52 protein-coding genes, 1 pseudogene and 1 riboswitch (2 of these 54 cut by a window edge) are annotated in these 57,671 nt (G+C 55.0%); of the genes and pseudogenes, 21 read left to right on the top strand and 32 right to left on the bottom strand.

All coding sequences use genetic code 11. From position 1 onward, the window contains the following. From AB4K05_RS09030 to AB4K05_RS09020, 3 genes are all read right to left on the bottom strand, one after another. Positions 1-347 carry the 5' portion of an amino acid-binding protein gene (locus tag AB4K05_RS09030; protein WP_368479639.1) on the bottom strand. 43 nt of this gene lie to the left of the window's left edge, so only the first 347 of its 390 coding nucleotides appear in the window; the start codon lies at positions 345-347; its stop codon lies beyond the left edge, outside the window. Continuing rightward, positions 340-666 carry an antibiotic biosynthesis monooxygenase gene (locus AB4K05_RS09025; RefSeq protein ID WP_368479638.1) on the bottom strand — a complete coding sequence of 109 codons (327 nt, stop codon included), beginning with the start codon at positions 664-666 and terminating at the stop codon, positions 340-342. The genes AB4K05_RS09030 and AB4K05_RS09025 overlap by 8 nt, the downstream gene beginning before the upstream one ends. A 77-nt stretch (positions 667-743) precedes the next feature. Then, complete coding sequence (locus tag AB4K05_RS09020; protein ID WP_368479734.1) at positions 744-1,634, bottom strand: LysR family transcriptional regulator; 891 nt, start codon at positions 1,632-1,634, stop codon at positions 744-746. A gap of 149 nt (positions 1,635-1,783) precedes the next feature. Here AB4K05_RS09020 and AB4K05_RS09015 point away from each other — a divergent pair, with 149 nt between their 5' ends. Beyond that, the gene (locus tag AB4K05_RS09015; protein WP_368479637.1) at positions 1,784-2,761 is read left to right on the top strand and encodes an NAD(P)H-dependent flavin oxidoreductase; all 978 of its coding nucleotides are present in this window, start codon (positions 1,784-1,786) and stop codon (positions 2,759-2,761) included. A 74-nt stretch (positions 2,762-2,835) separates the two neighbouring features. On the opposite strand, the gene AB4K05_RS09010 is transcribed toward AB4K05_RS09015, so the two are convergent. Beyond that, positions 2,836-3,630 (bottom strand): helix-turn-helix transcriptional regulator, encoded by a 795-nt coding sequence (locus AB4K05_RS09010; protein WP_368479636.1) that lies wholly within the window; start codon positions 3,628-3,630, stop codon positions 2,836-2,838. 102 nt (positions 3,631-3,732) lie between these two features. On the opposite strand from AB4K05_RS09010, the gene AB4K05_RS09005 reads away from it, so the two are divergent. From AB4K05_RS09005 to adhP, 4 genes are all read left to right on the top strand, one after another. Next, the gene (locus AB4K05_RS09005) at positions 3,733-4,491 is read left to right on the top strand and encodes a class I SAM-dependent methyltransferase (RefSeq protein WP_368479635.1); all 759 of its coding nucleotides are present in this window, start codon (positions 3,733-3,735) and stop codon (positions 4,489-4,491) included. A gap of 222 nt (positions 4,492-4,713) precedes the next feature. Beyond that, positions 4,714-6,408, top strand: coding sequence for an NAD-dependent malic enzyme (locus tag AB4K05_RS09000; RefSeq protein ID WP_368479634.1), 1,695 nt, complete (start codon positions 4,714-4,716; stop codon positions 6,406-6,408). A 385-nt stretch (positions 6,409-6,793) separates the two neighbouring features. Beyond that, a complete protein-coding gene (locus AB4K05_RS08995) occupies positions 6,794-8,506 on the top strand; it encodes an ATP-binding cassette domain-containing protein (protein ID WP_368479633.1) in 1,713 nt (570 codons plus the stop codon). Between the two features lie 250 nt (positions 8,507-8,756). Next, a complete protein-coding gene (gene adhP, locus AB4K05_RS08990; protein WP_368479632.1) occupies positions 8,757-9,767 on the top strand; it encodes an alcohol dehydrogenase AdhP in 1,011 nt (336 codons plus the stop codon). Positions 9,768-9,804: 37 nt separating this feature from the next. Here adhP and AB4K05_RS08985 read toward each other — a convergent pair whose 3' ends face one another. The 5 genes from AB4K05_RS08985 to fdnG all read right to left on the bottom strand — a co-directional run bounded on the left by AB4K05_RS08985 (position 9,805) and on the right by fdnG (position 16,456). Continuing rightward, a complete protein-coding gene (locus tag AB4K05_RS08985; protein WP_368479631.1) occupies positions 9,805-10,365 on the bottom strand; it encodes a hypothetical protein in 561 nt (186 codons plus the stop codon). A 110-nt stretch (positions 10,366-10,475) separates the two neighbouring features. After that, positions 10,476-11,633 carry an MFS transporter AraJ gene (gene araJ / locus AB4K05_RS08980; RefSeq protein ID WP_368479630.1) on the bottom strand — a complete coding sequence of 386 codons (1,158 nt, stop codon included), beginning with the start codon at positions 11,631-11,633 and terminating at the stop codon, positions 10,476-10,478. Positions 11,634-11,860: 227 nt separating this feature from the next. Then, complete coding sequence (gene fdnI, locus AB4K05_RS08975) at positions 11,861-12,517, bottom strand: formate dehydrogenase-N subunit gamma (protein ID WP_368479629.1); 657 nt, start codon at positions 12,515-12,517, stop codon at positions 11,861-11,863. Continuing rightward, the gene (gene fdxH / locus AB4K05_RS08970) at positions 12,510-13,397 is read right to left on the bottom strand and encodes a formate dehydrogenase subunit beta (protein ID WP_368479628.1); all 888 of its coding nucleotides are present in this window, start codon (positions 13,395-13,397) and stop codon (positions 12,510-12,512) included. Before fdxH ends, fdnI begins: the two co-directional genes overlap by 8 nt. An 11-nt stretch (positions 13,398-13,408) precedes the next feature. Further along, a complete protein-coding gene (gene fdnG, locus AB4K05_RS08965) occupies positions 13,409-16,456 on the bottom strand; it encodes a formate dehydrogenase-N subunit alpha (protein ID WP_368479627.1) in 3,048 nt (1,015 codons plus the stop codon). 220 nt (positions 16,457-16,676) lie between these two features. Here fdnG and yddG point away from each other — a divergent pair, with 220 nt between their 5' ends. Then, complete coding sequence (yddG, locus tag AB4K05_RS08960; RefSeq protein ID WP_368479626.1) at positions 16,677-17,555, top strand: aromatic amino acid DMT transporter YddG; 879 nt, start codon at positions 16,677-16,679, stop codon at positions 17,553-17,555. On the opposite strand, the gene AB4K05_RS08955 is transcribed toward yddG, so the two are convergent. The 3 genes from AB4K05_RS08955 to AB4K05_RS08945 all read right to left on the bottom strand — a co-directional run bounded on the left by AB4K05_RS08955 (position 17,552) and on the right by AB4K05_RS08945 (position 20,358). Beyond that, positions 17,552-18,247 carry an RES family NAD+ phosphorylase gene (locus tag AB4K05_RS08955; RefSeq protein WP_368479625.1) on the bottom strand — a complete coding sequence of 232 codons (696 nt, stop codon included), beginning with the start codon at positions 18,245-18,247 and terminating at the stop codon, positions 17,552-17,554. The genes yddG and AB4K05_RS08955 overlap by 4 nt on opposite strands. Then, positions 18,244-18,645 (bottom strand): antitoxin Xre-like helix-turn-helix domain-containing protein, encoded by a 402-nt coding sequence (locus tag AB4K05_RS08950; RefSeq protein ID WP_368479624.1) that lies wholly within the window; start codon positions 18,643-18,645, stop codon positions 18,244-18,246. The genes AB4K05_RS08955 and AB4K05_RS08950 overlap by 4 nt, the downstream gene beginning before the upstream one ends. 222 nt (positions 18,646-18,867) lie before the next feature. Then, complete coding sequence (locus tag AB4K05_RS08945; RefSeq protein ID WP_368479623.1) at positions 18,868-20,358, bottom strand: MFS transporter; 1,491 nt, start codon at positions 20,356-20,358, stop codon at positions 18,868-18,870. Between the two features lie 120 nt (positions 20,359-20,478). On the opposite strand from AB4K05_RS08945, the gene AB4K05_RS08940 reads away from it, so the two are divergent. The 7 genes from AB4K05_RS08940 to AB4K05_RS08910 all read left to right on the top strand — a co-directional run bounded on the left by AB4K05_RS08940 (position 20,479) and on the right by AB4K05_RS08910 (position 30,869). Next, complete coding sequence (locus tag AB4K05_RS08940; RefSeq protein ID WP_368479622.1) at positions 20,479-21,060, top strand: TetR family transcriptional regulator; 582 nt, start codon at positions 20,479-20,481, stop codon at positions 21,058-21,060. Between the two features lie 174 nt (positions 21,061-21,234). Further along, on the top strand, positions 21,235-22,623 hold the full coding sequence (locus AB4K05_RS08935) for a NarK family nitrate/nitrite MFS transporter (protein ID WP_368479733.1): 1,389 nt from the start codon (positions 21,235-21,237) through the stop codon (positions 22,621-22,623). 137 nt (positions 22,624-22,760) lie between these two features. Next, the gene (locus tag AB4K05_RS08930; protein ID WP_368479621.1) at positions 22,761-26,501 is read left to right on the top strand and encodes a nitrate reductase subunit alpha; all 3,741 of its coding nucleotides are present in this window, start codon (positions 22,761-22,763) and stop codon (positions 26,499-26,501) included. Then, a complete protein-coding gene (gene narH, locus AB4K05_RS08925) occupies positions 26,498-28,024 on the top strand; it encodes a nitrate reductase subunit beta (RefSeq protein WP_368479620.1) in 1,527 nt (508 codons plus the stop codon). The genes AB4K05_RS08930 and narH overlap by 4 nt, the downstream gene beginning before the upstream one ends. Next, a complete protein-coding gene (gene narW, locus AB4K05_RS08920) occupies positions 28,024-28,719 on the top strand; it encodes a nitrate reductase molybdenum cofactor assembly chaperone (protein WP_368479619.1) in 696 nt (231 codons plus the stop codon). Before narH ends, narW begins: the two co-directional genes overlap by 1 nt. Continuing rightward, positions 28,716-29,396, top strand: a complete 681-nt coding sequence (gene narI / locus AB4K05_RS08915) for a respiratory nitrate reductase subunit gamma (protein ID WP_368479618.1) — start codon at positions 28,716-28,718, stop codon at positions 29,394-29,396. Before narW ends, narI begins: the two co-directional genes overlap by 4 nt. A 227-nt stretch (positions 29,397-29,623) precedes the next feature. After that, a riboswitch (M-box (ykoK) riboswitch) is annotated at positions 29,624-29,806 on the top strand. 55 nt (positions 29,807-29,861) lie between these two features. Continuing rightward, the gene (locus AB4K05_RS08910; protein WP_368479617.1) at positions 29,862-30,869 is read left to right on the top strand and encodes a magnesium transporter; all 1,008 of its coding nucleotides are present in this window, start codon (positions 29,862-29,864) and stop codon (positions 30,867-30,869) included. Positions 30,870-30,960: 91 nt separating this feature from the next. Here AB4K05_RS08910 and AB4K05_RS08905 read toward each other — a convergent pair whose 3' ends face one another. The 5 genes from AB4K05_RS08905 to AB4K05_RS08885 all read right to left on the bottom strand — a co-directional run bounded on the left by AB4K05_RS08905 (position 30,961) and on the right by AB4K05_RS08885 (position 36,172). Further along, positions 30,961-31,761 carry an MBL fold metallo-hydrolase gene (locus AB4K05_RS08905; RefSeq protein WP_368479616.1) on the bottom strand — a complete coding sequence of 267 codons (801 nt, stop codon included), beginning with the start codon at positions 31,759-31,761 and terminating at the stop codon, positions 30,961-30,963. Positions 31,762-31,869: 108 nt separating this feature from the next. Beyond that, entirely contained in the window at positions 31,870-32,715 is an 846-nt protein-coding gene (nhoA, locus tag AB4K05_RS08900; protein ID WP_368479615.1) for an N-hydroxyarylamine O-acetyltransferase, read from the bottom strand. A gap of 79 nt (positions 32,716-32,794) precedes the next feature. Next, the gene (locus tag AB4K05_RS08895; RefSeq protein WP_368479614.1) at positions 32,795-34,447 is read right to left on the bottom strand and encodes an ABC transporter permease; all 1,653 of its coding nucleotides are present in this window, start codon (positions 34,445-34,447) and stop codon (positions 32,795-32,797) included. 64 nt (positions 34,448-34,511) lie between these two features. Then, a complete protein-coding gene (locus tag AB4K05_RS08890) occupies positions 34,512-35,471 on the bottom strand; it encodes an ABC transporter substrate-binding protein (protein WP_368479613.1) in 960 nt (319 codons plus the stop codon). Then, on the bottom strand, positions 35,468-36,172 hold the full coding sequence (locus AB4K05_RS08885) for an ABC transporter ATP-binding protein (RefSeq protein WP_368479612.1): 705 nt from the start codon (positions 36,170-36,172) through the stop codon (positions 35,468-35,470). Before AB4K05_RS08885 ends, AB4K05_RS08890 begins: the two co-directional genes overlap by 4 nt. 212 nt (positions 36,173-36,384) lie before the next feature. Between AB4K05_RS08885 and AB4K05_RS08880 the strand changes: the two genes are divergently transcribed. Beyond that, complete coding sequence (locus AB4K05_RS08880) at positions 36,385-36,969, top strand: flavin reductase family protein (RefSeq protein WP_368479611.1); 585 nt, start codon at positions 36,385-36,387, stop codon at positions 36,967-36,969. 52 nt (positions 36,970-37,021) lie between these two features. On the opposite strand, the gene pptA is transcribed toward AB4K05_RS08880, so the two are convergent. Together pptA and AB4K05_RS08870 are read right to left on the bottom strand one after the other, a co-directional pair. Then, positions 37,022-37,249, bottom strand: a complete 228-nt coding sequence (gene pptA / locus AB4K05_RS08875) for a tautomerase PptA (protein WP_368479610.1) — start codon at positions 37,247-37,249, stop codon at positions 37,022-37,024. 89 nt (positions 37,250-37,338) lie between these two features. Further along, on the bottom strand, positions 37,339-37,875 hold the full coding sequence (locus AB4K05_RS08870) for an adenylate kinase (protein WP_368479732.1): 537 nt from the start codon (positions 37,873-37,875) through the stop codon (positions 37,339-37,341). Between the two features lie 103 nt (positions 37,876-37,978). Here AB4K05_RS08870 and AB4K05_RS08865 point away from each other — a divergent pair, with 103 nt between their 5' ends. Next, positions 37,979-38,869 carry a LysR family transcriptional regulator gene (locus AB4K05_RS08865; RefSeq protein ID WP_368479609.1) on the top strand — a complete coding sequence of 297 codons (891 nt, stop codon included), beginning with the start codon at positions 37,979-37,981 and terminating at the stop codon, positions 38,867-38,869. A gap of 82 nt (positions 38,870-38,951) precedes the next feature. On the opposite strand, the gene paaY is transcribed toward AB4K05_RS08865, so the two are convergent. The 13 genes from paaY to paaA all read right to left on the bottom strand — a co-directional run bounded on the left by paaY (position 38,952) and on the right by paaA (position 50,330). Beyond that, complete coding sequence (paaY, locus tag AB4K05_RS08860) at positions 38,952-39,548, bottom strand: phenylacetic acid degradation protein PaaY (RefSeq protein WP_368479608.1); 597 nt, start codon at positions 39,546-39,548, stop codon at positions 38,952-38,954. Between the two features lie 11 nt (positions 39,549-39,559). Next, the gene (gene paaX, locus AB4K05_RS08855) at positions 39,560-40,486 is read right to left on the bottom strand and encodes a phenylacetic acid degradation operon negative regulatory protein PaaX (RefSeq protein WP_368479607.1); all 927 of its coding nucleotides are present in this window, start codon (positions 40,484-40,486) and stop codon (positions 39,560-39,562) included. Between the two features lie 323 nt (positions 40,487-40,809). Next, complete coding sequence (paaK, locus tag AB4K05_RS08850) at positions 40,810-42,126, bottom strand: phenylacetate--CoA ligase PaaK (RefSeq protein ID WP_368479606.1); 1,317 nt, start codon at positions 42,124-42,126, stop codon at positions 40,810-40,812. 28 nt (positions 42,127-42,154) lie between these two features. Then, the gene (gene pcaF, locus AB4K05_RS08845; protein WP_368479605.1) at positions 42,155-43,360 is read right to left on the bottom strand and encodes a 3-oxoadipyl-CoA thiolase; all 1,206 of its coding nucleotides are present in this window, start codon (positions 43,358-43,360) and stop codon (positions 42,155-42,157) included. Then, positions 43,360-43,782: a hydroxyphenylacetyl-CoA thioesterase PaaI gene (gene paaI, locus AB4K05_RS08840; protein ID WP_368479604.1), complete on the bottom strand. Its 423-nt coding sequence runs from the start codon at positions 43,780-43,782 to the stop codon at positions 43,360-43,362. The genes pcaF and paaI overlap by 1 nt, the downstream gene beginning before the upstream one ends. Continuing rightward, entirely contained in the window at positions 43,775-45,193 is a 1,419-nt protein-coding gene (locus AB4K05_RS08835; RefSeq protein ID WP_368479603.1) for a 3-hydroxyacyl-CoA dehydrogenase, read from the bottom strand. The genes paaI and AB4K05_RS08835 overlap by 8 nt, the downstream gene beginning before the upstream one ends. A gap of 3 nt (positions 45,194-45,196) precedes the next feature. Continuing rightward, positions 45,197-45,985 carry a 2-(1,2-epoxy-1,2-dihydrophenyl)acetyl-CoA isomerase PaaG gene (gene paaG / locus AB4K05_RS08830; RefSeq protein WP_368479602.1) on the bottom strand — a complete coding sequence of 263 codons (789 nt, stop codon included), beginning with the start codon at positions 45,983-45,985 and terminating at the stop codon, positions 45,197-45,199. Positions 45,986-45,987: 2 nt separating this feature from the next. Further along, entirely contained in the window at positions 45,988-46,755 is a 768-nt protein-coding gene (gene paaF, locus AB4K05_RS08825; RefSeq protein ID WP_368479601.1) for a 2,3-dehydroadipyl-CoA hydratase PaaF, read from the bottom strand. Further along, positions 46,752-47,822 (bottom strand): 1,2-phenylacetyl-CoA epoxidase subunit PaaE, encoded by a 1,071-nt coding sequence (paaE, locus tag AB4K05_RS08820; RefSeq protein WP_368479600.1) that lies wholly within the window; start codon positions 47,820-47,822, stop codon positions 46,752-46,754. The genes paaF and paaE overlap by 4 nt, the downstream gene beginning before the upstream one ends. A 7-nt stretch (positions 47,823-47,829) precedes the next feature. Then, positions 47,830-48,327, bottom strand: a complete 498-nt coding sequence (gene paaD / locus AB4K05_RS08815; protein ID WP_368479599.1) for a 1,2-phenylacetyl-CoA epoxidase subunit PaaD — start codon at positions 48,325-48,327, stop codon at positions 47,830-47,832. 11 nt (positions 48,328-48,338) lie between these two features. Then, positions 48,339-49,094, bottom strand: coding sequence for a 1,2-phenylacetyl-CoA epoxidase subunit PaaC (paaC, locus tag AB4K05_RS08810; protein WP_368479598.1), 756 nt, complete (start codon positions 49,092-49,094; stop codon positions 48,339-48,341). Between the two features lie 7 nt (positions 49,095-49,101). Further along, on the bottom strand, positions 49,102-49,389 hold the full coding sequence (gene paaB / locus AB4K05_RS08805) for a 1,2-phenylacetyl-CoA epoxidase subunit PaaB (protein WP_368479731.1): 288 nt from the start codon (positions 49,387-49,389) through the stop codon (positions 49,102-49,104). Positions 49,390-49,400: 11 nt separating this feature from the next. Next, positions 49,401-50,330 carry a 1,2-phenylacetyl-CoA epoxidase subunit PaaA gene (gene paaA, locus AB4K05_RS08800; protein ID WP_368479597.1) on the bottom strand — a complete coding sequence of 310 codons (930 nt, stop codon included), beginning with the start codon at positions 50,328-50,330 and terminating at the stop codon, positions 49,401-49,403. A 285-nt stretch (positions 50,331-50,615) separates the two neighbouring features. Here paaA and paaZ point away from each other — a divergent pair, with 285 nt between their 5' ends. From paaZ to AB4K05_RS08770, 6 genes and pseudogenes are all read left to right on the top strand, one after another. Then, positions 50,616-52,661, top strand: coding sequence for a phenylacetic acid degradation bifunctional protein PaaZ (gene paaZ / locus AB4K05_RS08795; protein ID WP_368479596.1), 2,046 nt, complete (start codon positions 50,616-50,618; stop codon positions 52,659-52,661). Positions 52,662-52,912: 251 nt separating this feature from the next. After that, positions 52,913-55,180, top strand: a complete 2,268-nt coding sequence (gene tynA / locus AB4K05_RS08790) for a primary-amine oxidase (RefSeq protein WP_368479595.1) — start codon at positions 52,913-52,915, stop codon at positions 55,178-55,180. A 339-nt stretch (positions 55,181-55,519) separates the two neighbouring features. Then, entirely contained in the window at positions 55,520-55,999 is a 480-nt protein-coding gene (locus AB4K05_RS08785; RefSeq protein ID WP_368479594.1) for a hypothetical protein, read from the top strand. A 190-nt stretch (positions 56,000-56,189) separates the two neighbouring features. Next, complete coding sequence (locus AB4K05_RS08780) at positions 56,190-56,666, top strand: GNAT family N-acetyltransferase (RefSeq protein ID WP_368479593.1); 477 nt, start codon at positions 56,190-56,192, stop codon at positions 56,664-56,666. Between the two features lie 444 nt (positions 56,667-57,110). Then, positions 57,111-57,425 (top strand): ash family protein, encoded by a 315-nt coding sequence (locus AB4K05_RS08775; RefSeq protein ID WP_368479592.1) that lies wholly within the window; start codon positions 57,111-57,113, stop codon positions 57,423-57,425. After that, positions 57,407-57,671: pseudogene (locus AB4K05_RS08770) on the top strand (SymE family type I addiction module toxin); its annotated part runs 5 nt beyond the window's last position; the annotation flags it as partial. The gene AB4K05_RS08775 and the pseudogene AB4K05_RS08770, both read left to right, overlap by 19 nt.

The raw sequence follows: 57,671 nt of genomic DNA, 5'->3' as shown, positions 1-57,671 counted from the left end.
CTATCATTATCCGTTAATAAAATCAGACGGTTGCTGTGATCGCTATACTGCACGTGGATTGTTATTTGCTGTAGCGCCAGCACTCGGGCTATCTCTCCGAGTTCCCCCGGGCGCTCTTGTTTCAACTGGCGAATAAGCGGTTTTTTTACCGCTACTACCTGCATTCCTGCCGCGCTGAGAACCTCTCGCGCCCGCTCACCGTCCTCAACCAGAAAGTGGGCGTGGCTGGCGCCGTCCATGCTAAAGAGTCCGCCCCCTTCCAGCCCCACGCCGTTTTGCCCCAGCGTGATGCCCAGTTGTGCTAGCGCGCCTGGCGTATGATCAAGAATAACGTGAATATCATACATGTGGGCATACTCGCGCCGAGGAAGACGAATAATCACGGAGAACGTTGACGACCCTGATGCGATAGTGCGCGAAAATGGTCTCTTTCCCCTCCTGCTGCGCAGCCTGATGGTGCATGTTGCGCTTCCACTCGATAACTGACGCTTCATCCTCCCACCAGGATAGCGATAATACTTTGCCTTCTTGGCTCAGGCTCTGAAAACGTTCAATGGCGATAAATCCTGCAACATGGCTCAGTTCCGGCTTAAGTTCAGCAGCAAGTTCGAGGTACCGGCTTTGCTGTTCTGGCTGAGTGATAGCTTCGAAAATAACGGCAATCATAGCGACCTCCTTTGTGTGGATGACCACACTATAGAGACGGCCAGAAAGTTATACTTCGGCAGCCAGCGAAATGTTTTTTAGCGCAGCCCTTCTACCAGCCCTTCCAGCCACTGGGCAAACACCCGAACCTTGTGTGATAAGTGTCGATGTGGGTAAAGCAGCGACAGCCTACGGTGCGGACACGGGAAATTCGGCAAAACTTCAACCAGTTGCCCATTATCAATATAGGGCTGTAAGAAGAAATTCATTCCCTGTAATAGCCCCAGCCCGGCGATACCGGCAGAAATATACACTTCCGAGTTATCCAGAATCAGTTTACCCGGCAGCGATATCTCCTCACTCCCCGTCGCGGTCTGGAAGACCCACGGCATAACCTGGCGGCTCGAGCTGTTAATCCAATTCACGCCCTGATGGTGCCGAAGATCGTCAAGCGTGCGAGGTACACCATATTTGGCAAGATACCCCGGGCTGGCGCAGGTCGACATTTTGATGTCACCCAGCGACTTTGCGACGTAGTCACCATCGTCCAGCGTCCCCATTCTTAACACGCAATCGAGGCCGTCGCGCAGCATGTCCCGCCGAAGATCGGAACTGCTTAAAATGATCTCCAAATCAGGGTGAGCTTGGTAAAACTCCGGCAATCTGGGCACCACGATGAGCCGGGCGAAAGCAATCGGCATATCGACCCGCAGCTGGCCATGAAGTGGACGATGGGGTGCGAAAGATTCCAGCAAATCATCAGCCTGCGCCAACAGCGGCTTACTGCGACGATAGAATTCTTCCCCTTCCGATGTCAGGTTGATACGCCGCGTCGTGCGCTGTAGCAAACGCACGCCGCTCTCTTGCTCCAACTGCTGCAGCGCTTTTGTTACCGCCGGGCGATGGATCTGCAGATTCTCCGCCGCTTGGGTAAAGCTGCCCGAATCAACGATTTCGATAAAGATTTTAATGTTTTCAAATAGATTCATTTGCATAAGGCAGATGCGCCACTCTAGCCATCACGATTGTTATCTATTTAATAATAGTGAAGAACGATTTTCACTATTTTTCAAAACAATTAAGCGGCCTACACTGCCTGCATTCGAAGCCATTCCGGCTTGTAACAAGGAATTATCTTATGAAAAACAATCGTATTAGTCAGATTCTGGGCATCGAAAGACCGGTTATTCAAGGGCCACTCTCATGGCTAACCGATGCGCGTTTGGTCGCCGCCGTGAGTAATGCCGGTGGATTAGGCGTTTTGGGGCCAAACGCCGGGTTGACGGCCGAGACTGCCGTCTCCACGCCGGAAGCCACTGCTGAAAAGATGCGCGAAGAGATCCGCAAAACCCAAAAACTGACCGAGAAACCGTTTGGCGTGAATTTGATCCCGACCGCGGATAACGATATTTGGACGCCCGCCATCCTGAAAGTCATCAAAGAAGAAGGCGTGCACGCGGTGGTGTATACCGGTTACGGTGAAGGATCGATTATTCCCGCGCTGTTTGATGAACTGAAAGCCGCGGGGATCGCCATCATTTACCGCGATATCAATCCAACGCCAGAAAACACCCGTGAGGCGGAACGCGCCGGTGCCGATATGATTGTCGCTACTGGGTTTGATGAAGGCGGCACGCTGCCCGGCAACGTGCTGGGGACATTCTCTATCGTACCTATGATCGTCGATGCGGCGGTGAATGTTCCGGTGCTGGCCGCTGGCGGTATTGTCGATAAACGGACGGCGAGAGCCGCCGAAGCGTTGGGTGCCGAAGGCGTATTTGCTGGTTCTGTGTTTATCAGTACGCTGGAAAGCCGCGTACCGCAGTCAATCAAAGAGAAAATCGTTGCCGCCAACGGGCTGGATCTCAGCCTCTTCCGCACGCTGCCCGATTTTTACCGATCTCTGCCGGGCAAACTGACTCACAAACTGGTGGCGATGGATAACGCAGGCGCGAGTAAAGAAGAGATTGCCGATGTGATGGGCGGCCTGCGAGGACTGCGGCTTGGCATGCTGGAGGGCAACACCGACGAAGGATATATTTCGTTGGGCACGGGGATTGGTGGTATCAAGGCCATTACGCCGGTCGCCGATGTGGTTGAACAACTGACTGCATAAATGCTGCATCTGCGTCCGCCATGCTGATGGCGGGCGCTTTTACAATGGTATCTTGCGTAAAGTAAGTGACAGTGTCACTCATGGCTGTTTTCTTCAGGGATCAGCATAATCATCTTTAATGCCCGATTACTGGTGAGCTGCCAGCTTAGTTGGCGATAAACGATGCTACCTTTTTCGGCATGGTGAAACAAACGCTCTCCACCTTCGCGGACAATAACCTGCTGCTGAGACCAGAACTCGCGAAAATCAGCGCTGCAGTCGCTCATCTGCTGCACGAAAGCATTTAGAACAGCGTCATTGGCATAGTGCACCGCATCGGCGCGTAGCTCAGCAACAATTCGCCGCGCGCGTATTTCCCAGTTATCGACAAGCTGGCGGGCCAATGGATGCTGGAACATAAAGTTCATCATATTCGGCGCCTTTTCTGCATCTAGCCAACCGGTAAACAGCGCTGCCGCGCCTGGATTCCAAGCTAACATCTGCCAGGTCAAATCCAGCAAATAACAGGGTTGAGAAACGCTGTTGACGGTTGCCAGAATGGTCGGTTCTATCGCCGGCACCTGCTCATTCAACGGGTCGCTTTTGTGCGCCAGCAAAAACAGATATTCACGCTCGGCTGAAGTCAGCTGTAAGGCACAAGCAATACCTGAAAGTGTCTGTGCCGACACGGTGATATCGCGTCCCTGTTCAAGCCACGTGTACCAAGTCGTACTGATCGCACTCATCTGCGCCACTTCCTCACGGCGCAGCCCTTTGGTTCTACGGCGCGAAATAACCGGGATCCCCACTCTTTCCGGGGAGGTGTTTTCTCGCTTCACACGCAAAAAAGCGCCTAACGCTTGTGGCCCTGTCAGCCCTGATTTTTCCATGGTAGTAACTCGATATACCAGTATAAATGAGCATATTGTACCCGTATTAATGCCATCGTATAGTCTGCTTTAACAACAAAATAACAACAGAGGAAGACAGGTATGAGCAACCATCATGAAGCGTTAGTAAAGTCGCAGTTTAGCGGTCAGGCAGCTGCCTATTTGCACAGCAGCGTTCACGCCGAGGGCGCTGATTTGCGTCGTTTGGGCGAATGGCTGGCCGATGACCAATCAGCCAATCTGCTGGACGTGGGCTGCGGCGCCGGTCACGCCAGTTTCACCGCCGCACAAAAGGTTTCAACGGTGACGGCATACGACTTATCGGAAGGCATGTTGGCGGTGGTCGCGCAGGAAGCGCAAAAGCGCGGTTTGAGCAACATCACCTGCGCACAAGGCCCTGCCGAAGCGCTGCCGTTTGCTGATAACAGTTTTGATATTGTCATCAGCCGCTACTCTGCCCACCATTGGCATGATATGCAGTCGGCGCTGATCGAAATTCGCCGCGTACTGAAACCCGGTGGCCGTTTTATCATGATGGACATCGCATCGCCGGGAAAACCGATTCTCGACGTTTGGCTGCAAACTATTGAAATGCTGCGCGACCCTTCGCATATCCATAACTACTCACAGGGACAGTGGCTGGCGATGGTTAACCAGCGCGGCATGGTGGTCGATAAACTGGTTGGCGATAAGCTGCACTTGGAGTTCTCCTCTTGGGTTGCGCGGATGAAAACGCCGGACAACATTATTGAGGCGATCCGCTACCTGCAGAGTAAAGTGTCGGATGAGGTAAAATCGCATTTTGCCATTGCCGAGGATGGAAGCTTCGTGAGCGATACCATTATGTTCCAGGCAAGATAGCGCTGTTGAACGTAATCGCGTCGGGATAACTCGGCGCCATTACGTGACACCGTCACTAAATTAACACCTTAAAATGGCGAAATAGTCATCGGTCGTGTGCTTTTTTGTGCCCTTACCCCCAATTTGTCAACATCATGTTAATCGTTGCTCTATAATCTTGCGCGCTGCAGTTTCTGCCGGCCCGTCACCGGGTCTGGAATGAAGACAACGGAGTTACGTAAGATGTTATCAGGTAATAAAAATCGTTCCCTTTATATCCCCTATGCGGGGCCGGTTCTGTTGGAATTTCCTCTGCTTAATAAAGGCAGCGCGTTCAGCATGGAAGAACGCAGCAATTTCAACCTCCTCGGGTTACTGCCTGAAGTTGTTGAAACCATTGAAGAGCAGGCCGAACGTGCCTGGATCCAGTATCAGGGATTTAAAACTGAGATCGATAAACATATCTACCTGCGCAATATCCAGGATACCAACGAAACGCTGTTCTACCGGCTGGTAGAAAACCATCTCGATGAGATGATGCCGGTCATCTATACCCCGACCGTTGGCGCAGCCTGCGAGCGTTTCTCTGAAATTTACCGTCGTGCGCGCGGCGTGTTCATCTCATATCAGAACCGCCATAACATGGACGATATTCTGCAAAACGTTCCTAACCACAACATCAAAGTCATTGTGGTCACCGACGGTGAACGTATTCTGGGTCTCGGCGACCAAGGTATCGGCGGCATGGGCATCCCAATCGGTAAACTGTCTCTGTACACCGCCTGCGGTGGCATCAGCCCGGCTTATACCCTGCCAGTGGTGCTCGACGTTGGTACCAACAACCAACAGCTCCTCAACGATCCGCTGTATATGGGCTGCCGTAACCCACGTATCAGCGACGATGAGTACTATCAGTTTGTCGATGACTTTATTCAGGCGGTGAAACATCGCTGGCCGAATGTGCTGCTGCAATTTGAAGACTTCGCACAGAAAAACGCGATGCCGCTGCTGAACCGCTATCGCGATGAGATTTGCTGCTTCAACGACGATATTCAGGGTACTGCGGCGGTCACCGTCGGGACACTGATTGCCGCCAGTCGTGCTGCCGGTAGTCAACTGAGCGAACAAAAAATCGTCTTCCTCGGTGCGGGCTCCGCTGGCTGCGGTATTGCTGAACAGATTGTTTCACAGCTGCAGCGTGAAGGACTGAGCGAAGAGCAAGCTCGCGGTCGTGTCTTTATGGTTGACCGTTTCGGTCTGCTGACCGATCAGATGCCTAATCTTCTCGCCTTCCAGAGCAAACTGGCGCAAAAACAGGATAAAATTCAAGGCTGGACGCATGAGAATGACGAGATTTCGCTGCTCGATGTTATCCGTAATGCACAGCCGGATATTTTGATCGGCGTGTCTGGGCAAACCGGGCTATTCACCGAAGAAATTATTCGTGAGATGCACGCACATTGCCCACGTCCTATTGTGATGCCGTTGTCTAATCCAACGTCACGCGTTGAGGCTACACCGCAGGATATTATTAGCTGGACCGACGGCCAGGCGCTGGTTGCCACAGGTAGTCCGTTTGCCCCAGTGGTGTGGAAAGATACGGTATATCCAATTGCGCAGTGCAATAACTCATACATCTTCCCAGGTATTGGTTTGGGCGTAATTGCTTCCGGTGCGTCGCGAATCACCGACGAAATGCTGATGTCCGCCAGCGAAACCTTGGCCAAGCACTCCCCGCTCGCTACCCACGGTGAAGGTCTGGTTCTGCCTGAGCTGAAGGACATTCACAAGGTTTCGCGTGCCATTGCCTTTGCAGTCGGTAAAATGGCGCAGCAGCAAGGTGTCGCCACCAATACTTCTGCCGATGCGTTGCAAGAAGCCATTGATGACAACTTCTGGCAGCCGGAATACCGCAACTATCGCCGCACGTCTATTTAATGTCTCGCCCTAGCCCGGTTTTCTCCTTAACCGGGCTATTTAACCTCAATATGCACGATGTTTCAGACCTGCGTTATTGATAGACATAAAACGTATGTTGTAACTAATGTTTTATTCGCTGGCAGAATATTATTCACCACGCTACACTGATTTCACTCATCAACCTAATGACTTAATAAGGAGGCTAATTATGCTGTATCGTGAAAATGTCAATATTTCACATACACTTGGTGATCGCACCAGCTCAAGCGTTATCGATATCGTGCTGCGATAACTTCGGCTTGAGCGAAGACACCTACTCTTAATCCCTTCCCTCGGGCTTACTTAGTTATCGTCAGCGATGTTTGACGAGGCATTTCTATGCCTGTAACTCTTGAGTAAGCAAATGAGCACATTACTAACGGCACAATCTCTTCACGTTGAGACGGCGTTCGGCCCTCTTTTCACCCAACTGACTTTTACCCTGAAAAAAGGCGACCGTATTGGCCTAATAGGTTATAACGGCTGCGGAAAAAGTACCCTTTTACAGGTCCTCGACGGCACCATTGCACCATCAACAGGTCTGGTATCACTCGCCAACCATTGTCTCCTCGCTCGCGTGGAGCAGCATTTACCAACCACTCTCTTAACGCAGTCGCTTATCGACGCGGTTCTCGCACAGCTTCCCGCGGCGGCGCATGAGAGCCAGCGCTGGCAAGCGGAACGGTTGCTGCTGGAAATGGGATTTAATCGCGCTGAGACCTCTCAAATCGCATCAACATTGAGCGGTGGACAACACACGCGCCTATTACTGGCGCGCGCGTTGATTCTCCAACCGGATCTGTTGCTATTGGATGAACCCGGCAACCACCTCGACCTGCCAACGCTGTTATGGCTGGAGAGTTTCCTCAACGGTTGGAACGGCAGCTTCGTGTTGGTTTCGCATGATAATTCGCTATTGGATGCGGTCACCAATACGAGTTGGATATTACGCGATAACAACCTGTACACATTCGCACTGCCCTGCACCGCTGCCCGTCAGGCGTTAGAGGCGCAGGACGAAAGCGATGCCTTACGTCATAAAGCGGAGCAAAAGGAAATCGACCGCGTCACCGCCAGCGCCAAACGTCTGGCCACCTGGGGACGGGTGTATGACAACGAAGATCTGGCGCGTAAAGCTAAGCAAATGGAAAAACAGGTCACACGCCTAAAAGAGAGCCAAACCGAACTGACCTACGGCACGCCGTGGACCCTTACGCTGCAGGGCGACGAGGTTCGCGCCGACAGGCTGCTGGAGATGGAACAACTGCCGGTCCCACCGGCGCTAGGCTTACCTGCACTCTTCACAACCGGAATAGCTCGGCTAAAAAGCGGCGATCGGGTGGCCATAATGGGCCGTAACGGCGGCGGTAAATCATCACTATTACGCTTAATATGGCGACAACTGCAGCAGGAAGCGCCGGATGTCGGATTGCGCCTTCATCCTCGCCTTCATGCTGGCTACTACGATCAAACGCTGCATCAGTTAGCCGATGACGCTTCGCTCCTTGATGCGTTGGAGACGTTTTCACCGTCATCAGAAACGCGCAAACGTGCGCTGATCTCTGCCGGCTTTGGCTGGTCGCGACATGGACAAAAAGTAAGTTCACTCAGCGGCGGCGAGCGTTCGCGGCTGCTGTTTGTCGGACTATCGCTTGCCCGCTACAGCCTGTTATTGCTTGATGAACCGACTAACCACTTGGACATGGACGGCAAAGAAGCGCTGGCGCAAACGCTGAGTCATTATCCTGGCGGCCTGCTTCTGGTAAGCCATGATCGAAAGCTTATTAGCCAAAGCTGCAACCGCTTCTGGCTGATTGACGACAGCGGGCTCAGTGAATGGCCGGATGTCGATGCCGTCTATCAGCAGCTCAGAAACAATGAGCGCCTAGGGCAAATTCATCATTCGGTTGCTGAAAGCGCGCCGGTAGCGCTCGACGCTGACGAAATGCTTGAGCGATTGATTGCCCTAGAACAGCAGCTGGCCGAAGACTTGGCGCGCAAACCTAAGCACCAGAAACCTCTGTTGCAACAGCGCTGGCGCAAGGAGATCGCGCAAATAAATCAATTATTAGTCTAACGTCCCCACCGTATCGACGTTCATTAACCCAGCGTCATCCACAAAAATACCGGATGGCGCTTTTTTTCGTCCGTCACTGAAAACCTGCATTGAACAGTAAATGAACTAGGGCTGATAGTTTTATGTGCATTTGGAGCTATCGAACTGAAAAACCACCAGATTATCCCTACCTCCAACCTTGCTTTTTTAGCATTAATAACTAATCATTAATGAGTATTATTATCAAATACATAAAACTAGGAGTATGGCTATGAAGGCTGCTGTTGTCACTCACGATCATCAGGTTAACGTTACCGAGAAAAAGCTGCGTCCTCTCCAGCACGGTGAAGCCCTGTTAAAAATGGAGTGTTGTGGCGTCTGCCACACCGATCTGCACGTTAAAAACGGTGATTTTGGTGATAAGACCGGGGTTATTCTCGGCCACGAAGGCGTGGGCGTGGTCACTGAAGTTGGCCCGGGCGTCACTTCGTTGAAAATCGGCGATCGTGCTAGCGTGGCGTGGTTCTTCCAAGGCTGTGGCCACTGTGAATACTGTAACAGCGGCAACGAGACCCTGTGCCGCTCGGTGGTAAACGCCGGTTACACCGCCGATGGCGGGATGGCTGAAGAGTGCATCGTTACCGCCGACTATTCGGTTAAAGTGCCGGATGGCCTCGACTCTGCCGCCGCCAGCAGCATCACCTGCGCCGGCGTCACCACCTACAAAGCGGTGAAAATTTCCGGTATCAAACCTGGGCAGTGGATTGCCATCTACGGCCTTGGCGGTCTGGGCAACCTGGCGCTGCAATATGCGAAGAACGTCTTTAACGCCAAAGTTATCGCGCTGGACGTCAACGATGCCCAGCTGCAGCTTGCAAAAGAGATGGGCGCTGATTTGGTTATCAACTCACGCAGCGAAGATGCGGCCAAAATTGTGCAGGAGAAAACCGGAGGCGCACACGCCGCGGTCGTGACTGCCGTTGCCAAAGCCGCGTTTAACTCCGCTGTTGACGCCGTACGCGCCGGTGGCCGCGTGGTCGCCGTTGGCCTGCCGCCGGAATCGATGAGCTTAGATATCCCGCGTCTGGTGCTGGACGGTATTCAGGTAGTGGGTTCTTTAGTTGGCACGCGTCAGGATCTGATGGAAGCCTTCCAGTTCGCTGCCGAAGGCAAAGTGGTGCCGAAAGTGACCATGCGTCCGTTAAACGACATCAACGCCATTTTTAAAGAGATGGAGCAAGGCCAGATCCGTGGCCGCATGGTGATTGATTTACGCCATTAATACTCAGCGCCTCTCTTGCGAGAGAGGCGCAACTGCCTTAAATACAGCGCCCAGTCGCACAGCCGTACATCATCACCAGCGGATAAATCGGCACTAACAGAACCCCCGCATAGGGCGACATTACCTTGGTTTTATCATTAATCGTCACGACAATTGGCGTCTTCAGCGTTGTACTGTCATCGAGTTCATCTTTAATCACCGACGTCCAGAACCCATCGGTCTGAAACTTCACGCCGTAATACCCCTGCTCCATTGCCGTGGCACGATATTCCGTCGTCAGCCGTTGACGCTGCGCCTCATCAAGCCGACTACCATCGACAATCGCCGTATACTCGGCCACCACTTCATTACTGTTGACGTTAAAGTTCACCCGCACGCCCAGAATCTGCTTCTGGTAACGTTCATAGAAGGTTTTGTAGCGCAAAAATTCTCCGCGCAGGCCGCTGCGGAAGAAACGATAACTATGCTGCGCCGAGTTAGCGACGATGCTGTCGTCAGTGGTTTTGATCTTGACGATCGTTTCGTTAGCCGGCAGCGACGGCTGGCTGACGCAGCCGCTCAGGAATACCGCCAGTGCAACCATCACTGACTTTAGCATGCCCATTCTTTTTTCACTCCAACGCCATTTTTATCTGCACTCACCGTACCCGTCAGTACAAGGATTGTTAAATCCAAATCTGGTAGGTTTTCAGCCACCAGCCCGCAGGCTTAAGCGACAGCCAGCCGGCGCTGATAACGGGCATACAGTAAAAGTGAAGTCATCGCCAGGAATGACAGCGCCGCCGCAGGCAGCGCCACCGAATTCCAGCCAAAGTTTAGCGTTATCATCAAGCCACCGAAAAATGCGCCAATCGCGCTACCGAGGTTAAAGGCAATCTGTCCACCAGCCGCGCCCAGCATTTCTCCACCCTTCGCATTTTGCAGCAGCATAATTTGTAGCGGCGCGGAGAGCGCAAACAGCCCGGCGCAGCAGATAAACGCCAGCGTCAGCGATGCTACCTTCATGCCTCCCAGCAGGAAAATCAGCAGCAGTGCTACCACAATAACGCCATCGGTAGTGGTGGCTATCCGTAGCGGGCTATAGCGCCCTGAAAGTTTGCCGCTCAGAATATTGCCCAGCACCATGCCAAGGCCCGCCAGCATCATAATGAACATTATCGCGCCTTCGGAGAAGCCGGAAACGTTCATCATAAATGGCTTGATATAGCTAAACCACGCGAACACACCTGCGTTACCAAACATGGTGGCCGCGAAAATCAGCCACGGCGCGGGGCTTTTCAAAAAATGAAACTGCTCGCGCAACCGAGCGTCGGATTTATCAAATAGCGTCGGCACCCAGGCGAGGATCGCCACCAGCACCGCCACGTCAAACAGCGCAATGGCGACAAAGGTATAGCGCCAGCTAAACTGATGCCCCAACCACGTTCCGGCGGGCACCCCCACCAAATTCGCCACCGTCATCCCGGCAATCATGCCAGCCACCGCAGCTGTCACCCTCCCGCGAGGCGCAATTTTTGACAGGATAATCGCCCCTACGCCGAAAAACGCCCCATGCGGAAATCCCGACACCAGCCTTCCTAGCGCCAGCATGGTATAGCTGGAGGAGAGCATGAAAATGGTATTTCCAATAACGCACAGCGCCGCCAGCAGCAGCATGATAGATTTCAGCGAGAAGCGCGTCGAAAACAGCGCAATGATCGGCGCACCAATTACCACGCCAAAGGCATACCAAGAGATCATATTCCCAGCCGCCGGGATCGAAATACCCACGTCGTGCGCCAGTTCCGGCAGGACGCCCATAATGCCAAACTCAGCCATTCCCAGGCCAAACGTACCCAGTGCCAGCGCAAAAATCGTTTTTTTCATCCGTCTAATCACTTGTTTATATTGGCTTTGCGGGACGGCATTATTGACCATTCGCCTGTGACAGGCCAGACAAAAACGCGTGACGGCGGGTTTATCCATAAAGACAGCAGAAATGCAGGCAGTTGAAGGTTTACCCACATCCGAGATCCACTCAGGTAAAAAAAAGCGGCTTAACGATCCCCAAAAATAGGAATCCTTAAACCGCTTTCAGGCAACCGGAAAGAAAATTACTTCATGCCTTCCGAATTCTCTTTCTGCGCCTCGACGCGCTCAACATCACGATACCAACGCGGGTGATGTTTCTGCGCCCAGCGACGACTGACTTTGCCTTCAATCATGCCTTTAATTGACCCTTTAACCCAAAACGCCATATACATATGGATAAGGATCGCATGAATCAGAATGATTGCCGTGGTCGCATGAATCAGTAACGCGTAACGAATCACCGGAATCGGGAAGTACTGCGCAAAGTAAGGTCGCCAGATAATCACCCCGGTTACCAGCAGCACGAAAATCATGCTCATAATGGTCCAGAACATCATCTTCTGCCCGGCATTATATTTGCCGACCTTCGCCACTTTATGCTCGTTGCCTTTCAGCACTTCGACAATCCCCAGCACCCACGGAATATCTTGCTTATCCGGAATGTTGTGATGAACAAAGCGCACAAACATAAACATCAGCACCACGAAAATCAGTACGCCAAAAAACGGGTGCAGAATACGCCCCATCTGCGGTGTCCCGAAAGTTTCGGTCAGCCACTGTAGCGTTGGGAAGAAGAACGATATCCCCGAAACCGCCACCAAGAAGAAGCAGATAACCACCGTCCAGTGACAAGCGCGATCGATAAACTTGGTGCGCACAATCATTTTCGACTTACTCATGGCCATCCTCCTCTTCGTCATCATCCACCTCTTTGTTCGGGCCAATCCCAATATAGTGATAGATAAGCCCGGCAAAGGTAGCGATAAAGCCGGCGGCAGACAGCGGTTTCAGCGCCCCTTTCCACAGATTAATGCTGGTATCAATCGCCGGATCCTTCGGCAGCTTGTGATACAACTCTGGCTGGTCCGCATGATGCAACACGTACATCACGTGCGTGCCGCCGACGCCCTGAGGATTGTAGATACCGGCCTGTGGATAGCCACGTTTCTTGAGCTTATCCACCCGCTCCTGCGCTACATCCAGCATCTCTTTCTTGGTGCCGAAATGGATAGCGCCGGTCGGACAGGTTTTCACACAGGCCGGTTCCTGGCCCACGCTCACACGGTCAACGCACAGGGTGCATTTATATACCCGATTATCCTCTTTATTGAGGCGCGGAATATTAAACGGACACCCGGCGATGCAGTAACCACAGCCGATACAGTTATCCTGCTGGAAATCGACGATCCCGTTGGCGTACTGAATAATCGCACCCGCAGATGGGCAAGCCTTCAGACAGCCCGGATCCTCACAATGCATACAGCCGTCTTTACGAATCAGCCACTCCAGCTTGCCGTTCTGTTCGGTTTCGCTAAAACGCATCACCGTCCAGGATTTGGCGCTCAAATCGGCGGGGTTATCGTAAACCCCCACGCAATGCCCAACCTCGTCGCGGATATCATTCCACTCGGAGCAGGCCACCTGGCAGGCTTTACAGCCCACGCAGGAAGAGACATCAATCAGCTTGGCAACTTCTTCTTTATAATCCCGCGCACGTGGCGCGGGGGTTATGGAATTAGTTGCAGAGCGTTTAATAATGTCTTGTGTTTCCATCGCCATTAAAACGCTCCTTACGCTTTCTCGATGTTAACCAGAAACGCTTTATATTCCGGCGTTTGCGAGTTGGAATCGCCGACGTTCGGCGTCAGGGTATTGGCAATATAGCCCTTGCGCGCCACGCCCTCGTAGCCCCAGTGCAGCGGGATACCGACGGTTTCCACCTGCTGACCGTTAACCTGCAGAGTTTGCAAACGACGAGTCACCACCGCCACCGCACGAATAAAGCCGCGCTGACTGCTCACCGTGACACGATCGCCATTGGCAATCCCTTTGGCCTTCGCCAGCCCTTCGCTGATTTCCACAAACTGCTCTGGCTGCGCAATCGCATTAAGACGTGCGTGCTTGGTCCACGTATGGAAATGCTCGGTCAGACGATAGGTGGTGCCCACGTACGGGAACTTATCTTTCTTGCCAAGGCGTACCGCATCTTGTTCATACAGACGGACAACCGGGCTTGAGATGACGTTCGGGTGCAGCGGGTTGGTGCCCAGCGGCGTTTCCATCGGCTCGTAGTGTTCTGGGAACGGCCCTTCTGCCAGCTTATCGAGGGCAAACAGACGCCCTAAGCCTTCCGGCTGCATGATAAACGGATTGGTGTTGCTGCCCGGTGGCGCGGTATTAAAGTCCGGAATATCGTTACCGTCCCATTTTGTCCCGTTCCACTTGATCAGCATCCGTTTCGCATCCCACGGCTTACCGTTCACATCCGCCGATGCGCGGTTGTACAGTACGCGGCGGTTCAGCGGCCATGCCCATGCCCAACCCAGCGTATTGCCCAGACCCGATGGGTCAGCATTATCGCGGTTGGCCATCTGGTTACCCTGTTCGGTCCAGCTCCCGGCGTAAATCCAGCAGGATGACGCCGTGGTCCCGTCGTCACGCAGCAGCGCAAAGCTGTTGAGCAACTGACCTTTTTTCGCGACCAGCATGCCGTTGGCATCATAGAGATCTGCCAACGCAACGCCGTTGTTCTCTTTGGCAACCTCTTCCGATTCCGGATGATCAGGCTGCTTATAGTGCCAGCCCATTTTCAGCAGCGGCTCAGTGCCTTTACCGCCTTCATTGCGATACATCTCGCGTAGACGGTGATAAATACCGGCTAAGATCTCGCCGTCATTCCGTGCTTCGCCCGGTGCGTCCTGACCTTTCCAGTGCCACTGCAACCAGCGACCGGAGTTAGCAATCGAACCGTCCTCTTCGGCAAAACAGGTTGATGGCAAGCGGAACACTTCGGTCTGAATGGTTGACGGGTCAACATCGTTAGACTCACCGTGGTTCTGCCAGAAGGTGGATGTTTCAGTCACCAGCGGATCGATAACCACCATGTACTTCAGCTTGCTCAGGCTACGAACCACTTTGTTCTTATCTGGGAACGACGCCACCGGGTTAAAGCCCTGGCAGATGTAACCGGTGACCTTACCGTTATCCATCATGTTGAAGTATTTGATAACGTCGTAAGCTTGGTCCCATTTTGGCAACCAGTTAAAGCCCCATTCGTTATCTTTCGTCGCAGCGTCACCATAGAAAGACTTCATCAGGCTGACGTAGAACTTCGGATAGTTGCCCCAGTAGTTCACCTGATCCGGCAGCGTCGCCTTCGGCGTATTAGCAGCCAGATAGCTTTGCAGGTCGGCCTGCTTATCCGATGGCAGCGTCAGGTAACCCGGCAGACTGGTCGACAGCAGGCCAAGGTCGGTTAACCCCTGAATGTTCGAGTGACCGCGCAAGGCGTTCACGCCGCCGCCCGCCATGCCCATATTGCCCAGCAGCAGCTGGATCATCGCCATGGTACGGATGTTCTGCGCGCCGACGGTGTGCTGAGTCCAACCCAGCGCATACAGGAAGGTGGTGGTACGGTCAGCCGCGCTGGTTGAGGCCAGCACTTCGCAAACTTTCAGGAAATCAGCCTTCGGCGTACCGCAGATGTTTTCCACGACATCCGGCGTATAGCGAGAGACATGCTCTTTGAGCAAGTTCCACACGCAGCGCGGGTCAGTCAGCGTTTCATCACGTTTGGCATAGCCGTTTTCATCGAACTGATAGTTCCAGGACGACTTGTCGTACTGCCGTTTTTCGGCATCATAACCGCTAAATAAGCCATCATCGAAAGCGAAATCATCACGCACCAGCAGGTTGGCGTTGGTGTAATGCTTCACGTACTCGGCGTTGATTTTATTGTTTTCGATGAGATACAGCAGCACGCCCGACAGGAAGGTAATGTCGGTACCGGAACGAATTGGCGCATAGATATCCGCCACCGACGCCGTACGCGTAAAGCGCGGGTCGACGACAATCAGCGTCGCATCGTTATTGTTTTTCGCTTCCATCGCCCAGCGGAATCCGACCGGGTGGGCTTCAGCGGCGTTGCCGCCCATCACCATCACGACGTTAGCGTTTTTGATATCAACCCAGTGGTTGGTCATCGCACCGCGACCAAATGTTGGAGCAAGACTTGCTACCGTTGGTCCGTGTCAGACGCGCGCTTGGTTGTCTACCGCCAGCATGCCGAGCGAGCGCACAAACTTCTGCGTCAGCATGCCGGTCTCATTACTTGCCGCAGATGCGCACAGCATCCCGGTGGAGAGCCAGCGGTTAACCGTCACGCCCTGCTCATTTTTCTCCACAAAGTTGGCGTCGCGGTCGGCCTTCATCAATTTTGCGATGCGATCGAAGGCTTCATTCCACGAGATACGCTGCCATTTATCGGAGCCAGGCGCGCGATATTCAGGGTAACGCAGGCGACTTTCACTGTTGACATAGTCAAGCAGACCGGCACCTTTAGGGCACAGTGCACCGCGACTGACAGGATGATCCGGATCGCCTTCAATATGATAGATGGCTTCACGGGTATTTTTCGCCCCATCGCCCAGGCTATACATTAATAGCCCACAACCTACGGAGCAGTATGTGCAGGAATTACGAACTTCTTTGGCACGCAGTAATTTAAAATTGCGCGCCTGAGCCAGCGCTAATTTTGGGGCAAACCCCAACGCTGCAGCCGTTGTCCCAGCCATACCGCCCGCGCAGATTTTAAAAAACTTTCTGCGGCTGACGTCCATTGTTTTCCTCATTGTATGGATGTGCTTCGCGGCCAAAACTAACAGCAATGCCCCTGATTTTTTTGCGTCAAATCAATGTCGAAAACTGAGGCCCCCTTAATAGTCATCGTTGGCGATTTTAATTAATCCTTTAGGGTTAACCGACGAGGAAAAATATCACCGATGCTGGCGAAAAAATGCTATAACCGCAGACTTCGTTGGTTAATGCATCAGGTCAGGCATGGATAAGAAAAGAGCAACGCTCATTGGGTTTAGCGCCATTATTTTGTGGAGTACGATGGTCGGACTTATTCGCGGCGTTAGCGAGGGACTGGGGCCAGTTGGCGGCGCAGCGATGATCTACAGTCTCAGCGGTATCTTGCTGATTTTTACCGTTGGTTTTCCGCAATTGCGCCAAATACCGCCACGCTATCTGCTGGTCGGCAGTGTGTTCTTTGTCAGCTATGAGATGTGCCTTGCACTCTCTCTAGGCTACGCGGGGACGCGTCAGCAGGCGATTGAAGTGGGCATGGTTAATTACCTGTGGCCCAGTCTGACCATTTTGTTTGCTATTGTCTTCAACGGCCAAAAAACCACTTGGCTGGTTATTCCTGGATTATTACTGTCGCTGGTTGGCGTCACCTGGGTATTAGGCGGCGAACACGGACTGGATATTGCAGAAATAAGCAGCAACGTTATCTCCAGCCCACTGAGCTATATTCTGGCATTCGTTGGCGCGTTTATCTGGGCAGCATACTGTACGGTCACCACCAAGTTCGCCAAAGGCAAAAACGGCATCACCCTTTTTGTTTTATTAACGGCGCTGAGTCTGTGGGTGAAATTTTTGATAAGCGATCAGCCGCCAATGGTCTTCAGTTGGCCGGTGGTGATTAAACTGCTGACCTGCGCCATGTCATTAGGATTAGCCTATGCGGCTTGGAATGTGGGAATTTTACACGGTAACGTCAGCCTGTTGGCGGCGGCGTCCTATTTTACGCCGGTGCTTTCATCAGCGCTGGCGGCATTTTTGTTAAGCGCCGCCCTTTCGTGGTCATTCTGGCAAGGTGCCGCCATGGTCTGCATTGGCTCTCTGCTGTGCTGGCAGGCGACGCGGCGCTAATCACCGTACAGCTTGATGCTTAGAATGTTGGTAATGGCGCGACCATTCCAATGATATTCCAGATGCTCGGCCTGTAAAATCTGGGTGACCAGACAAGGCCGATACAGCACAAAGCAGGTGTGCCCTATATGACGAACCGAACGGTAATGAATGCCGTCGCGGTTATGCATTTTTTGCGTCTGGGCGAAAGCTTTTGACTGGCTGTAATCGGTGGCGTGATAGAGCGGTGAAGAGATAAAGGGTTCATCGGTAATATCGACTAAGGTGGCATCAAACTTGGTGCATAACACCCGCATCTGGATCTTTTGCGCCGGTTCATCCGTATAGCCAAGCATGCGCTCTTGATGGTACACCGTCTCCTTGATAGCGGTATCCATCTGAGGCGCGCAATAATAGCCACCAAAATCGCCGGTGGTAAATCGCGCCCCTTCCGGATTAATGTGCGTAAAGGCCGCCATCACGTAGCTGCTACCATGCAATCCTACCAGCCAATCGTCTTTCGGCACCCGCATCAGTTCGCCTGCCGATTCCAGCAACCGCTCATTGGTTAGCGCTTCAACGGCCCATACGGCTTCAAGTTCATCGCTATTGGCGACATCTTCAAATAAATCGATAGTCGGATAACGGCTGGGAATGATGCGGTAAGCCGTCACGTTGTTAAATTCGACCAAGGGTGCGGTTTCGGTACTCAAGCCATCCCCCCGCGCCAAGATTGAAGACGCGTAGCAACCTCGTACAGATCGGCAACCCGTCCGCCATTCATCACTTCCATCGCTGAACGACCGGCGAAGAACGGATGGGTATTCGGTTTACGCACCCAGCCATAGATGCTGTCATCCGCAGAAAACAGCAGCCGCAGGCACTTATGAATATTCAGGATGTAGCTCATTCGCTCCTGAATATCGATGCTCAGGCGGATGCCGCCGTTCGACTCTTTGTACTTGTTCAATGTTGAACGTGAACTGATACCCAGCAATCGCAGTTGTTCATCTGTGCTGCAGTGCCACTTTTCCAAAATCCGGAAGACTACCGGCAACGCTTTGCTGGTATCAATATTGCCGTTTACGTGGCTTTCTTGTGCTGTGGCCATATTGCCTCCTGTTTATTGATGCGGGACATTGCGTCATGTAGCGCAATGTCCACTTATCAACAATACTAGCGCAAGCGTTCAATAATGTACATAAGCAGTGTAAGACGCCGCTTGATTGTGCACACTGAGCAGCAGATGTTGCCTTATCGGGCCAACGAAGGAAATGTAGGCCCGATAAGCGAAGCGCCATCGGGCATTAATGTACGATGTAACTGATTAAGTTCACGCCACCTCAGGCACTTTCGCCAGCCCGCGCCAGATCCCTAGTGCCAGCACCAACAACAACACACCAGCCGTACCCAGCGCCACGCTGTGCGCACTGATAAACGCCGTCTGCGCCGCTTCGACAAGCGCCTGCGCTGGGATCACAGGCAGCGACTGCGCCAGCTGCATGGCTTCACCAATAGACGACGCAGCACGCGCGGCGGATGCGCTATCTAACGTTTGCGGTACCACAATCGCTGCGCCGTAGCTGCGCGTCAGGATCAGACCAAACAAGGCAATCCCTAACCCGGCACCCAGCTCATAGGCCATAGTCTCAATGGCTCCGGCTGCCGCCGCCTTCTCTTTCGGCGCTGCTGCCATAATCGCCGAGGTTGACGCCAGTAGCGCACTGGCGGCACTAAAGCCCAGCAGTGCCATCAGGCCCCACGCCTGCCACTGTTGAGTGCTAAAATCCGTCACCGACAGGCCCAGGAAGCTAAACGCACTCAGCAGCATGCCGCCGGTTGCCACCTGACGCAGCCCCAGCTTTGACACCAGTACGCCGGCAATCGGCCCGCTAAAACCACTGGCAACCATCACCGGCAGCATAAACATTCCGGCTTCAAACGGCGTTTTCTGATGCACAAACTGCAGCTCTTGCGCCATCAACAGTTCGAAGCCCACCAGCGTGACCAGCGCAGTCATCGCCATCACCACACCGCTTAGAATAATGCGATGAGTAAACAGGCGCATATCGATCATAGGCTTGGCCGCCGCCAGCTGTTGGCGGACAAAAGTCACCAGCAGCAACATGCCGCCCAACGCCACGAGGCCGACAATCCATAACGCCATCTGCCCTTTAAGCGCCGATTTCGCGCTGTAGACCAGCATCAGAATCGCCGCAATTAGCATCAGCGCTTGAGTCAGGTTCAGCGGTTGCTCGCGGCGCGTCGGTTGACGTGGAACCAGCCGCGCGCTGCAAAGCATCACTACCAGCACAATCGGCACGTTAATTAAAAATACCGAACCCCAGTAGAAGTGCTCCAGCAGCAGCCCCCCCACCAGCGGACCAAACGCCGCCCCACCGGAACCCACCGCCGCCCACAGCCCGAGCGCCATGTTGCGCTGTTTCGCCTGCGCAAAGGTGCTACGGATCCCCGCCAGCGTTGCCGGGACAATCATTGCGGCCCCTACCGCTAGCAGCGAACGGGAAGCGATAAGCGCCATCGCGGTTGGTGAAAAAGCCGCCGCCAGTGAGGCAATACCAAATATCCCGCTGCCGAGCAGCAGCAAACGTTTAAAACCAATTTTATCGCCGAGTGCACCCATCGGCAGGACCATCCCGGCCATCACTAATGAATAAATATCAATGATCCACAGCAGCTCATTGCCGCTGGTTCCCAGCGCAACGCTTAACGTCGGTGCCGCAACGTGCAGCACGGTGGCATCAATCGCCACCGGAATATAGACCATTAAAATTGCCATAAGCGTTAACCATTGGCGTGACATAACGTAAATCCTCTGTTCATTTATCTTGGACATTTGTCCAGGAAAAGGATCCTGCCGGAATGTTGAACGCATGTCCAATTCTTTGTTATTCTCAGGTAAACCTCAGCTAAACGAAGAAATATGAACTATTTATCCCGGGATGAACGGCGTGAAGTGATCCTCAAAGCGGCCATGCAGGTGGCGCTAAGCGGCGGCTTTACAACGATGACCGTACGTCATATCGCCACGGTCGCTGGCGTCGCAAGCGGCCAGGTGCACCACCACTTCACTTCCATTGGCGAACTCAAAGCGCTGGCTTTCGTGCGGCTAATCCGCGAAATGCTCGACATGCCGCTGGTGGCCGATGATGCCAACTGGCACGAGCGGCTATTCGCCATGGTCGGCAGTGACGATGGTCGCCTGGAACCCTATATCCGCCTATGGCGTGAAGCGCAGCTGTTGGCCGACAGCGATAACGATATTAAGGGCGCTTATCTGCTGACGATGGACATGTGGCATAAAGAGACCGTCGCGCTCATTTTACAAGGCACAGAGGCCAATGAATTTCGTCCTATCGATAGCGCAGAAAATATTGCTTGGCGATTAATTGCGTTGGTATGTGGATTAGACGGAATTTACGCGTTGGGCATGAATGAAATTAATGACGAAACCTTTACTCGCTATATACAACATTATATTACGATAGAGCTTAACCCCGCTTAATTTACACTTAGTAACAATTAACAACGTTTTATTCACAGCGCGTTTTCTTACAACGCGCTTTTTTTATCTATTCTTCAACGATAAAGAGATAAAACGGCCTGGCGATAATAATCCCCCCTTCCATACTTCGCTGTTTTTCCTTTGTTTCTTTTTTATGGTGCTGCTCTCGAGGGTATTATGGCAAATAATGAGAAAGAGAATCATTATCTTTTAAAAGACTGGAAACCTGAAAACTCGGCCTTTTGGGAAAACAAAGGAAAATCAATTGCAAGGAGAAACCTGTGGATTTCCGTTGCCTGCTTATTACTTGCCTTCTGCGTATGGATGTTATTTAGCGCAGTTGCGGTCAATCTCAATAAAGTTGGTTTTAATTTCACTACCGATCAGCTTTTTTTATTAACCGCACTCCCTTCGCTTTCCGGTGCGATATTACGCGTACCCTACTCCTTTATGGTGCCTATCTTAGGCGGACGCCGCTGGACGGTTCTCAGCACGATAATCCTGATTGTTCCCTGCATCTGGTTGGCGATCGCCATTCAAAACACCGCTACTCCATATTGGGTATTTATCACCATCGCGCTGCTGTGTGGTTTTGCCGGCGCCAACTTTGCCTCAAGCATGGGTAATATCAGTTTCTTCTTCCCGAAAGCCAAGCAAGGCAGCGCGCTGGGCGTTAATGGCGGTTTGGGCAACCTCGGCGTCAGCGTGATGCAGATGGTAGCCCCGGCGGTGATTTTCCTGCCAATGTTCGCCTTTATCGGCTTCCACGGCGTGACGCAGGAAGACGGTTCAACCCTTGCACTCAGCAACGCTGCCATCATCTGGGTGCCGCTGCTGGTTATCGCCACGATTGCCGCCTGGTTTGGCATGAACGATATCGCCAGCTCAAAAGCCTCTGTGCGCGATCAACTTCCGGTACTTAAGCGCCCGCACATGTGGCTGTTAAGCCTGCTCTATCTCGCCACTTTCGGTTCGTTTATCGGCTTCTCCGCAGGCTTTGCCATGCTGGCAAAAACCCAGTTCCCGGACGTTAACATCCTCAAGCTGGCCTTCTTCGGGCCGTTTATTGGCGCGCTGGCGCGTTCCTTTGGCGGAGTGATTTCCGACCGTCTGGGTGGCGTGAAAGTCACGCTGGTTAACTTTATTCTGATGGCGCTATTCAGCGGTCTGCTGTTCCTGACCTTGCCAGGCACTGGTTCCGGCAGCTTTGTCGCCTTCTACGTGGTGTTTATGGGGCTCTTCCTGACTGCCGGTCTGGGAAGCGGCTCGACCTTCCAGATGATTGCGGTGATCTTCCGTCAAATCACCATCGATAGCGTCAAAAAACGCGGCGGCAGCGATGAAGAGGCCCAGCATGAAGCAGTAACCGATACGGCCGCGGCACTGGGCTTCATCTCCGCTATTGGCGCTGTCGGCGGGTTCTTCATTCCAAAAGCATTTGGTACCTCTTTGGCTATGACCGGCTCGCCGGTCGGTGCCATGAAAGTTTTCTTTGTCTTTTACATTGTCTGCGTACTGGTGACGTGGCTGGTCTATGGCCGTCGTAAACCAGCAAAACAATAACGAGAAATTTGCCGGATGGCGGCTAACGCCTTATCCGGCCTACAGGATCGTGCGGTGTTGTAGGCCGGATAAGACGCCGTTGCGTCACCATCCGGCGACGGCACGATGCCGGACATTATCGGAGCAGGAGGAATGTCATGAGTAAACTATTGGATCGCTTTCGCTACTTTAAGCAGAAAGGCGAGACCTTTGCCAACGGTCACGGACAGGTCTATGACAACAACCGTGATTGGGAAGATAGCTACCGCCAGCGCTGGCAGTTCGACAAAATCGTCCGCTCAACGCACGGCGTAAACTGTACGGGCTCATGCAGTTGGAAGATTTACGTCAAAAATGGGCTTGTCACCTGGGAAACCCAACAGACTGACTACCCCCGCACCCGCCCCGACCTGCCAAACCATGAGCCACGTGGCTGCCCGCGCGGCGCGAGTTACTCTTGGTATCTCTACAGCGCTAACCGTTTGAAGTATCCGCTGGCACGCAGAAAACTGATTGAACTGTGGCGTGAAGCGCTGGCGCAACATCCCGATCCGGTTCTGGCCTGGGATAGCATCATGCAAAGCCCGGAAAAAACGCTGAGCTACAAACAAGCTCGCGGCAAAGGCGGCTTTGTCCGTTCGTCGTGGAAAGAGCTAAACCAGCTGATTGCCGCCGCCAACGTCTGGACGATTAAAAACTATGGCCCGGACCGCGTGGCCGGCTTTTCGCCTATTCCAGCGATGTCGATGGTTTCTTATGCCGCCGGCACCCGCTATCTCTCGCTAATTGGTGGCACTTGCCTGAGCTTCTATGACTGGTACTGCGACCTGCCGCCGGCTTCACCGATGACCTGGGGCGAGCAGACCGACGTGCCAGAATCCGCGGATTGGTACAACTCCAGCTATATTATCGCTTGGGGCTCTAACGTACCGCAGACCCGTACCCCAGATGCCCACTTCTTTACCGAAGTGCGTTACAAAGGCACCAAGACGGTCGCCATCACCCCTGACTTCTCTGAAGTTGCCAAACTCAGTGACCAATGGCTGGCCCCCAAACAGGGCACCGACAGCGCGCTGGCAATGGCCATGGGCCATGTGATTTTAAAAGCCTTCCACCTCGATAATCCGAGCGACTACTTTATCAACTACTGCCGTCGCTACACCGACATGCCAATGCTGGTGATGCTAGACGATCGCGGGGACGGTTCCTACAGCGCAGGCCGCATGCTACGCGCATCCGACCTAGTTGACGGTTTGGGTGAAAGCAACAATCCGGAGTGGAAAACGGTCGCCTATGACCGCGACGGCGAACTGGTCGTGCCGAACGGCTCTATCGGCTTCCGCTGGGGTGAAAAAGGCAAATGGAATCTGCAAACGCTGGCCGGCAGCAAAGAGACGGAGCTGACGTTATCCCTGCTGGATAACCGTGATATCGTCGCGGGCGTGGCGTTCCCCTACTTTGGCGGCAACGAAAACCCGCACTTCCGCAGCGTCAAACAGGACCCGATTCTGGTACGCAAACTCCCGGCCAAAACCCTGACTCTCGCTGATGGCAGCCAGCGTCTGGTGGTCAGCATTTACGATCTGACGCTGGCAAACTACGGACTCGATCGCGGTTTGGACGACGAACTGGCGGCAAAAGACTTCAACGAGGTGAAAGCCTATACCCCCGCCTGGGCCGAGCAAATCACCGGCGTATCACGCCACAACATCGAAAAAATTGCCTTTGAATTCGCTGATACCGCACACAAAACGCACGGCCGTTCGATGATCATCCTCGGTGCCGGGGTCAACCACTGGTACCACATGGACATGAACTACCGTGGCATGATCAACATGCTGGTATTCTGCGGCTGCGTCGGTCAAAGCGGCGGTGGTTGGGCGCACTATGTCGGTCAAGAAAAGCTGCGTCCACAAACCGGCTGGCTGCCACTGGCGTTCGCGCTGGACTGGAATCGCCCACCGCGCCAGATGAATAGCACTTCCTACTTCTACAACCACGCCAGCCAATGGCGCTATGAAAAACTGACCGCCAAAGAGCTGCTCTCTCCTTTGGCAAACCCGGAAAAATACACCGGCCATCTGATCGACTTTAACGTCCGTGCCGAACGCATGGGCTGGCTGCCGTCCGCGCCACAGCTCAACGTTAACCCGCTGACCGTGAAGGCCAAAGCCGCAGAGCTTGGCATGTCGCCGCAGGAATACACCGTTCAGGCGCTGAAATCCGGCGATATCCGCATGGCCTGCGAGCAGCCGGACAACGGTAAAAACCACCCGCGCAACATGTTTATCTGGCGCTCAAACCTGCTGGGATCGTCCGGTAAGGGCCACGAATACATGCTCAAATATCTGCTGGGTGCTGACAGCGGGATTCAGGGCGACGATTTAGGCTCGACCGACGACGTGAAGCCGGAAGAAGTGGAGTGGCAAACCGCCGCGCTGGAAGGAAAACTCGACCTGTTGGTGACGCTGGATTTCCGTATGTCCAGCACCTGTCTGTTCTCCGATATCGTCCTGCCTACCGCCACGTGGTATGAAAAAGACGATATGAACACCTCAGATATGCACCCGTTTATCCACCCACTTTCCGCCGCCGTCGACCCGGCCTGGGAGTCAAAAAGCGACTGGGAGATCTACAAAGGCATTGCTAAATCGTTCTCGGAAATCTGTCAGGGGCATCTGGGCACTGAAACCGACGTGGTGCTGCAACCGTTACAGCACGACTCTCCGGCGGAATTGGCCCAGCCGTTCACCATTGCCGACTGGCGCAAAGGCGAATGTGACCTAATCCCCGGTAAAACCGCGCCGAACATTGTGGCCGTCGAACGCGACTACCCGGCCACCTACGAACGTTTTACCGCACTCGGCCCGCTGCTGGATAAGCTCGGCAACGGCGGCAAAGGCATTGGCTGGAATACCCAGACCGAAGTCGATTTCTTAGGCAAACTCAACTACGTCAAGCTGGATGGCCCGGCAAAAGGTCGTCCGTGCATTGAAACCGCGATTGACGCCTCGGAGGTGATCCTCGCCCTCGCCCCGGAAACCAACGGTCAGGTGGCGGTCAAGGCCTGGCAAGCGCTGGGCGAATTTACTGGAATCGACCACCGACATTTGGCGACCAACAAAGAAGACGAGAAAATTCGCTTCCGTGACATCCAAGCCCAGCCGCGCAAAATTATCTCCAGCCCAACCTGGTCGGGTCTTGAAGATGAACACGTCTCTTATAACGCGGGTTACACCAACGTACATGAACTGATCCCGTGGCGCACCGTGTCCGGACGGCAATCGCTGTACCAGGATCACCCATGGATGCGCGACTTCGGCGAAAGCTTGGTGGCCTATCGCCCACCGATCGATACCCGCAGCGTCAGCCATATGAAGGAGATTCCGCCAAACGGTTTCCCGGAAAAAGCGCTTAACTTCCTGACCCCGCACCAAAAATGGGGCATTCACTCAACCTACAGCGAAAACCTGCTGATGCTCACCCTGTCGCGCGGCGGGCCTATCGTTTGGCTGAGTGAGACCGACGCCAAAGAGCTGGGTATTGCCGATAACGACTGGATTGAAGCGTTCAACGCCAACGGCGCGCTCACCGCCCGTGCGGTAGTCAGCCAGCGCGTGCCGCCGGGCATGACCATGATGTACCACGCCCAGGAACGCCTGATGAATATTCCAGGCTCGGAGATAACCGGACGGCGCGGCGGGATCCACAACTCCGTCACCCGCATCTGCCCAAAACCGACCCATATGATCGGCGGCTATGCGCAACTTGCCTACAGCTTCAACTACTACGGCACGGTCGGTTCCAACCGTGACGAGTTCATTATGATCCGCAAAATGAAAAATATTAATTGGCTGGATGGTGAAGGCAACGATCAGGTTCAGGAGGCGTCAAAATGAAGATACGCTCACAGGTTGGGATGGTTTTAAACCTCGATAAATGCATCGGCTGCCACACCTGTTCCGTGACCTGTAAAAACGTCTGGAGCAGCCGCGAAGGGATGGAATACGCGTGGTTCAACAACGTGGAAACCAAGCCCGGCATCGGTTTCCCGAAAGATTGGGAAAACCAGGAGAAATGGCAAGGCGGCTGGGTACGTGGGATCAGCGGTAAACTGACACCACGTATGGGCGGTCGCCTTGGGGTACTGTCGAAAATCTTCGCCAACCCGCTGATCCCAGGCATTGATGACTACTACGAACCGTTCACCTACGACTACCAGAATCTGCACAACGCGCCGGAGGGCAAACACTTGCCCACCGCCCGCCCGCGCTCGCTGATAAGCGGCCAGCGCATGAACAAAATTGAATGGGGTCCGAACTGGGAGGAACTGCTCGGCGGCGAGTTTGAAAAGCGCGCCCACGACCATAACTTCAATGAGATGCAAAAGGAGATGTACGGTCAGTTCGAAAACACCTTCATGATGTACCTGCCGCGTTTGTGCGAACACTGCTTGAACCCAAGCTGCGTGGCCACCTGCCCAAGCGGTGCGATTTACAAGCGTGAAGAGGATGGCATCGTCCTTATCGACCAGGATAAATGCCGCGGCTGGCGTATGTGCATTACCGGTTGCCCGTACAAAAAAATCTACTTCAACTGGAAGAGCGGCAAGTCAGAAAAATGCATTTTCTGTTATCCGCGCATCGAGTCTGGCCAGCCCACCGTCTGTTCTGAAACCTGCGTGGGTCGTATTCGCTACCTTGGCGTGCTGCTTTATGATGCCGACCGCATTGAAGAAGCTGCCAGCACCGAGAAAGAGACCGATCTCTACGAACGCCAGTGCGACGTCTTCCTCGACCCGCACGATCCGGCGGTGATTGAAGAAGCGTTGAAACAAGGCATCACCCAGAACACCCTCGACGCCGCCCAGCGTTCCCCGGTGTACAAAATGGCAATGGACTGGAAGCTGGCGCTGCCGCTGCACCCGGAATACCGCACCCTGCCAATGGTTTGGTACGTGCCGCCGTTGTCTCCGATTCAGTCAGTCGCCGATGCGGGTGGCCTGCCGAAATCCGACAGCGTCCTGCCGGCCGTCGAAAGCCTGCGCATTCCGGTGCAGTATCTGGCGAACATGCTCAGCGCTGGCGATACCGGCCCGGTACTGCGCGCGCTGAAACGCATGATGGCGATGCGTCACTACAAACGTTCGCAAACCGTGGAAGGCATCACCGATACTCGCGCGCTTGAAGAAGTGGGCTTAAGCGAAGCGCAGGTCGAAGAGATGTACCGCTATCTGGCGATTGCCAACTATGAAGATCGTTTTGTGATTCCGACTAGCCATCGTGAAATGGCGGAAGATGCCTTCCCGGAAAGCAAAGGCTGCGGCTTCACCTTCGGTGACGGCTGTCACGGGTCGGACACCAAGTTCAACCTGTTTAATAGCCAGCGTATCGACGCCATCAACATTGGGGGGAAAGACTAATGCGAGTCCTGAAAATCATCGGGCTGCTGCTGGAATACCCCGACGAACTAAGCTGGGAGAACAAAGAGGAGCTGTTCTCCCTTATCGACAGCGATGCCCCGGCGCTGCGTCCTTTCCTTGATCAGCACCTCGGTGTTTCACTGCTGGATAAACAGGCCGAATGGTGTGAAATCTTCGAACGCGGTCGCGCCACTTCGCTGCTGCTGTTTGAGCACGTCCACGCGGAGTCTCGCGATCGCGGCCAGGCGATGGTTGAGCTGATGAACCAGTATGAACAGGCGGGTTTACAGCTCGACTGCCGCGAACTTCCTGACCATCTGCCGCTGTATCTGGAGTATCTGAGCATTCTGCCCGACGCTCAGGCTCGCGAAGGTTTACAGAACGTCGCGCCGATTCTGGCGCTAATTGGCGGTCGCTTAAAACAGCGCCAAGCGCCGTGGTATCAGCTGTTTGATACCCTGCTGACGTTGGCAAATACCAAACTATCAAGTGACAGTGTCACTAAACAGGTGGCGGGTGAAGCACGCGATGACACCCGCCAGGCGCTGGATGCGGTCTGGGAAGAGGAACAGGTGAAGTTTATCGAAGATAACGCCACCGCCTGCGACAGTTCTCCGCTGCAAAGCTATCAACGACGCTTTAGCCAGGACGTGGCGCCACAGTACGTGGACGTCCGTGCGGGAGGCCCGAAATGATACAGTATCTCAACGTCTTCTTTTACGATATCTACCCTTACCTGTGCGGCACGGTGTTTCTGCTCGGCAGTTGGCTGCGCTATGACTATGGCCAATACACGTGGCGCGCCTCGTCAAGCCAAATGCTCGACAAGCGCGGGATGGTGTTATGGTCGAACCTGTTCCACGTCGGCATTCTCGGGATCTTCTTCGGTCACTTTTTCGGTATGTTGACGCCACACTGGGTCTATGAGTCGTGGCTGCCGCTATCGCAAAAGCAGCTGATGGCAATGATTCTGGGTGGAGCCTGCGGCGTGCTGACGCTGGTCGGTGGTGCCGGTCTGTTGATCCGTCGCCTCTTTAACCCGCGCATACGGGCGACGTCCAGCACGGCCGATATTCTGATCCTCAGCATTTTGCTGATTCAGTGCTGCCTTGGCCTGTCCACCATTCCGTTCTCCGCCCAGCATCCGGACGGTAGCGAAATGTTGAAACTGGTGGATTGGGCACAAGCGGTCGTCACCTTCCATGGCGGCGCATCCGCCCACTTGGACGGCGTGGCGTGGGTCTATCGCGTGCATCTGGTGTTGGGCATGACGATATTTCTGTTGTTCCCATTCACCCGCTTGGTTCACGTCTGGAGCGCGCCAATCGAATATCTGACCCGACGCTATCAGGTGGTACGTTCCCGTCGGTAATCCCTGTGCGCCATCTGCCCGATGGCGCTTCGCTTATCGGGCCTACGAGGGAGTGTAGGCCGGATAAGGCAACGCCGCCATCCGGCAACAACCCGCGCTATCTGCCCAATAAGGTCACGCCGCAATCGTTCTTTTTTATAAACAATATCTCAACGACTGATATATTCCCCAAGCGCTATTGATTTCCCCCTGTATATTACGCAACGTTGATGGCCAAGCTATCAACTTAATAATCTTGTTATGGCGAGGCTCCTGAATAAACATAAGTTATCGCCCTGGTGGTATCGAGAGAGACCATCACAGGGAAATACAGGCATCCATCGAATCAAGGTGTTGCCAAGATAACTTCTGACGGTACAAACCGTACAGATACGTTGTTCAGTGCTAAAACCGGGACGTAGGGATTCTTCTCAGCTCTTCCAGTTTTGTTCGCCCTATAAGTATCTATTCTATAGGGAAAATTCAATGTCACACATTAGCGTACCGTACTACCCAACCGAGCAACATGCAGGCGATATTATTTCAGGTTACATGACCCGTGATTATATTTCGCTGCCTGAACATCTCAACGTAAAAGAAGCGCGGGAGCGTTTTTTACAGATATTAAATGATGATCATTTCCCGTGTGCGATATTTGTCGTCGCCGGTGATAGCCTGCGCGGAATATTATCGACGCGCAAATTGCTGCAGGCGTCCGATGACAATCAGCCATTGACGCAGTTAATCTCAACGACCCTCTATCACGTCGGCCCGCAGGATGACCGAACCATTGCCGCCGAGTTAATAGAAAAACACCACCTGACTCTGCTGCCGGTTATTGAAAATGGCAAATTGATAGGCTGTCTGAACGAAAAAGAGATCGCCCGCCTGCTGGCCGATGAAGTCACCGAAGATGCGCAGCTCCAGGGCGCTACCTTGCCGCTGGACAAACCGTATCTGGAGATAAGCCCGGTGGTGCTGTGGAAGAAGCGCGCGGTCTGGCTTCTGCTGCTGTTTATCGCGGAAGCCTACACCAGCAGCGTTATCCAGCATTTTGAAGAGGCGTTGGAATCCGCCATTGCGCTGGCGTTCTTCATCCCCCTGCTCATCGGCACCGGAGGCAACAGCGGCACCCAGATAACCTCAACGCTGGTGCGCGCAATGGCGCTGGGCGAAGTAGGTATGCGCGACCTTGGCCGCATTTTGCGTAAAGAGATGTCGACCGCCGTACTGGTCGCCATCACCCTCGGAACGGCAGGATGCATCCGAGCATGGATGATGGGCATCGGCCCTGAAATCACCTTGATTGTCAGCATCACGCTGGTGTGTGTCACGCTGTGGAGCGCAGTGGTATCGTCGGTTATTCCACTGGTCATTAAGCGGCTGGGGATTGACCCAGCGGTGGTTTCCGCACCGTTTATCGCCACCCTGATTGATGGCACCGGGCTGATTATCTACTTCAAAATCGCCCAGCATTTCTTAGGCTTAAACTAACGCATTGGCACCGCTGTAGGCCAGATAAGGCATTTATACCGCCATCCGGCAATCAGCTCCGAATCGCCTGATAACGCTACGCTTATCAGGCCTACTCAAGCACAATTGTATCGCCGGTTGCCGGGGAGATAACCTCCGGCAGCCACAGTTTTCCCCACGAGCCGGTGCAGTGGCAGCCCATGATGTTATCGGGCTTGACCGCCTGCAGAAACCGTCTGACCTGCCACAACTTCCAAGGCGACGCGCAGCGCAAATGGAAGCCGCCGATAAGCGCATGAATATGCTCAATTCCGGTAATACGCTGACAGTGGCGCACGATATCAACGATCCCGCGATGACCACAGCCGGTGATAATTACCAACCCGCGGTCGGATTGATGAATCAGCACGCCTTCATCAATCACATAATCCGTCGCCGCCGCATCGTCACCGAGCACACCATAGGCTCGGGGAGTAGACAGCGGAATTTCCCCCGACCACATAAAGTTGTCGCTAATTTTTACGGGAGCACGGGTGTATTCCATTTGATGGCGGGTGTAATCGATATCCAGCGACAGCTTTTTAATTTTGTAGGTATATCCGGGCAATTTGACCGCGGCGTAGCGCGAGCGAGCGATGTCCGGGTGGCAAATAATCCGACTGCTATCCGGCAGCCACGGCACGCCGCCACAATGGTCGTAATGACCGTGAGAAAGCACCGTTGCGGTCAGCTTGCTAAGGTCAACGTCCATCAGCGCGGCATTGTGCAAAAAGCTATCGTCCGGACCGGTATCAAACAAAATGGTGGTGGTCTCGTCGTGAACCAACAGGCTAAGACCCGCTTTTGCGCGCATCCCGCCACGCGCTCGACCGCTACGATGATTTTCCAAAAGTACGCGTATCGTCAGTGACATGATGTTTCTTCCCTGATAGTGGCTCGTAGGCCGGATAAGGCATTTATGCCGCCATCCGGCAACAGCTCCGAATCGCCCGATAGCGCGACGCTTATCGGGCCTACAAAACTACTTGCCGCCTTCTGGGTGGGTATCAAACGCCGCCATCACAGCCGCCAGTTCGCTTTCGCTAAAGCCGTGTTTCGGGTCGCCAACGCCCAGTCCAAAACGGCTTTGCAGCGCTTCGTACAGCGCGGGAACGTCCGGGAAATCCACCTTCTCCACCACGTGGTTTTTATCCCAGTGGGTAAAGTGGAAATTGGTGAGGGTCATTTTGCCGCCGTCCGGCAGGTGGCGACACATCAACAGATGATGGCGGAAATGTGACTGCGGCCAGTGTGCCGACCAGAAGTTGCCCATCACGTAATCAGACGCGTACTGACGCCCGAGGTCGAAGTGGTACATCGACTGCCAATGATCGTGATGGCTAAACTGCAGGATCCACTCCTGATTTTCATACAGCAGGCGGTAGTTGCCGTGCGGCGTCGTCTGCACAATATCAGCCAACAGCTTGATTGGCGCGGTCAGCGTCTGGCCGCCAAACCCCACGTCGGCAATCCAGCGCTCCCCGTCCACTTCCACCAGCAGCAGACGGTGCGTGCGTGGCGGCATCTGCGGCGGGTGCGCAAGCACCACGCGCCCTAACAGGCTGCGAACGGTGAAACCCATTTCCCGCAGCACGCGTTCAAACAGGCCATTTTGTTCAAAGCAGTAGCCGCCGCGACGGGCATTGACCAGCTTATCTTCCAGCGCTTGATCGTCGAGATGCATCTCGCGCGGCAGCAGGACATCGAGATTTTCAAACGGGATCGCCGCGTTGTGATGAATATGCAAACTGCGCAGCGTCTCGATAGAAACATCGGGGGTGCCCGTCCAGTCCAGACGAGCAAAATAGGCGTTTAAAAAGGGGGTCATCAATGCCTCCAGCATTCTGTGTCCGTACTTTATAGCCTATTTTAATCCCCACATTGACTGTTTTGTGCGATCGGTTGAGCTAGCGTGTATTACGCTGCATCAGCGCTAACGCACTGAGCATTAACGCCAGCCCAACGAACAGCGTTAGGCTCGCCATCGCCATCCCCTGACCCACCGAACCTTGCTCAAACTGCCGCCAGATAAACACCGCCACCGTCTGCGTGCCGGCCGGAGCCAGCAGCAGCGACGTCACCAGTTCACGAGAAGCGACGGCAAACACCATCAGCATCGCCGCCAGCAGCGCAGGAAATACCAGCGGCAGAACAATCAATCTTAACGCCTGCCAAGGCGACGCGCCGTGTACCCGCGCGGCGGGCTCCAGATTGGTGCCAAGCTGGCGCAGAGCGCTGCCGACATAGCGCACCGGCCACGGTAGCAGCAGGCAACAATAGGAGAGCAGCAGCATAAACCACGTGTTGTAAGGCGAAACCGGCCAGAACGGCTGGTTCCACAGCAAAATCAGCCCCACGCCCACCACCACCCCGGGGAGCGCTGCGGGCATCAGCGACAGCGCATCGATAAACGCGCTACCTTTGATCTTCTGCACCAGTACCAGCCAAGCCGCCACCAACCCAAGCAGGCCGACAATCAACGCTGACGCCAGCGCCAGTGATAAACTGGTGCCCAACGCCGACAGCGCATCGCCCTGCTGGGCAAACAGCGCAGTAAAGTGCTTCAACGTAAAGTTGCCGAGATTTAGTCCGCCAGAGAGCGTCCCCATCAGGCTTGTCGCCACCATCGATGCCCCCGGCAGGACCACTGCCAGCCCGCCAACGCAGCCCATTAGCAGCAGCGCGGGTAACGTCATAACGCCGAGCGATACCCCGCTGTTCTCCCCCGGTTTTCCGGTGACACTGGTGACTTCAGTGGTTCCAGTCAGCCGCTTTTGCAGCCACCAAGCCAGCAGCGCCACGGTAATCAGCAGTACTGAAAGCAGCGATGCGCCGGTAAGATCGATAGGCCAGTCTGCCAGCTTTTTCTCAATCCCAACGGTCAACATCACGATGCCCGCTCTAGATCCGAGCGCCGCAGGCACGCCGTACTCTTCTATCGCCAGCGTAAAAGCCAGCAGCATCCCGGCGGCCAGCGCGGGAGAAAGCATCGGCAGCGTCACGTGCCAAAAAGCCTGCCAGCCGTTCGCACCGTGTACTCGCGCAACGGTAGCCAGCCGCTGACCGCTCGCCAGCAGGCTGCGCGACACCGCAAAGTAAACCACCGGAAAGATATTCAGGGTCATCACCAGCACAATCCCTAGGCGGCTAAACAGCAGATCGTTGAGATCCCAGCCGCTCAGTTGCTGCAGATAGCCATTATGCTGGAGCACCAGCATCCACGACAGTGCGGCAATATAGGGCGGCGTCAAAAAAGGGATCAGAAACAGCAAATCCCACAGTTTTGGCAGCGGCAGGTTAAACAAACCGCGCAAAACGCCGAGCGGCAGACCGATCAACACGCTCATCAATGCCACGCCGCAGGCTATCCATAGCGTTCCTCCTAACATTGGCATCAATTGCGGGTCGTTAAGCAATGCCGACACACCGCTAAACGGCGCGCGGAGCGAACCGGCGCTAAACTGCGGGAAAATGCCCTGCAGGAGAATAAACACCAGCGGCAGCGCCACCAGCACAACCAGAGCGGCCAGCGTGGTGCCGGAGATCAGTTTTTGTTTCACCCAACAATCCTTTAATGCGAGAAGCCCGGCGGCGTAGTGCCAAACCGGGCGACAAAGGGGGGAGTTATTGCCCAAATAAGGTGTTGAAACGAGAGAGTACCGCGCTACGTTCGCTGCTGCCGTCGCTGGTGGTTGGCAGGATTTTCAGCTCGCCCAGCAGCGGGCGTTTAGCTTTCACATCGCTTCGCGCTGGCATCAGCCAGGCATCGGCCACCATCGCCTGACCTTCTGGCGACAGAACGTAATCCACAAACGCTTTAGCATCATCCGCATGCTGGGTGGTTTTGAGGATCATCATCGGACGCGGCGCAATTACCGTACCGCTCGCTGGGAAAATCACCTTCAGCGACTCGCCCTGGGCGATATTGCCATAAGAGACATAGTCCACCGCGCCAAATACGGCAGCTTTCGCCCCCTGCATCACCGGCGTCACCGCCTGCGCATTCGGGCCGCTGACCACCATGCCGTTGTTTTTCAACGCCTCAAACAGCGCCCAAGCCTTGTCTCCTAAACCATTTTGCAACCCGATCAGCAAATCCAGTGACGCGCCGGAAAGCGCTGGGTCAGGAGTCGTGACCTGGTTTTTAAACGCGGCTTCGGTCAGATCCCGCCACTCTTTCGGCTCCGGCGTGCCGCTTTTGCTGTTCCAGACGATCCCCAGCGCGGAAATCCCCTGCGCCACGTAATCCGTCGACTTCAGCGACGACGGAACGAGACCCGCATTACCGCTTTGATACGGCATCAGCCAGCCACGGTTGTGCAGGTCTTCTGCCGTATCCCACGACGCGGAGATCAGCACATCCGCCTGCGGATTGGCCTGTTCAGCTTCCAATCGCGCCATGACCTTGCCGGTAGTGGCCTGGAAAATATTCACCTTCACGCCGGTTTTCTTCTCATAGCCGCTGGCAAGACTCTTCGCCAGCGAACCTGGACCTGCGGTATATACGGTCAGCGCGTGGGCACTGGAAATCATGGTGGCAGATAACATCATGGCAAGCGCAACGCCCTGTTTAATGGATTTCATACAAGTTCCCCTGAGGATGAAGCAACGGCGCGAACAGCAGCAATGCTGCCCGCAGAAAGGTGCACAATTCGGTCGGCCAGTAGTTCAGCTTCGCGGCGGTCGTGGGTGACGTAAACGGCGGTGATGCCCAGTTGCCGCAGCAGTCGGCTCATCTCCAGACATAACGATTCACGCAGTTCGCTATCGAGGTTGGAAAGCGGTTCGTCAAACAGCAGCACCCGCGGTTCGGCGACAATCGCCCTTGCCAGCGCCACGCGCTGCTGCTGTCCGCCGGAAAGCCCGGAAGGCTTACGTTCAGCGAAACCGGTGAGTCCAACCATTGCCAGTGCGTCATTGACTCGACGCGCCCGTTCAGCGCGCGCCACACCGCGCATCCGCAGCGGAAAGGCGACGTTTTCAGCAGCGGTCATATGCGGCCACAGCGCGTAGTCTTGGAAAACCATGCCGATATCTCGCTGCTCGGGCGGCAGCCCCCAGCCGGGTTTGGCAATCAGACGGTCGCCGAAATGAATTTCACCTTCAGCGGGAACGGTGAGCCCTGCCAGCAGGCGCAGTAACGTGCTTTTGCCGCAGCCGGAAGGCCCAAGCAATGCCACGATGCTGCCCGCATCGATCTGCAGGTTGATGTGATTGAGAACCGTTGTGGCGCCGAAAGCGAAGGAAACGCCATCGAGCCGGATACCAGTCAGCGCGCGCATCATTGCCCTCCTCGAATGGAAAGCGATGCTTCACCCGTAGTCGAAATCCGACGGGCCGCGCTCACCTGCATTAACATCAGGGGAGCTAACATATTGTTATCCTCTTTGGGACTTAGTGCTGGCGACTATAGGCAGGTAAGATGACGTATTGATTACGTTTTTATTGCGATTTAATGTGTTATCCGGCGTCCCCCCATTTAAACAAAGGAAACCCCATGAGCCGTTTTCGCCCCGTTGCTCTTCAGCACGCCAGCCGTCTGCTCAATCACGGCCCAACCATTCTGATAACCAGCTATGACGCGCAGAGCCAACGCCGCAACGTGATGGCTGCCGCTTGGTCGATGCCGGTGGAGTTCTCACCACCGCGTATGGCCATCGTGGTCGATAAAAGCGCGTGGTCACGGGAGATTATTGAGCGTAACGGCAGCTTTGGCATCGTGGTGCCGGGCGTAGCGGCAGCAAGTTGGACCTATGCGGTCGGCAGCGTCAGCGGGCGCGAAGAGGATAAATTTAATGCCTACGGTATTCCGGTGGTGAAAGGCCCAGTGCTGGGGCTACCGGTGATTGAAGAGAAATGTTTGGCGTGGATGGAGTGCCGCTTGTTACCTGCGACATCGGCGGCAGCCCAGTATGATACGTTGTTTGGTGAAGTCGTCTCTGCTGCGGCAGACGAGCAGGCGTTCGTCGATGGTCGCTGGCAGTTCGACGCCGATAAGCGCAATACGCTGCATCATCTCGGTGCCGGAACTTTTGTTGCCAGCGGCCCGTTGATTCGGGCGAACACCCCGGAAAATGATTGATACGGTTAGGTAGGCCTGATAAGCGCAGCGCCATCAGGCCCCCCCGCAAAAATCACATACTATACCCGGGCTTCTTAATCAGCGTGTCCATCTGTGGAGCAATTTCGGTGTCCCACACCTGCTGCCAGTCGTTCTGCTGCACCTGATTCAGCGCAACGCTCACCGCGCCCTCTTTACTATTCAGATGACGAACCAGCACTGCGGTAATATCCGCGGCCAGCGCGGTTTTTTGTTCATCGTTCAGCTCGCGTGGGAAACATTTAATATCAACGTGCGGCATTGGCAGGACTCCTTTATGGTTAGGGCATTAACGCTATCATAGCGCGGCAAAAACGACGGGCATTATGTGCGTTAATATCACGAATTATTTCACTTTTTTGCCATCAACTCCGTCATCAACGCCTCGGTATCACGGCGGTTTTGTAGGCGGACAAAGCGGATGTGCTGCCAGCGCGGATCGACCATATCTTGCAGATAGCGCTGGCGGTTAGCGCGCCAGGTTTTCAGCGTCCAGAGAATAATTGACTCACGGCTGGCAAACGATCGGCGAAAGCTTTCGCGATTGCCGGTGCCAGGCCACAGCTCCTGGTGTCGCCAAGCGCGTGAAGCCGCCCGGAATACCGCCTGCCGCAGCGTGCGGCAAAACCCGTAATCGACCCACACGACCATATCCACTTCCCGCCACTTCACCTGACGACTGCGATTATAGTTACCATCTAATACCCAACCCGGCGCATTGGTTGCCTCAGCCAACGCCGCAAACAGTTCATCGTCGGGCGTCCCCTGCCAGTTTGGTCGCCAGTAAAGCCGGTCCATTTCGATATAAGGCAGTGAAAGCCCGTGCGCCAAACGACGAGCAAGCGTCGACTTGCCGACGCCACTGGTTCCTACCACGTTGATTTTCATCATTGCCTCGTCAATATCCGCAGGGTTGCATATAAACCTATGAACATTACACTCAATGAATTCAGTAAGAAATATGAACCAAACTCATTAATGGCCTGCTGCAATGCTAAAAGACAATATTAACGACCTGATCTCCTTTATGGTTGTCGCCCGCGAACGCAGTTTTACACGCGCCGCCGCGCAGCTTGGCGTGTCACAATCCGCCTTGAGCCACGCCATGCGAAACCTCGAAAGCCGGCTGGACGTGCGGCTGCTGACCCGCACCACTCGCAACGTCGCCCCGACCGAAGCCGGTGAAAAACTCTATCAGCGCTTAAGCCCCCATCTTTTGGAAATGGAGCAAGAGCTTTCCGCCCTGCGCGACTCACGCGAACGTCCGGCGGGCAATATTCGCCTGAACGTCGGCGAACATGCAATGAATACGGTGATTTGGCCGCGTATTAAGCCCTTTATGCAAGCCTACCCGGATATCAATATCGAAGTCACCGTGGATAACGGCCTGACCGATATCGTCGACGAACGGTTTGACGCCGGTGTGCGTCTGGGTGAACAGGTTGCCCGCGACATGATCGCGGTGCGTATTACGCCGGATATGCGCATGGCGGTGGTCGCCTCTGCCGATTATTTGGCAAAACACGGTACGCCTGAAGTTCCCTATGATCTTCAGCAGCACCGTTGCATCAACATGCGGTTGCCGACACGCGGCGGGCTGTATGCGTGGGAATTTGAGAAAAATGGCGAGCCGTTGCGCGTGCGGGTTGAGGGGCAACTTATCCTCAACTGTCTTCCGCAGCGTATTGACGCAGCGCTTGCCGGACTGGGCCTAGCTTACGTGCCGGAAGATTCGGTCAGCGAAGCTATTGCCACGGGCCGATTGCAGCATGTCCTCGCGGACTGGTGCGTGCCGTTTGCCGGCTACTATCTCTACTACCCAAGTCGCCGCCAGCACACGACCGCATTTGCACTCTTGGTTGACGCGCTGCGCTACACCTAGAAACGACTTTGTAGGCCGGATAAGGCGAAGCCGCCATCCGGCAATCTGTTCCGGGTGCCTGATGGCGCTTTGCTTATCAGGCCTACACCGCCGATTTCGGCTTCAGATCTTCATCAAATTCCAGCCGCTTTCTATCAGGCTCAGCTTCGGTCAGCGGTTGCACCTCAAACAGCGTCTTCTGGCAGCGTTCAACCAGCACCTGATACTCACGGGTGCCCTGCTTTTTCCAAGCCAGCTCCTGCTCGGTTAAGGTGCGGATCGCTTTCGCCGGGCTGCCGACGATAAGATGATTGGCAGGCATGGATGCGCGGGCTTTAATAAACGCTGACGCGCCAACGATGCTGTTCTCGCCGATGGTCGCGCCGTCGATTATCACTGCGCTCATGCCGACTAGCGCATTACGGCCTATCACGCAGCCGTGGAGGATAGCGCCATGACCAATATGACCGTCCTCTTCCACCACCGTGTCCTGCCCCGGGAAACCGTGCATTACGCAGTTATCTTGAATATTGGCGCCATCTTTCACCACGATACGACCAAAATCGCCGCGCAGACTGGCATTTGGCCCCACATAGACGCCTTTGCCGAGGATCACATCACCAATCAACACGGCGGTTGGGTGAACGTAGCTTTCAGCGGGCACCACCGGGGTCATCCCGTCCATCTGGTAAATCGGCATGGCTTCTCCTGTTACGCCTCGGGTAATCCACCGAAGCGTTGATAATAAAGCGGCCCCGGCGCGGGCAACTCGCCCACTGAACTTTCGCCTTTTTCACTGACAAAAACCTGAGCTCCGGGTGCAACGCGTTGATAAATATTGATACACAGCTGGCGCGCTGTCTGTCCCAGCCAGTGGGCGGGCAGCAGTTCTTCCGGCAACAGCGGATCTTTTAGCACCACGCGGCGGTAGAAATGGATCAGCAGCAAACGGATCTGGAAGCAGCGCTCCGGCGTGAGTTCGTCCGGCGTGGCATCGCGCAGCAGCGGTAACAGCGGGCGGAATAAAGTGATAAACGCTTCATACATGGCGTTCTGTTCAGTCAGATGCCAGCACTCTTCGACCCGTTCACGCAGCGCGGCGCGGGAAATCGCCAGCGGGGAATGGGCTTCGAAGAAGATAACATTCTCCGCCACGCCCGCCTCATGCAGCAGCGATTGCACGTCGGCCAACTTCTGCGATGGTGACGCCAGCAGACTTGGGGCCAGCGCGCCAAAGCCCTGCCAGAGAAGCTGCTTTTTCACTTCCGCCAACATCGTTTTGTCTAAGCCTTCCGACAGTAGCAGCAGCCAAGTTCCATCCCACTCCGGCGCGCTGGCACGGTAGATTTTGCTCTCCGCGCGGCGGGTTAAGCGCAGCCCTTTATCGCTAAGACGGTAAAAGCTGCGGCGGCCGATGCGTATGACGTCCAGCCACTCTTCTTTATTGAGGCGAAACAGTGCGGTGCGCACAAAGCGCTCGCCAAACCCCAGTCCTTCTAATAACGCAGCCACGCTCCCCAGCCAGACTTCACCGCCGCGCTGGGATAAGCAGTCACCGTATAACGAGGCGATAAGCGAGGTGCCGCTGATGGGCATCGTGGTCACCGCCTGCTGAATAAAGCTATCGAGTTTATCCATATGATTCATTCTGTTGTTATTTATATCCTTTTTGAATCATAGCACAGGAAAATCACCCTAACAGGGCAAGTTCTGGTAGCCGGATGGCGGCGTTGCCTTATCCGACCCACAGGAACAAAACCGTAGGCCCGGTAAGCGCAGCGCCATCGGGCAGTAAAGTGCACATTGCCGGATGGCGGCGTTGCCTTATCCGGCCTACAGGACCAAAACCGTAGGCCCGATAAGCACAGCGCCATCGGGCAGTAAAGTGCACATTGCCGGATGGCGGCGTTGCCTTATCCGGCCTACAGGAACGAAACCGTAGGCCTATCGGGCACAACAGCTTAACCGTTCGCCGCCGCTTTACGCAGGTCAAACACGCGACATGCCTTGCCCTCAGAGCGCGGGATGCTGCCGCAGTTAACGATGCTGACGTCGATTGAAATCCCCACCATCGACTTAATGCGGTGACGCAGGTGATGACAAACCTGACAGCGCTGCTCGTGGCTAAGCGTTAAGCTGCTCTCTTTTAACTCGACGCGAACAGAAAGCGAATCAAGATGCCCGCGCTTATCGACTTCCAGCTGGTAGTGCGGTGCCAGATGCTCAATCTTTAAGATCTCTTCTTCCAACTGCGACGGGAAGACGTTAACGCCGCGAATAATCAGCATGTCATCGCTACGGCCACTGATGCGGTCCATACGGCGCATAGTGCGGGCGGTGCCCGGCAGCAGACGCGTCAGGTCGCGGGTGCGATAGCGAATCACCGGCAGCGCTTCTTTGGTCAACGTGGTGAACAACAGTTCGCCATGCTGGCCGTCCGCCAGCGGTGTACCGTCATCCGGATTCACCACTTCCGGGAAGAAATGATCTTCCCAGATAGTCGGGCCATCGTTGGTTTCAATACATTCCATCGCCACGCCTGGCCCCATGACTTCAGACAGACCGTAAATATCCAGCGCAGTAATGCCTAGGCGACGCTCAATTTCGGCCTTCATACCTGCGGTCCACGGCTCGGCGCCAAACACGCCGGTGCGCAGCGAACAACCGCGCGCGTCGCCGCCCATTTGCCGCTCCAGCTCTTCAATCAGGTTCAGACAGTAAGACGGCGTCACCATGATCATGTCAGGTTTAAAGTCGCGAATAAGCTGCGCTTGTTTTTCGGTCTGGCCGCCGGACATCGGGATCACCGTTGCCCCAAGACGTTCCGCACCGTAATGTGCGCCCAAGCCGCCGGTGAACAGGCCATAGCCGTAGGCAACATGGATTTTATCCTTCGCTGAACCGCCTGCGGCGCGCAGCGAACGGGCGACGATATTCGCCCAGGTATCGATATCGTTTTGTGTATAGCCGACAACGGTCGGTTTGCCGGTGGTTCCGGACGACGCATGGATACGCACCACCTGCTCCATTGGCACCGCAAAGGTGTCGAACGGATAGTTGTCACGCAGATCCTGCTTGGTGGTGCAGGGAAACTTGCCGAGGTCGCTCAGCTCACGGAAATCATCCGGGTGAACCCCCGCCGCATCAAACTTACGGCGGTACATCGGCACATTTTCATAGGCGTGTTTTAACGTCCATTTCAGACGTTCGGTTTGCAGAGCCTGTAATTCATCACGCGATGCGGTTTCAATCGGATCTAATTTTGTTGTAGTTGTCATTTTGTAGGGTACTCGCAGGTCAATCAGCTCACACTCGTTCGAGGATCAGGGCAATGCCCTGGCCCACGCCAATACACATCGTACACAGCGCATAGCGTCCATTGCGTCGTTCCAGTTCCAAGCTTGCTGCCAGCGCCAGACGCACTCCGCTCATTCCCAGCGGGTGACCTAAAGCGATGGCGCCACCGTTGGGATTCACGTGTGCGGCATCATCCGCCAGCCCAAGCTGCCTCATAACGCCCAAAGCTTGAGCGGCAAAGGCTTCGTTGAGTTCAATCACGTCCATATCGTTAATGTTAAGCCCTGCGCGCTCCAGCACTTTACGTACCGCCGGAACCGGCCCTAGGCCCATATATTTTGGCTCGACGCCCGCAGTCGCCATGGCGACAATGCGCGCACGCGGCGTCAAACCCTGGGTAAGCGCCTGCTGCTCGCTGGCAATAATCATTGCCGCCGCACCATCGTTAACGCCGGAGGCATTACCTGCCGTCACCACACCGCCCTTGCGGAACGGGGTTTTCAGCGACGCCAGCATTTCCAGCGTGGTTTCGGCGCGCGGATGCTCATCATCACGTACCGCGCTCACCGCGCCCTTTTTGCCAATAATCTGCACCGGCACAATTTCCTGCGCCAGAATGCCGTCGCGCTGGGCTTGCGCCGTACGCTGCTGGCTACGATACGCAAAGGCGTCCTGATCTTCGCGACTAATATTTAACAATTCGGCTACATTCTCCGCCGTTTCCGGCATGCTGTCAGTACCAAATTGCTGCTGCATGAGCGGGTTCACAAAACGCCAGCCGATAGTGGTATCAAACATCTCGGCCTGCCGCTGGAACGCGGAAGTGGCTTTGCCCATCACGAACGGGGCGCGGGACATCGACTCCACGCCGCCGGCGATCATCAAGTCCGCATCGCCCGCTTTAATGGCGCGGGCAGCAAAACCGATAGCGTCAAGACCGGAGCCGCACAGACGGTTAATGGTGGTGCCCGCCACGCTGTGCGGATAGCCCGCCAGCAACGTTGCCATATGCGCTACGTTACGGTTATCTTCACCGGCCTGGTTGGCACAGCCAAAAATCACATCGTCGATGCAGCTGGCGTCCAAGCGCGGGTTACGGCTTAACAGTTCGCGCAGCGGGATAGCCGCTAGGTCATCGGCACGCACGCCCGATAGCGCCCCGCCGTAGCGGCCAATCGGTGTCCGAATTCCGTCACAAATAAAAGCGTCACGCATTAAACTTCCCCCGTGATAGTGCCGCCGATGCGGTGCGATTTGCCGCGGAATAGTGCGACGGTTTTTTGCTGCTGATTAACAATCTCAATGTCATAAACGCCGGTCAGCTTGCCCTGCTGCTTGACCCGCGCGGTGGCGGTCAGCAGATCGCCGGTAAACGCCGGACGCAGAAAATCAATGCTCGCCGCCGAAGCCACCGCCGCCAGCCCCTGGCTGTTGCAGGCGTAAGCAAAGGCGGTATCGGCCAATGAAAACAGTTGCCCGCCGTGGCAGGTCTGGTGGCCATTGAGCATGTTGGGGGAAACCGCCATGGTCATCTGCGCATAGCCCTCGTCCATCTCAATAATCTCAATGCCCAACGCGCGAGCGCAGGTATCTTTTTCATACATGGCGCGCGCATTGCGCCAGGCTTCATTACTCATGACGCATCTCCATTAGCGCCTTTTGGCGCAGCAGCGCACTCGGGCGATAGCGTTCTTCGCCATAGTGCTGTTGCAGATTTTCTAACAGGCGCAGCACACGCCCCCAGCCGAGCGACTGCCCCCAGGCCAGCGGGCCTTGCGGGTAGTTCACGCCCAGACGCATCGCGGTATCGATATCTTCAGCGCTGGCAACGCCTTTTTGCACCGCATCAAGCGCTTCATTCGCCAGCATCGCCACCGTCCGCCACACCAGCAGCCCCGGATAATCGGCGATTTGCAGCACTTTCTTGCCCTGCTGTTGGAAGTGATAAACGGCTTTATCCGTCGCTTCCGGTGAGTTGGTTTGCGCACTCGCCAGCACCACCGTGTCACCTGCGGCATGGTCATACACCACCACCGGGCGACCGTGCTGCACGCTTAAGGCCAGCGCGGTTTCACCGGTGGTTTCCAAAAGCAGAACGTCATCCAGCTCAGTGACAATGTCACTTTTAGCCACTTTCGCTGCGCGCTCTGCCGCTACTGTGTTAAGCGCCAGTTCGGGTTGATTCTCGACCGGCCAGCGATAAACGCCCTGGCCGCTTTTCTTGCCCAAACGCCCAGCCAGCGCCAGCTCCTGTTGCAGCAGCGACGGCAGAAAACGACGGTCTTGCCAGAAGGCGTTAAAGACGGAGCAAGTCACCGCGAAGTTCACGTCTTGCCCTATCAAATCGGTTAATGCCAGCGGCCCCATCAGGAAGCCGCCGCCATCACGTAGCGCGGCGTCGATGACTTCAGGCGTCGCCACTTGCTCCTCCAGCGCACGCCAAGCTTCGGCGTAATAAGGACGCGCCACGCGGTTGACGATAAAGCCCGGCGTTGAACGGCAGCGCACCGCTTGCTTACCCCAGCGGGTGACGCACTGGCAGAGCTGTTCCACGACTTCCGCCGAGGTCGCCAGTCCGCTTACCACTTCCACCAGTTTCATCACCGGCGCGGGGTTAAAGAAGTGCAGCCCGGCAACGCGCTCCGGATGCTTGATACCCGCCGCAATAGCGGTAATTGAAATTGACGAGGTATTGCTGGTCAGCAGCGTGGACGACGAGCAGATCTCCGCCAGTTGGCTAAACAGCGCCTGTTTAATCTCCAGACGTTCGGACGCCGCCTCAATCACCAACTGCGCGTCGGCAAGCTGGCTCAGTTCGGTGGCAGGCTGAATGCGCGACAGCAGCGCCTGCGCCTGTTCGTCGCTGAGTTTTCCCCGGCTCACGCGGTTAAGCAAACGCTGCCGAATGCCATCGATGGCGCGACTAATCGCCTCAGCGGAAATGTCATACAGGCGAACCTGATGCCCGGCGCTGGCCGCCACTTCGACGATCCCGGCGCCCATCGTGCCGCCGCCAATCACGGCGACGGTGTGAAGAGTCTGACTCATGGCTTATTTCCCCCTGAACTGGGGCGCACGTTTAGCGAGGAAGGCGCTAACGCCTTCGCGATAGTCGTCGCTGCGACCGGCCAAGCGCTGGAAATCACGCTCAACGTCGAGCTGCTCATCCAAACTGTGGGTTTCCGATAGTTGCAACGCTTTCTTAATCAGTCCCAGACCGTAGGTCGGCTGCGAGGCAAAATGGCGGGCCATCGTCAGGCTGGTGTCTTTTAGCTCAGCGTCGTCCACCACCTGCCAGATCAAGCCCCACTGCGCAGCTTGCTCTGCGCTTAGGGTGTCGCCCAGTAGCGCCAGCCCCATTGCACGGGCACGCCCAGCAACGCGCGGCAGCACCCAGCTACCGCCACAGTCGGGCACTAGGCCTAGCTTGCTAAACGCCATCACAAATTTGGCGGAGCGCGCGGCAATCACGATATCGCAGCCGAGCGCCAGCGTAGCACCCGCCCCCGCAGCCACGCCGTTCACCGCGCAGATAACCGGTTTTGGCAGCGCCGCAAGACGGCGCACCAGCGGGTTATAAAAACGTTCAACCGACATGCCCAAATCAGGCGCTGGACCGCTGGGATCGACGTTACGGTCGTTAAGATCTTGTCCTGCGCAAAAGCCACGCCCCGCACCGGTAATCAGCAGGCAGCGAATGGTGTCATCGCGCTCAGCCTGCTTTAAGCAATCGGCCAACTGCTGGTGCATCACGTCATTAAAGCTGTTGAGTCGGTCTGGGCGATTGAGCGTCAGCGTCATCACGCCCTGTTCAATTTCACATTGAATGAAAGCTTCCATGGTTAGCGTCCTTTAAATTCCGGTGTGCGTTTTTCTAAGAAAGCCGCAATACCTTCACGACGATCGTCTGTCCCGCTCAGCAGGGTAAACAGCTGACGTTCCTGGGTAAGCCCTGCCTGTAGGCCGACTTCCTGAGACAAACGCAGCGACTGTTTAGCCGCACGCAGTGCCAGCGGCGAGTGACGAGCGATAGTCGCCGCCAGCTTCAGCGCATATTCGTCGGACAGATTGGCCGGATGAATGTCGCTGACCAGCCCTGCCTGCTGCGCCTGCTTAGCGTCAATGCTTTCGCCGCTCAGCACCATGCGGCTTGCCAGCGCTTTGCCAACGCTTCTGATCAAACGCTGGGTACCACCTGCACCCGGCATGGTGCCGAGGGTAATTTCTGGCAGACCAAAACGGGCGTTATCCCCGGCGATAACCAGATCGCACAGCAACGCCAGCTCGCAGCCCGCGCCCAGCGCGTAACCGTTGACCACTGCCAGCAGCGGTTTGTTAAAGGCGTCGATCCGCGCCCACAGACGTGGACGAAGATCGTCAAAGGTGGCAGGCAGATCTTTTTGCGCCATTTCGTTGAGGTCAGCACCGGCGGCAAAATAACGGACGTTGCCGGTGATAACGCACACGCTGATGGAGGCATCAGCCGCCGCACTTTCCAGCGCATCAGCAATTTCGCCGAGCAGCGCATTGTTTAACGCATTACGTGCCTGTGGGCGGTTCAGGGTGAGCTGAAGTACGCGGTCATGGCGGGTAATCAGCAGTTCGCTCATGCCATCCCCCGCGCATCAAAGTCGACAATTACGTCACCGCTGGTTGGCAGCGCCTGACAGCTCAGGACATATCCCGCCGCCAGTTCGTCGGCTTCGAGGCTGTAGTTCGCCGCCATGGCGACTTCACCCTGTACCACTTTGCATTTACAGGTTGCGCAGACGCCGCCTTTACAGGCGAACGGCAGATCTGCACCTTGGCGCAGCGCAGCGTCAAGAATGCTGTCATCTTCTGCTGAGAGCGAAATCAGGCGCTCGCGTCCATCCTGGCGCAGGGTCACGGTACGCCCTTCCGCCTGCACACCCGTCGCACGCTTGACGCTGGTGCCTGGGGTGTTGAAGCGCTCAAGATGAATGGATTTTTCCGGCACGCCCAGCTCGCGCAGAGCCACTTCCGCTTCATCCATCATCACCGACGGGCCGCAAATAAAGGCATCGTCAAAGCCGCTGAAGTCGAGCAGGTGTTCAGATAGCGCACGCAGTTTGTCGCCATCGATACGCCCTTGCAGCAGGTCGCTGTCCATCGACTCTTGGCTGAACAGATGCACCACCTGCAAACGCTGCGGGTAGCTGCCTTTCAAGTCGGCCAGCGCTTGGCGGAACATCATGCTGTGGCTGCTGCGGTTGCCGTAAATCAGCGTGAAGCGACTGGTGGATTCGGTGGCCAGCGTGGCTTCGATAATCGCCATCATCGGCGTAATGCCGGAACCGGCGGCAATCGCCAAATAGTTTGCGCAGCGCGTAGCCGTTGGCTGATAGCCAAAGTGTCCCTGTGGCACCATCACCTCAAACTCCATGCCCTGCTGAATATCACTTTGGGCATAGCGCGAGAAGCGGCCGCCATCGATAGCTTTCACCGCCACGCTGATTTCAGACGGCGAGCGGCTGCGGCAAATGGAATAGCAGCGGCGCAGTTCCTCGCCGCCGAGGCGGGTTTTCAGCGTCAAATGCTGGCCTGGGCGGAAGGCGTAGTCATTACGCAGCGCGTCGGGAATGGCAAAAGTGATGGTCACCGCATCGCGGGTTTCCGGCTCGACGTTTGCCACGGTAAGCGAATGAAATATTGTCATCGCAACCTCAAATACATTTAAAGTAATCAAAGGGTTCACGGCAGCTGTCACAGCGGTAAAGCGCTTTGCAGGCCGTTGAACCGAATTCGCTAATCAGCGAGGTGTGGGTGCTTCCACAGCGTGGGCATAGCACTTCGCTGGGCATGGATGCATGGCAGGCATGGGCCTGCGGCGGGCTAATGCCGTACTGGCGCAGACGCTCGCGGGCATCCGGGCTCATCCAGTCGGTAGTCCATGCCGGATCAAGCTGCAGCACTATGTGCACCGGCGTGTAGCCGTGCTCGGTCATTACCGCGCGGATCTCACCCAGCAGGTGCTCGGTCGCCGGGCAACCGGAGTAGGTTGGCGTGAAGCCAATCACCCAACCGTCGCCGTGACGTTCAACCCGGCGAACCATGCCGAGATCGGTTATCGTCAGCACCGGCACTTCTGGGTCCGTAATGGCGCTTAACAAGCTCCAAACGGTGCGCACCTCGGCGGGTGCGATCGCAGCAAGACGTTGCATAGCTACCTCCATTACCACTGCTGACCGGGATTCGAGCGCTGTAAATACTGCATTTCTGCCAGCATCGGCCCGAGATATTCACTGTGCAGCCCCTGCTTGCCACCGCGACGGAATGCGGCTTCCTGTGGGATTTGCAACCCGGAATCAAGCAGTGCGGTATGTACCGTCGACTGCCATTCGGCCTCAAACTCACGCGGATCGACGGCAATCCCCTGCTCAATCAGCGCGGCGTCCACCTCATCGACCATGAATAGCTCGCCGGTGAAACGCCACAGGCTGTCGACCGCCTGCTGCATACGGCTGGCAGAAAGCTCAGTACCGTTGCCAAGACGTTCCAACCAGCCGCGGCTAAAGCGTTGGTGGTAACGCACTTCTTTGAGGCTTTTGGCAGCAATAGCGGCAATTTGCGCATCACGGCTGTTGACCAAACGGCTGAACAGCGCCACATGCCAGACGTCGATAAAGAACTGACGGGCGATGGTATCGGCGAAGTTACCGTTAGGCTGTTCAACCAGCAGCAGGTTGCAGAACTGGCGCTCATCGCGACCAAAGGCCAGCGTGTCTTCATCGCCGCTACCTTGAACTTCAGCGGCATAGCTGAGGAAATTGCGCGCCTGACCCAGCAGGTCAAGGCCGATATTGGCCAGCGCCAGATCGATTTCCAGCTCCGGTGCGTGACCGCACCACGCGCCTAAACGCTGGGCCAGCACCAGGCCGTTATCGCCAAGACGCAGAGCATAGGTTGCAACGGGATTCAGGTTATTCATCGTTGCCTCACATATGTTCCATGCCGTCCGGCACGGTGTAGAACGTCGGGTGACGGTAGACTTTGCTTTCTGCCGGGTCGAACAGCTCTTCGCGGTCGGCAGGCTGCGAGGCGACAATGCTGTTGGCCTTCACCACCCAAATAGAGCAGCCTTCGCTGCGGCGAGTGTAGGCGTCGCGGGCATTTTCCAGCGCCATCTGGTCATCGGCAGCGTGCAGGCTGCCGACATGACGATGGGACAGCCCCTGTTTGCTGCGGACAAAAACTTCGTATAACGGCCAGTAAGTGTTGCTCATCATTTTTCTCCTTAGGCGGCATCGCGGGCGCGTTGTTTTTCGGCATGCGCTAGCGCGGCTTCGCGCACCCATGCCCCCTCTTCCCAGGCTTTGCGTTTTGCGCCCAGACGTTCGTGGTTACAGATGCCACGGCCGTTGATCACTTCATTAAGTTCCTGCCAGTCAATTTCGCCATAGCGATAGTGACCGGTGGCTTCGTCCAAGCTGAGGTCGGCATCCGGCACTTTCATACCGAGAATCTCGACCTGCGGGACGGTGTTATCGACAAAGCGCTGGCGCAGTTCGTCGTTGGAATGCAGTTTGATTTTCCACGCCATGCTGCGGGCGCTGTTTGGTGAGTTGTCGTCGCTTGGGCCAAACATCATCAGTGCTGGCCACCAGAAGCGGTTGATAGCGTCTTGCAGCATCTGACGTTGCTCTTCATTGCCCGCCGCCAGCGCCATGCAGGCTTCAAACCCCTGACGCTGATGGAAGCTCTCTTCTTTGCAAATTTTGACCATCGCCCTGGCATACGGGCCGTATGAGGTACGGCACAGGGCAACCTGGTTAACGATAGCTGCGCCATCAACCAGCCAGCCGATCACGCCGATATCAGCCCACGTAAGCGTGGGGTAGTTAAAGATGGAGGAGTACTTCATCTGCCCGTCGAGCATCTTCTGATACAGATCTTCACGGGCGCAGCCGAGGGTTTCTGCCGCGCTGTAGAGGTACAGACCGTGTCCGGCTTCATCCTGCACTTTCGCCAGCAGAATCGCTTTACGGCGCAGGGTCGGTGCGCGGGTTATCCAATTGCCTTCCGGCAGCATGCCGACAATCTCCGAATGCGCGTGCTGACCAATCTGGCGGATCAGCGTTTTACGGTAGGCGTCCGGCATCCAGTCCTGCGGTTCGATGGCTGTTTCCTGCGCGATGCGCTGGTCAAAGCGTTGTTCTTCTGTCACGTCATCACCTTATGATTCCGATAAATTCAACAAATCAATTTTTGTGAATCACTTTGTTTTATAGAAGTTACATCTTAGTTAAATAAAACCACAAATTTTGTTTGTGCATTTTGTGATGAATACCGCAAAGGCTTTTCCATAATCCTTTAAAAACAGATAGATGATGCTTTATCGCTTCGTGTCCGCGATCGCATTGTTAATAAATTATTAAAATCAGGCTTGCATTTTGTGATTCAGAAAAGAACTATTTAAGGCGAGATTACGTAACATATCTGGAGATTGACGATGCAGAAGTTAGCCAGCTTTTTATCCGGCACCTGGCAGACCGGACAGGGCCGCACCCGTGCCATTCATCATGCGATAAGCGGCGAAGCGCTGTGGGAAGTGACAAGCGAAGGTCTGGATATGGCGCAGGCGCGTCGTTTCGCGATTGAGCATGGCGGCAAAGCGTTACAGGCCATGACCTTTATTGAACGCAGCGCGATGCTCAAAGCGGTGGCGAAGCATCTGCTGGAGCTGAAAGCGGATTTCTACGCCATTTCCGCTGAAACCGGCGCGACCCGCGCCGATAGTTGGGTGGATATTGAAGGCGGTATTGGCACCCTCTTCACCTACGCAGGCCTCGGCGGTCGCGAGCTGCCGGACGATGTCCTGTGGCCGGAAGACGAGCTGATCCCGCTGTCCAAACAGGGCGGTTTCGCCGCGCGCCACGTGCTGACGTCAAAATCTGGCGTGGCGGTGCATATCAACGCGTTCAACTTCCCTTGCTGGGGAATGCTCGAAAAACTGGCCCCCACCTGGCTTGCCGGGATGCCTGCAATCATCAAACCGGCAACCGCCACCGCGCAGTTGACCCAAGCGATGGTGAAAGCCATTGTCGAAAGCGGCCTCGTGCCAAACGGCGCAATTAGCGTGATTTGCGGCGGCGCGGGTGATTTACTCAACCACCTTGACCACCAAGACGTGGTGACCTTCACCGGTTCGGCACAAACTGGTCAACAGCTGCGCGTACACCCGAATCTGGTGGCAAAATCGATTCCGTTTACCATGGAAGCCGATTCGCTGAACTGCTGCGTGCTGGGTGAGGACGTGACGCCAGAGCAGCCGGAGTTTGCGTTGTTTATCCGTGAAGTGGTGCGTGAGATGACCGCCAAAGCCGGTCAAAAATGTACCGCTATTCGCCGTATTATCGTGCCACAGGCGCAAATCAGCGCGGTGAGCGAAGCGCTGATCGCCCGTCTGCAAAAAGTGGTAGTCGGCGACCCGGCGCAGGAAGGCGTGAAGATGGGCGCGCTGGTCAACGCCGAACAGCGCCAAGACGTACAGGACAACGTTAACCGTCTGGTGCTGGCCGGTTGTGACGTGCTATTAGGCGGTAAAGCCGATCTCAACGCCGCCGGGGCGTTCTTCCCGCCGACGCTGCTGCTGTGCCCGCAGCCGGATGAAATTGCCGCCGTGCACGCCATCGAAGCCTTTGGCCCAGTAGCCACGCTGATGCCATATCACAATAGCGAACATGCGATGCAGCTGGCGCGCGCCGGTGAAGGGAGCCTTGCCGGGACGCTGGTCACTGCCAGCACCGCTTTGGCCCGGGAATTTATTCTTGGCGCGGCCCGCGCGCACGGTCGTATTCAGGTGCTCAATGAAGAGTCTTCCGTCGAGTCCACCGGTCACGGCTCCCCGCTGCCGCAGTTGGTACACGGCGGCCCGGGTCGTGCGGGTGGCGGCGAAGAGCTGGGCGGCCTGCGTTCGGTGAAACACTATATGCAGCGCACTGCCGTTCAGGGCAGCCCGACGATGCTCGCCGCAATCGGTCAGCAATGGGTACGCGGCGCACAGGTCGCAGAAGATCGCGTTCACCCGTTCCGCAAACATTTTGAAGAGATCCAACCGGGCGATAGCCTGCTGACCCCACGCCGGACCTTGACCGAAGCGGATATCGTCAATTTTGCCTGTCTCAGCGGCGATCACTTCTACGCCCACATGGACAAAATTGCCGCCGCCGAGTCGATTTTTGGTGAGCGCGTGGTGCACGGTTATTTCCTGATTTCCGCGGCGGCTGGGCTGTTTGTTGACGCGGGCGTCGGCCCGGTTATCGCCAACTACGGTATGGAAAACCTGCGTTTTATCGAGCCGGTAAAACCGGGAGACACCATCCAGGTACGCCTGACCTGCAAGCGTAAAACGGTCAAACGCCAGCGCAATGCCGAGGAGAAAGCCACCGGCGTGGTGGAATGGTCCGTGGAGATTTTCAACCAGCACCAGCAGGCGGTGGCGCTGTACTCGATTCTGACACTGGTTGCGCGTCAGCAGGGAGATTTCCCGGCGTAAGTCGTCGTTGATTGCCCGGTGACGCTGCGCTTACCGGGCCTACGGGATCGTGACGGTCGCAGGCCTGAAAAGCGCAGCGCCATCATGCAACCCACCCTAATGCCTCTACGGAGGCATTTTTTATAACTGGCAAAACTGACAAATAACCTGGCAAGCGTAAGCAAACGCTTAATGACGTTCGGCTGTTAGGTTAAGAGACTGAAACAAGAAAAGCCTGGCACGGCACAACATAACGATAAGCTGAGGTCACAATGTCTAAATCTTTGAAACTGTCTAAAGGCAAAACAGCGCTCGCACTGGCTATCGCACTGTGCTGCCTCGGGCCTGCCCAGGTTTACGCCCACGGCGGCGAAGCGCATATGGTGCCGATGGATAAAACCTTGCAGGAATTTGGCGCGGACGTGCAGTGGGATGATTACGCGCAGATGTTTACGCTGATGAAAGACGGCGCCTATGTGAAGGTAAAACCGGGGGCTAAAACAGCGGTCGTCAACGGCAAGACCTTGAACCTGCAGGTGCCGGTGGTGATGAAAAAAGGCAAAGCCTGGATTTCTGAAACCTTCATTAACGATGTTTTCCAGTCCGGCCTCGACCAGACTTTCCAAGTGGAAAAAGTGCCTCATCCGTTAAACTCGCTCTCCTCCGCCGAGATTGGCGAAGCGGTGACGATTGTCAAAGCGGCCCCGGAATTCCAGGCCAATACCCGCTTTACCGAGATTTCGCTGCACGAGCCGGATAAAAAAGCGGTGTGGGATTTTGCCCTCAACGGCACGCCGGTTAACGCCCCACGCACCGCCGATGTGATTATGCTGGATGGCAAACACGTCATCGAAGCCGTTGTCGATTTGCAAAACAAAAAGATCCTCTCATGGACGCCTATCAAAGACGCGCACGGGATGGTGCTGATTGACGATTTCGTCAGCGTGCAGAATATTATCAACGCCAGCACCGAGTTCGCTGACGTGTTGAAAAAACATGGTATTAAAGACACGACCAAAGTTATCACCACGCCGCTGACCGTCGGTTACTTCGACGGCAAAGACGGACTCAAGCAGGATTCGCGTCTGCTGAAAGTGGTCAGCTATTTAGACACCGGTGACGGCAACTACTGGGCGCACCCGATTGAGAACCTGGTCGCTGTTGTCGATCTTGAGCAGAAAAAAATCATCAAAATCGAAGAAGGCCCGGTGATCCCAGTGCCTATGGAATCCCGTCCGTTTGATGGTCGCGACCGCGTGGCAAAATCGGTGAAACCGCTGGATATCATCGAACCTGAAGGTAAAAACTACACCATCACCGGCGATATGGTTCATTGGCAGAACTGGGATTTCCACCTGCGTCTGAACTCCCGCGTGGGGCCAATCCTGTCTACCGTGACCTATAACGACAACGGCAAAAAACGCCAGGTGATGTATGAAGGGTCGCTGGGCGGGATGATTGTGCCTTACGGCGATCCGGATGTCGGCTGGTACTTTAAGGCTTACTTGGATTCCGGCGATTACGGCATGGGCACCCTGACCTCTCCTATCGCCCGTGGCAAAGATGCGCCAAACAATGCCGTGCTGCTGGACGAAACCATCGCCGACTACACCGGCACGCCGACCACCATTCCACGCGCGGTTGCTATTTTTGAACGTTATGCGGGACCGGAATATAAGCACCAAGAGATGGGCCAGCCAAACGTCAGCACCGAACGCCGTGAGCTGGTAGTGCGCTGGATCAGCACCGTCGGTAACTACGACTATATCTTCGACTGGGTATTCCACGAAAACGGCACCATCGGCATTGACGCCGGGGCAACCGGGATTGAGGCAGTGAAAGGCGTGTTGGCGAAAACGATGCACGATCCAAGCGCCAAGGACGACACCCGCTACGGAACGCTGATCGACCATAATATCGTCGGCACCACCCACCAGCATATTTATAACTTCCGCCTCGATCTCGACGTGGACGGCGAAAATAACAGCTTGGTAGCCATGGACCCAGAAGTTAAGCCAAACACCGCTGGCGGCCCGCGTACCAGTACCATGCAGGTGAACCAGTATGATATTGAAACCGAACAGAAAGCCGCGCAGAAGTTTGACCCAGGCACCATTCGCCTGCTGAGCAATACCACCAAAGAAAACCGTATGGGTAACCCGGTGTCCTACCAGATTATCCCTTACGCTGGCGGTACCCACCCGGCGGCCACCGGCGCGAAATTTGCGCCAGACGAGTGGATTTATCATCGCCTGAGCTTTATGGATAAGCAGCTATGGGTGACCCGCTACCATCAAGACGAGCGTTATCCGGAAGGTAAATATCCAAACCGTTCGGTGCACGATACCGGCTTGGGGCAGTATGCGAAGGATGATGAGTCGTTGAAAAATAACGATGACGTCGTGTGGCTCACCACCGGGACAACCCACGTGGCGCGAGCCGAAGAGTGGCCGATCATGCCAACCGAATGGGCGCATGCGCTGTTAAAACCGTGGAACTTCTTTGATGAGACACCGACGTTGGGTGAGAAGAAGAAGTAAAAGATTTTAGAGGGAAAGACGGCGGTAGACCTGGGAGGGTTTATCGCCGTTTTTGTTTGGTCGGTTGGGGTTGGGTAAAGCCAACCGGGGCTTGATAGGGGCTGCTTTTTTACCTTACTTGTTCTAGCTTTATGCTTTATTGCGTAGTGGAGAAGCTGGGCTGGGGGGACTGGCGGATTTGTGCCAGGAGGGGACTTTTGGTAGTTGTTAGTAGGAAGGTATTTCAGCAAAATGAGACTGCCTTTAAGCATGACCATTTTTTATGCAGTCACGAACTATTGAATCTAGCTCCGGCAGGGGTTACTGACTCACAGAATAAAGGATGCACGAGATCGATCTATGCGTACTCATCAACTGAATAAGTCCCGTAAACTGTATCGCAGCGTCAACACAACTACGCGGCACCATTCTAATAATCCAGGAGCAGAGTATCGCTGGGAACGCAATCGTAAAAAATTCGGAGATGAGCTACTGGTAAAGCGCGAGACAATGCATGGCAGACAGAAGCGTGGCCGAGACTACACACCATTGTTTTATTATCTGATCAAGCAGATTGGCAAACCGTGGGATGAAATATTCAGCGAAGTATGTGGACGTCTTGATACCACCGAGCCTGTTTTCTGGTTGGTCGCGCTACATGAGCATCAGCGAAGGGATTTAGTCTGCATTGGCGAAAGCAGTTTTTATCCGGGTCTGTTTGTTGATGAGAATGGAATTCTGCAACAGGTGAACCCTTCAATTACTAGAAAGGACGTTAAGGTGACTTGCCGCTGCTGCACACACACTTATATTGGTGAACCTGTACCATGGATAGATTGAGTGACACCACCTATCTTATCTTGGTTGCGATCATTGTCAGCAGTCAACATCCGTTACTCACTTACTACGGGCCGTTAGCCCTTCCGCAATGTGCCAAGTGCGGACCTTCCTCTTTAGTTAAACAAAGATATTGAAACGAAACCGTTTCATGATAAATCTATAAATATAATAAGACGAAAAGGAAGAACAGATGAAAATCAGACTTGCAGTACCTGAAGAGGCAGCGGAATGCTGGAATATAAGGAATCTTTCTATCCGGGAAGGATGTAAGCCAAGTTATTGTGCCAGGGTGCTTGAGGCTTGGACGCCTGAAGCTATGTCTGAACATTACAGGGAGGTTATTACGGAAAATCCTTTCTTTGTTGTCGAGCTGCCTGATGTAGGATTGGTGGCAACGGGATATCTGGATCTTACCGAGGGTAGCGTGGAAGCTATTTTTACATTGCCGGATTATTTTGGTAAAGGTTTTGCTAGCCTGATTATTGAAACGATTAAAGATGAGGCGATTAAAAGAGGGCTGAAACAGTTAACCTTGACCTCAACACCAAACGCGCAAACTTTCTACGAAAAGCATGGTTTTATGTTTATCAAGGAAACTACATCCCCATCAAGACTTGCCCAAACAGATTTACGTTGTATGGATATGTCCATCGCATTATCAGCCTGAGTTTTTTGCTCTTGGTAGGAGAGCTCAACAATGGAAATCTAATCGCTACGAGTTCAGTACGGCAGCTTCGAGACCTCGGGCTGACTATAACTTATGTGTTCAAGGTCCGCTCCTCGCTCAAAGCGGTCGCATGCCCTACCCATCCCCAACTAGTACCATAGTCAGTAACTCAATGACCTCCATACCAAACATCTCCTACTCGTTGTCCTTTTCCCCCGGCCTTACAAACATGTGCCATCTCGCGAACAAACGATGGAAAACGTGATTCTTGCAGCGAGGGAGATTTGAGAACCGGTGAAGACAATTCCTGCTGCCGGGTGATATCAGTGCACTCACCCTCACCCCAGCCCTCTCCCTTTTTAAGGGAGAGGGGGCGTAGTGTACTTGGTTTTCAGTTCTGCGAGCGTGCTTCCAGTTAGCGGTATTGCCCGATAGGAGGATGCGTTGTATCGTATTGTTGTACCTGCAAAATCAGGTGCCGGGATTGGAACCCTGCTTAACTTCATCGACGACATATGCGCGTTAGCGCTTTTTTTATGTCGTGCGCACGCTCACATCTCAATGGTGGGCCAGGCGGGGGCATCGCAAGATGCGCCGGTGTCGATGAGGCCGGTAGTTCCAACCCCGTCTGGTTCCGCCACCAATGAGATTGGAACCTCCGGTGGCGGTCATAGCCATCACTCATCGGAGGCTGCCCCATGGCAACACCCCTCACCCCAACCGTCCCGGACTTTACCCACTGCGAATTCTATTCATTAGTCGAAGCCCGCTCTCTCCACTTACACGGAGAATGGCTGTCTAATGCCGGATTCGTTAACGGTATGCCGGTTAAAATTCGCGTGATGAAAGATTGCATTGTCATTACCCCACAGAATACCCGCGAGCTTTGGGGATGTATCGAAGGCATGAGCGTGACGCATATCAACCAGCGCAAAGTCAAAGCTTGGCTGAAAACCTTTCCCGGTGCATTGAATGATACCGGGGATATTCCGGCGATTAAGCGCA

It is taken from the genome of Kluyvera sp. STS39-E (assembly GCF_040932435.1).
GTDB lineage: Bacteria > Pseudomonadota > Gammaproteobacteria > Enterobacterales > Enterobacteriaceae > Kluyvera.
Note: the sequence above shows the minus strand (reverse complement) of the source record. Positions and strands in the feature narration are given on the sequence as shown.

Coding starts and splice junctions, on each gene's coding strand:
- AB4K05_RS09025 (WP_368479638.1), bottom strand. CDS start 666: ATGATTGCCGTTATTTTCGAAGCTATCACTCAGCCAGAACAGCAAAGC.
- AB4K05_RS09020 (WP_368479734.1), bottom strand. CDS start 1,634: ATGAATCTATTTGAAAACATTAAAATCTTTATCGAAATCGTTGATTCG.
- AB4K05_RS09015 (WP_368479637.1), top strand. CDS start 1,784: ATGAAAAACAATCGTATTAGTCAGATTCTGGGCATCGAAAGACCGGTT.
- AB4K05_RS09010 (WP_368479636.1), bottom strand. CDS start 3,630: ATGGAAAAATCAGGGCTGACAGGGCCACAAGCGTTAGGCGCTTTTTTG.
- AB4K05_RS09005 (WP_368479635.1), top strand. CDS start 3,733: ATGAGCAACCATCATGAAGCGTTAGTAAAGTCGCAGTTTAGCGGTCAG.
- AB4K05_RS09000 (WP_368479634.1), top strand. CDS start 4,714: ATGTTATCAGGTAATAAAAATCGTTCCCTTTATATCCCCTATGCGGGG.
- AB4K05_RS08995 (WP_368479633.1), top strand. CDS start 6,794: ATGAGCACATTACTAACGGCACAATCTCTTCACGTTGAGACGGCGTTC.
- adhP (WP_368479632.1), top strand. CDS start 8,757: ATGAAGGCTGCTGTTGTCACTCACGATCATCAGGTTAACGTTACCGAG.
- AB4K05_RS08985 (WP_368479631.1), bottom strand. CDS start 10,365: ATGCTAAAGTCAGTGATGGTTGCACTGGCGGTATTCCTGAGCGGCTGC.
- araJ (WP_368479630.1), bottom strand. CDS start 11,633: ATGAAAAAAACGATTTTTGCGCTGGCACTGGGTACGTTTGGCCTGGGA.
- fdnI (WP_368479629.1), bottom strand. CDS start 12,517: ATGAGTAAGTCGAAAATGATTGTGCGCACCAAGTTTATCGATCGCGCT.
- fdxH (WP_368479628.1), bottom strand. CDS start 13,397: ATGGCGATGGAAACACAAGACATTATTAAACGCTCTGCAACTAATTCC.
- yddG (WP_368479626.1), top strand. CDS start 16,677: ATGGATAAGAAAAGAGCAACGCTCATTGGGTTTAGCGCCATTATTTTG.
- AB4K05_RS08950 (WP_368479624.1), bottom strand. CDS start 18,645: ATGGCCACAGCACAAGAAAGCCACGTAAACGGCAATATTGATACCAGC.
- AB4K05_RS08945 (WP_368479623.1), bottom strand. CDS start 20,358: ATGTCACGCCAATGGTTAACGCTTATGGCAATTTTAATGGTCTATATT.
- AB4K05_RS08940 (WP_368479622.1), top strand. CDS start 20,479: ATGAACTATTTATCCCGGGATGAACGGCGTGAAGTGATCCTCAAAGCG.
- AB4K05_RS08930 (WP_368479621.1), top strand. CDS start 22,761: ATGAGTAAACTATTGGATCGCTTTCGCTACTTTAAGCAGAAAGGCGAG.
- narH (WP_368479620.1), top strand. CDS start 26,498: ATGAAGATACGCTCACAGGTTGGGATGGTTTTAAACCTCGATAAATGC.
- narW (WP_368479619.1), top strand. CDS start 28,024: ATGCGAGTCCTGAAAATCATCGGGCTGCTGCTGGAATACCCCGACGAA.
- narI (WP_368479618.1), top strand. CDS start 28,716: ATGATACAGTATCTCAACGTCTTCTTTTACGATATCTACCCTTACCTG.
- AB4K05_RS08910 (WP_368479617.1), top strand. CDS start 29,862: ATGTCACACATTAGCGTACCGTACTACCCAACCGAGCAACATGCAGGC.
- AB4K05_RS08905 (WP_368479616.1), bottom strand. CDS start 31,761: ATGTCACTGACGATACGCGTACTTTTGGAAAATCATCGTAGCGGTCGA.
- nhoA (WP_368479615.1), bottom strand. CDS start 32,715: ATGACCCCCTTTTTAAACGCCTATTTTGCTCGTCTGGACTGGACGGGC.
- AB4K05_RS08890 (WP_368479613.1), bottom strand. CDS start 35,471: ATGAAATCCATTAAACAGGGCGTTGCGCTTGCCATGATGTTATCTGCC.
- AB4K05_RS08885 (WP_368479612.1), bottom strand. CDS start 36,172: ATGATGCGCGCGCTGACTGGTATCCGGCTCGATGGCGTTTCCTTCGCT.
- AB4K05_RS08880 (WP_368479611.1), top strand. CDS start 36,385: ATGAGCCGTTTTCGCCCCGTTGCTCTTCAGCACGCCAGCCGTCTGCTC.
- pptA (WP_368479610.1), bottom strand. CDS start 37,249: ATGCCGCACGTTGATATTAAATGTTTCCCACGCGAGCTGAACGATGAA.
- AB4K05_RS08870 (WP_368479732.1), bottom strand. CDS start 37,875: ATGAAAATCAACGTGGTAGGAACCAGTGGCGTCGGCAAGTCGACGCTT.
- AB4K05_RS08865 (WP_368479609.1), top strand. CDS start 37,979: ATGCTAAAAGACAATATTAACGACCTGATCTCCTTTATGGTTGTCGCC.
- paaY (WP_368479608.1), bottom strand. CDS start 39,548: ATGCCGATTTACCAGATGGACGGGATGACCCCGGTGGTGCCCGCTGAA.
- paaX (WP_368479607.1), bottom strand. CDS start 40,486: ATGGATAAACTCGATAGCTTTATTCAGCAGGCGGTGACCACGATGCCC.
- paaK (WP_368479606.1), bottom strand. CDS start 42,126: ATGACAACTACAACAAAATTAGATCCGATTGAAACCGCATCGCGTGAT.
- pcaF (WP_368479605.1), bottom strand. CDS start 43,360: ATGCGTGACGCTTTTATTTGTGACGGAATTCGGACACCGATTGGCCGC.
- paaI (WP_368479604.1), bottom strand. CDS start 43,782: ATGAGTAATGAAGCCTGGCGCAATGCGCGCGCCATGTATGAAAAAGAT.
- AB4K05_RS08835 (WP_368479603.1), bottom strand. CDS start 45,193: ATGAGTCAGACTCTTCACACCGTCGCCGTGATTGGCGGCGGCACGATG.
- paaG (WP_368479602.1), bottom strand. CDS start 45,985: ATGGAAGCTTTCATTCAATGTGAAATTGAACAGGGCGTGATGACGCTG.
- paaF (WP_368479601.1), bottom strand. CDS start 46,755: ATGAGCGAACTGCTGATTACCCGCCATGACCGCGTACTTCAGCTCACC.
- paaE (WP_368479600.1), bottom strand. CDS start 47,822: ATGACAATATTTCATTCGCTTACCGTGGCAAACGTCGAGCCGGAAACC.
- paaD (WP_368479599.1), bottom strand. CDS start 48,327: ATGCAACGTCTTGCTGCGATCGCACCCGCCGAGGTGCGCACCGTTTGG.
- paaC (WP_368479598.1), bottom strand. CDS start 49,094: ATGAATAACCTGAATCCCGTTGCAACCTATGCTCTGCGTCTTGGCGAT.
- paaB (WP_368479731.1), bottom strand. CDS start 49,389: ATGAGCAACACTTACTGGCCGTTATACGAAGTTTTTGTCCGCAGCAAA.
- paaZ (WP_368479596.1), top strand. CDS start 50,616: ATGCAGAAGTTAGCCAGCTTTTTATCCGGCACCTGGCAGACCGGACAG.
- tynA (WP_368479595.1), top strand. CDS start 52,913: ATGTCTAAATCTTTGAAACTGTCTAAAGGCAAAACAGCGCTCGCACTG.
- AB4K05_RS08785 (WP_368479594.1), top strand. CDS start 55,520: ATGCGTACTCATCAACTGAATAAGTCCCGTAAACTGTATCGCAGCGTC.
- AB4K05_RS08780 (WP_368479593.1), top strand. CDS start 56,190: ATGAAAATCAGACTTGCAGTACCTGAAGAGGCAGCGGAATGCTGGAAT.